The sequence below is a fragment of the Desulfobotulus alkaliphilus genome (genome assembly GCF_007830435.1).
GTDB lineage: Bacteria > Desulfobacterota > Desulfobacteria > Desulfobacterales > ASO4-4 > Desulfobotulus > Desulfobotulus alkaliphilus.
This window is the reverse complement of the sequence record NZ_VLLC01000016.1, coordinates 15,103-72,773: the sequence shown is the minus strand read 5'-3', so window position 1 is coordinate 72,773 and position 57,671 is coordinate 15,103. Positions and strand designations below refer to the sequence as shown.

The window sequence follows — 57,671 nt, the reverse complement described above, 5'->3', positions numbered from 1 at the left end:
CTCCACTATCATGAGTGGAGAGTATGTCTGCGATATTTCGCATAAAGTATGGGTATCAGCAATACAATATGCAGTTGAAAATATTGATCAATTTTCCTTTGATGCTTACAGTATGCATATGCTGTGGATTGTAAACGGTGGGCATATTCGCCGACATATTAGTGACGATAAACTGATACTCAAGTGGTTAAAGCTCATATTGCCTAAATATGAGGGGGGTGAGCTTCAACTTTATCGTGGTGAATGCCAATTCCTTTATGACCAAGGCTTAATCGGTTTTTGCTGGACTCCGAAAAAACAGGTAGCAGAGAAATTTGCTCGTGGTCTAAATGCTATCGAATCTGGCGGTGTTTTATTGAGTGCTTATGTTTCATCTGAAGCGATTTTAAGTGCGCCTAACAGCCATAGTGCAGACTGGCTCGAAGAGTCAGAATATACTTGTGACCCAACTCAAATTCGCTCTATTGAGGTACTGCACAAGTATCCAAAATTGGATTAATCGGAACGCACCTAACAAAGCGTTAAAGAGGGATTCGCAACGCGTGGCATTTTCGTTATGCGTTGATTTTATTGGTTTTTAGTGCAATGCGGTGAGTTGGTAGTCGCGTTGCTCACCCCTTAACGCGGCGTTATATTCACAGGGAGTAACAATTTGAAATGTACTGTTCGGCGTGTGGTAATAAAATGGAGCAGGAGCATAATTTTTGCTCTTCTTGTGGTAATACCAAGGAGCGAGATAAAAACTCTATTTCATCTGGGGACAATAGTATCAATACCATTGGATCTGAAATCACTGGCAGCACCATTCATGTTGGCGACTATTACAGTAACTCTAATAGCATAAATCCTGCTATACTGAACTTAAAAAGACACTTTGTCAGCCTACCTTGGTCATCTGAAGGTAGGGTGGCTAATAGGTCTTCACTTCTAAAGCTGGGAACCTGGGGGAGTATTGCTAGTATCGTAGGTTTGTTTCTACCTTATTTCACAGAAATGGATTATCAGCCTCATTTCTTTATGCTTGGCTTCGGTTTATTCATGTCGTTGCTTATGCTGTCGTTTATTCTTAAAAAGTTTAAATTTACTCACTTCTTTGGGTTGATGAACTTTGAAGCAGGTGCAAAGGATGGTGCATATCTCACTAAAACCACTTGTGATTGCCCTTGGTGCGGTTCCGAAATGAAGCTTCGGATGGTTGGCCCTAAGAACCATAAGGAGCACATGCTATTGTGCGAAAGAAACCCTTCGCAGCATAAAATCATCTTTGACTCAACGGCAATGCCAGATATCGTAGAATGAATATAACAATGCCATGCACGCGACAAGCGCGTGATGGCGGCGTTGGGCGGACGCTTCGCTTCGCGCCGTTCCATGAATATAAGGGTAGATATGACTATTGAAGAAGAACTGAGAGCCTTAGCCGATAAATATGCAAAGACGCTAAAGGGCAAGATAGATGCACGGATGAACGAAATGGAGAGCGATGACCATTCACATTACTTGGTTTACCAAGTCCTTGGTGTCACAGATGAAGAGGGGCGCTTGATCGATAGTTACCAGAATAAGGGCCGTTTCCTGTACAAATACGCTGGATCATTTTTGGAAGAGGCTACCAAAGTGTGTTTTCTGCGAACATTTCCTGGCTCTGGGTCATTAAAAATCCTGAATACTGAGGGGCTAAGACCAAAAACATTTGAAATTGACTGCCTGGAGGGAATTAATGCAATTGAGATAAAATGGAGAGATGCCACTACTGATGGTGATCACATCACAAAGGAGCACACAAGAATAAAGGTTATATCCGATGCAGGCTATAAGCCCATTCGCGTGATGTTTTATTACCCAAACCGAGCGCAAGCTCAGCGTATACAACAAACACTAGAAACTCTCTACAGCGGTATTGGAGGTGAATATCATTACGGCGACAATGCTTGGAATTATGTCAGGGATCGTACCAATATCGACCTTTTTCAAATCCTCAACACAATAGCTAGAGAGAACAAGGCAAAAAATGGCAATTAAGCTACAGGTCGGCGATTGCTCTGATATCCTGAAAAGCGTCGAGCCCGGTTCGGTAGATATGGTTTATCTGGACCCGCCTTTTTTTACAGAGAAAAGGCACAGGTTACGGAATCGTGATAGAAGTCAGGAGTTTGTTTTTGACGACCTATGGGGGTGTCATAAGAAGTATGCGGAGTTTATGGCGTTACGGCTCAAATTGTGTAGAGACTGTTTGAGTGAGGAAGGCAGTATATTTGTTCACTGTGACCCTACGGCTAACCATATTATTAGGACGATTTTAGATGAGTTATTCGGTAGAGAAAATTTCAGATCAGAAATAATATGGTCTTATAAGCGGTGGTCCAACTCCAAGAGCGGCCTTTTGCCCTCTCATCAAAATATTTATTGGTACTCAAAGACAAGTTCTTTCAAATTTAACAGGATTTTTAATGGGTACTCAGAATCGACTAATATCGATCAAATATTACAAAGAAGATCACGCGATGCTCATGGAAAGTCCATTTATCAAAGAGATGAAAATGGGGAAGTGGTTCTCGATGATGATAAGGTTGGAGTGCCATTGTCAGATGTGTGGGAAATACCGTACTTGAATCCTAAAGCTAAAGAGCGTGTTGGCTACCCAACTCAGAAGCCTATCTTGCTGCTGGAACGCATAATAGAAATATCAACGGACCCCGGCGATTTTGTCCTGGATCCTTTCTGTGGAAGTGGAACGACTCTTGTTGCCGCCCACTTAATGAAGAGAGACGGTCTAGGCATTGATGTATCGCAGGAGGCAATTGAATTGGCTCAAAGCCGGATTGAAAGTCCTATTAGAAGCAAGTCGAATTTATTAGAAAAGGGGCGGGATTCGTATCGAACTGCCGATAAGAATGCGATGGTCTTACTTGAAGGGTTGGATCTCAATCCAGTGCATCGAAACAAAGGAATCGATGCTATTTTGAAGCAAACATTCGATGGAGGTCCGGTATTGATACGCGTTCAGCGAAGCCATGAGTCCCTTTCAGAAGCGGCAAATTCTTTGCTAAAGGCTGCCAGGAAGAAAAGCTGTAAGCTTCCTATTCTGGTTAAGACTCATTCAGACCATGATGCTTTGTTTTCCGAGGATACTCCAGAGGGAGTTTATGTTGTTGGGTCAGCAGCAATGGAGATATCCGGCCTTGTCGAAAAGCTAACAGCCAAGGTACAGAACAAACAACATTTTGCTGTCCACGGCAACACCGCTGCCGAGCTGATTATCCAGCGGGCTGTTCAATTAAAAAAAGGACCGTCTCTCCTTTAAGGAAAAACGGTCCTTTTCTGATTTTTCAAGCGGCCCTTAGGGGCTTAGCTTACAAACTTATGCCTACTTCGCACCCAGCAGAGAAGCAATAACTTCGGCCTGGGGGTGGGCGTAGATCAGAATCAGAGATACAACCAGTGCATAAATACACAGGGATTCGATCATGGCAAGACCGATCAGCATGGTAACGGTTACCTTACCGGAAGATTCGGGATTCCGGGCAACGCCTTCAACGGCGGCTTTGAGGCCGATGCCCTGAGCCAGACCACAGAAAGATGCGGCAATGGCCAGACCAAAACCAGCGGCGGTAACACAGGCGATAAAAAACTGCAGTGCACTTGCTTCCATTGTAAATCCTCCTTGACTTCTTTCAATAACCCCAAAAAACAGTAATTGGATAGTATCGAAAAAACAGGCCCCCAAGTATTGCCTGTTCATCGCGTGAATAACCATGACCGGAAACCATCTGTCATCCGGTCATGGGGAAAGCCTTATCAGTGGGCATGCTCCATGGAACCTGTGAAGTACATCACAGACAGCAGGAAGAATACAAAGGCCTGCACCAGTGCCACGAAAATCCCCATGGCCATGATGGGCAGGGGTGCAAAGAATGCACCGGCAAGGACAAAGAGAATGATCAGTACCAGCTCATGCCCCATCATGTTACCGAAAAGACGGAAGGAGAGGGAAAGCACACGGGCCAGATGACCGATGATCTCAATGGGCAGGATAATGGGAATCATCCACCATACGGGACCCGTAAAATGATGAATGTAGTGAATCCCATGGTACTTGATCCCAATGTAGTGGGTCATGAAAAAGACCACAAGGGCACAGGACGCCGTGGTGTTAAGGCTGGCCGTGGGCGGAAAGAAACCCGGCACCAGTCCCACAAGGTTGCTCACGAAAATATAGATAAAAATCGTGCCCACAATGGGAAAGAACCAGCGACCTTCTTCACCGGTGTTTTCCACCATGAAGTCTTCGATACTGGAAATCAGCAGTTCGAAAAAGTTCTGCAGTTTTCCGGGAATCATGGTGATGGTACGGGTAGCCAGAAAACCGATGCCAATGAGCATGGCCATCACGACCCATGAGTAAACAACATGGGGATAGGCATGGGCAAAATGTCCCAGCCCTATCTTTTCAAGAATCCAGCCGAAAATAAGAAAGGGATGCTCCACGTTACGCCGCCTCCTTACTGGAGAGAATTTTCATCAATGCCACGATCGCCGCACAGAACAGGGTGACCACAACGACCGAAAGACCCAGAACCAAACCTACAGGCGCCACAAAACGCCCGAAAATCAAAATGGAAATAATAATTCCGCTGATAATAAAGCGAAGGTAATACTTCGCTATGATGCTGTGAACTGCCGCCAGATGGGGTGGCTTGAAAGAGTTTTTCAGGGTTCTGCCCAGCATATGAAAATTGATCGTAACGATCAGCCCCCCGAAAAGAACCCCCCTGAAAAAGGCCGGATCTTCAACCCACAGAGCGGCACTGCAAAATAGAGCCAGAACCACCCAGTTACCCCGTACTACAAAATGAACAAGGCGTTCCTCAATACCCATCAGGTTCTCCCCACCCTGCGGATCATCCAGAGAATATGCCTGAACGCCGCTGCAATACCCAAAGAGAGCCCCGCAAGAACACCAAAGGGCTGAACATCCAGCCACCTGTCCACCATAACACCGGCAAAAACTCCGATGAATACGGAAAAGGCCACACTCATACCCAGACTGCCGTAGGTTGCCAGCTCCCGCATCATTTTAACCGCATCCTTCTGCATACTGCTCCCTGCCAGTGTTGAATTCCACGGAAAACCCAAAGGCCCCCTGCTACGGAATCTGTCTCAGATAACACAGGGGCCGGGAAAAGGTCAAACTGAAATTCCCCTTTACCCCATTTTTCATCGGAAAAACACCTCTCCGCATCCTCCCTCCTGTCCAACGGAACCGATAACGGCAGCCTCCAGACCCGCCTCCTTCAGGGCCTGAACACAGGATGCGGCCTGACCCGCATCCACAGCGGCCAAAAGCCCGCCAGAAGTCTGGGGATCCACAGCAAGATCCCGAAGAACACGGGGGACACTTTCGGCAAAGACAAGCTGGCTGCCGCAGAACTCAAGGTTGCGGTAAGCCCCACCGGGAATCAGCCCCATGGCGGCATGGTCTTTCACCTCAGGCAGAAGAGGAACATCTTCAGCAGTAATTTCAAAAGTACATGCGCTGGCCCTTGCCATTTCCAGCCCATGACCTGCCAGACCGAAACCCGTAATGTCTGTCATGGCATGGACGGAAAAGCGGCAGAAAATTTCTGCGGCCACACGATTCAGACAGGCCATGGACCTTATCATAAGGGAAGCGGCCTCTTCGGAAGCCAGTTTTCCCTTGATGGCCGTTGTCAGAACACCGGTACCTATGGGCTTGGTGAGGATCAGTACATCACCGGGCCTTGCACCGCCATTGGCCACCATATGCTTCGGATGCACAAGCCCTGTCACGGAAAGCCCGTATTTGAACTCAGGATCCTCCACGCTGTGCCCCCCAAGGAGTACGGCCCCGGCCTCCTCAATTTTTTCCAGCCCCCCTGCCAGCACTTCTTCCAGCACCCTTTCCGGCAGATCCCCTGCGGGAAAACAGACAATGTTCATGGCCGTAAGGGGTTTGCCACCCATGGCATAGACATCGCTCAAGGCGTTGGCCGCAGCAATGCGGCCGAAATCTTTCGGGTCATCCACCATGGGCGTCAGAAAGTCGAGGGTCTGCACCAGTGCCATTTCATCGGAAAGCCGGTACACCCCGGCATCTTCACTGTGCCTTGTTCCGGCCATCACCTCCGGCGGACAATGGGGATGCAGGCTTTTCATCACACGCTCCAGAACCCCTGGAGCCAGCTTGGCCGCTCAGCCCGCAGCCTTTACCTTTTCCGTAAGTGCCGGTCTGTAGATTTCATGATTCATGATTTTTTCCTTTTTCCCCATAGCCGTGCCGTTTTGCATATCCGGGGAAAATCCGCACGGCATCCTTCAGGGGAATAAACCCCATGAAGGCCCTTGCCCGCATCATCCGGATACGTCCGGGAAGGCCCGTAATTTTTTTAAGGCCCTTCACCCGGAACAGGGAATGATCTGCTGAAAAATTCTGGTTATTCACCCCAAAATGGGCGGTTCCCAATGCCAGATGGAGAATCTGACGCCAGTTTTTTCCAAGATAATGCAGACGGAAAAAAAGATCTTCCAGTCTTTTTCTGTGGTTTTTTATGGTCATCACGCCTTTCCCCTGGAAATGAAATCATTATTCATTCTGACTACCACTATCTTTCAACCCTACGAAAATTAAGGCCATGGGAATTACATAACCAGACTGTACGCTTGTCAGCGGGCACCCGTAAAGGGTGCCCCTACAAAACAGGGGACATAAAACCCATTCGTAGGGGCAGGCCTTGCGCCTGCCCGTATTAAAGCTCGCACCATGGGCCTGACAAAAACTGGACCAGCAAGCTGTGGCTGAGTCAGGGTAGTAATCAGATTACATTTTATATGGACAGATCTGTTTATTCCACGATCTTTATTCTAAGGCAAAAGCCCGATCACAGCGCCGAGGCGTCCCGTATTTTTTTCCCTGCGAAAGGAAAACCAGCGCATGTCACAGCGGGTGCAGGCATTCAGACTGGCGATATGATCCGGCTTCAGCCCGGCATCCGTCAACTGCTTTTTTGTAATGGCCCAGAAATCAAAAAGATCCCCCTCCCTGCGAAAGGAGGCAAAGGCAGAAGGCAGTTCATTTTTCCAGTGAATAAACTCCGCACAGCAAGGCCCGAGGGATGGCCCGATACCCGCACGGATATCCTCCGGCCTGCACCCATACCGCTTAACCATGGTATCCACTGTTGCCGCCACAATATTCTGCACACTCCCCCGCCATCCGGCATGGGCGGCAGCCACCACCTTTTTAAAAGGGTCTGAAAAAAGAATGGCCTGACAGTCTGCCGTGAGAATCATGAGGAGCTTACCCGGAATATCCGTGCACAGGGCATCGGCTTCCGGTGCGAGGGCATCGGCAAGACCGTCCTTCCGCCCATCACCTGCCTCAACGCAGACCACCCCTTTTCCATGCACCTGCCGCAGGGTAACAAGATCCATATCACCACCAAAGAAAGCCAGCACCCGCCGCCGGTTTTCCGCCACTGCTTCTTCCCCGTCCTCTCCATGGGCAAGGTTAAGACTGTCGGCAGGGGGTAGACTGACACCGCCGCTGCGGTCAAAAAAACCATGGACCACACCCGGCAGCCGGAGAAGTTCAATACCATGGGGCCGGATCATAGGGCATAGACCTCCGGCCTGCGCTCCCTCAGGCAGGGTATGGCCTTCCTGTAGTCATCCATGAGGGAAAAATCCAGCTCTGCCGTGGCAAGGCCCGGTCCTTCTCCCATATCCACAAGAACCTGATCCGTGGGAGATACAATGAGGGAACTGCCCGGATAGCGAAGCTCGCCGTCCTCTCCGCAGCGGTTGGCTGCCACCACAAAAAGCTGATTTTCTATGGCTCTGGCACGGGCGAGGGTCTGCCAGTGGGTTCTCCGGACAGCGGGCCACTGGGCAGGAACGGCCAGAATACGGGCCCCTTTATCCATAAGGGTTCTGGAAAGCTCAGGAAAACGCAGATCATAGCAGATCATCACCCCCACGGGGCCTGCCATGGTTTCAAAAACACCGGCAGAGCTTCCGGCAGCAAAGCCCCTGCCCTCGCCTCCGGCCGTGAAGAGATGGGTTTTGCTGTAGCTGCCAGCCAGACGACCATCGGCATCCATGACATGGGCCACATTGTAAATACTTCCCCCCTCAGACACGGGCAGACTGCCCACAATGACAAGGCTGCGGCGGCGGGCCATGTCCGAAAGGTCCTTAAGGATTTCTTCCGTTCCAAGGGCGTGGGTATCAAGGTGTTTATAGTCGAACCCACAGGACCACATTTCCGGCAGCACCACAAGCCCGGAGGGACAATGCTCCAGCGCCTCCATGACAAGGGCCCGGTTTTCAGCCACCCCTCCCCTGATTACATCAAACTGAAAAACACTGGCAGCAATCTTTTCCATGAAGATCTCCTTGGATATAAAAACGGTGCTGACCCATGGGGGCAGCATCCCATCTCAGGCATTACCAGTGGATTGCCGATCAATAACAGACTCAGGGCCGGTGGCCTGCAGTGAGCACCGCCACAGAGCGGACCCCGGCCTTCAGCAGTTCACGGGTGCAGGCATTGACCGTGGCACCCGTAGTGAACACATCGTCCACCAGTACTACATTCTCACCCCCCATGGAAGCCCTTACGCCAAAAGCGCCCCTGACATTGGCCCGCCTTCCGGCCCTGCCCAGACCGGTCTGTGAGGCATCATGGCGCAGACGCACAAGGCTTTTCGTATCCAGCACAGGCCCTGCTCCGGGTTTCCAGCCCATGGCATCCATAAAGGCCTTTGCCAGAAGTATGGCCTGATTGAATCCCCGCTTCCGCAAGCCTTTATCTGTCATGGGAACGGGCAGGATACGATGGGGGATGACACTGAAGTACCGGTCAAAGGTCATGGCCATCATGCGGCCCAGGGGAGCTGCCAGATCCGTACGTCCCTGATACTTGAAGCGATGGATGATATCCATGAGATTGCCTTCAAAATGACAGGCGGCTCTGGCCATTTCAAAGGCCGGGGGATGGGCAAGGCAGTGACCGCAGGCATGTTCTCCTTCACCCGTTTCAAAGGGAAGACCGCAGATCCTGCAGAATGGCTGGACAAGGGGAGGAAGATCCTTTGCACAGGGAGGACAGAAAAAGGGGGTAAGACAGGATTTTTCTGCCCCCCCGTCGGGCCAGTCCAGGGGTTCCCTGCAAAGCCTGCAGGCATGGGGAAGAAGGCCCCGGCCCAGAAGCCGGGACCATGGGAAAACGGCATTTTTCATTCTGATTACCACTGTCTTTCAGCCATACGAACCTTAATCATGGAAATTATATGACCAGATTTTAAGCATGTTCGCGGGCACCCGTAAAGGGTGCCCCTACACAAAACAGGGCCGTAAAAAACATTCGTAGGGGCAGGCCTTGCGCCTGCCCGTATTAAAGCCCGCACCATGGGCCTACAACAACCGGACCAGCAGGCTGTGGCTGAGTCAGGGTAGTAATCAGATTTTTCATTTGAAATTACTCCGGTTTCACCACAACCAGCAGCATCTTAAAAGGTTCTTCCGCATCCAGCGCATGGGGGATGCCTGCGGGCATCACCACACTCTCTCCGGCTTTAAGGGTCAGAACCTTTTCATCAATGGTGATCACAGCGTGGTCTCCATCCAGAATATAAACAAAGGCATCACCCGTGGAAGCATGGGCGCTGATCCCCTCTCCCTTGGCAAAGGCAAAAAGCGTCATGCCAACGCCCTTTTTCTGGGCAAGGGTCCGGCTGACCACACGGCCTTCCTCATAGTCCACCAGAGAAGCAAGGGGAAGGGCTTCTGAAAAGGCAATATTTTTGATCAGGGTCTCTTTTTCCATGGCAAACCTCCTTGTGAAATTGACAACCGACAAAAAAACGCAGGGGACTTTCCTCCTGCCCGATGCCACCCTATACTTATCCCCAGTCCATGTCTTTGATGCAGATCAATAAAACATCTGATTACCACTGTCTTTCAGCCATATGAACTTTAAGAAATGAAAATTACATGACCAGATTTTACGATTGTTGGCTTAGCACCCGTAAAGGTACCCCTACAAAACAGGGGGCGTAAAGTTTATTCGCAGGGGCAGGCCTTGCGCCTGCCCGTATTAAAACCCGGACCATTGACCTGACAACAATCTGACCTGCAGGCTGTGGCTGAGTCAGGGTAGTAATCAGAATAAAACAAGACTGTCAGATAACAGAGAGCAGAAGACCTCCCAGAGCCGTCATCAGCACCACCAGCCAGGAAGGGAGCTTCCATACGGAAAGAAAAACAAAGGCTGCAAGGGCCAGGGCAAACTCATGGGGCCCCAGTATGGCACTGGTCCATACGGGATGGTACAGGGCAGCCCCCAGAATACCCACCACGGCAGCATTGGCACCCTGCATCAAAGACCGGGCCACAGCCATCTGGCGAAAGTCATTCCAGAAGGGCAGAATCGCCAGCAGCAGAAGAATACCCGGCACAAAAATACAGACAAGGGCCAGACCTGCACCCAGCAGAGCAGGCAGATCCCCACTGCCCATCATACCCAGATAGGCGGCAAAGGTAAACAAAGGACCGGGAACCGCCTGAGCAGCGCCATACCCGGCCAGAAAGACATCCGGACTCACCCAGCCGGACTGCACCACCTCTGCCTCCAGAAGGGGCAGCACCACATGCCCTCCGCCAAAAACAAGGGCTCCTGCCCTGTAAAAGGCATCCACAAAAAGAAGCCCGTGTGCGGGCCAGAACTGTGCCGCCACTGGCAGCCCTGCCAGCAGCAGGACAAAAAGCACCAGACAAAACAGCCCCCCTGCCCGGGATACGGGTACCTGAAGATACCCCGGAGAAGCCTCACCTTCTCCCCTGCACAGCCACAAACCTGCCAGAGCTCCGGCCGCTATGGCCAGAACCTGACCCGCAGCACCTCCCATGGCAATAACCAGAACCACAGCTCCAAGGGCAATGGATGCCCTTTCCCTGTCCGGACACAGGGTTCGGGCCATCCCCCAGACCGCATGGGCCACAATGGCCACAGCCACAATCTTAAGTCCCGTAATCAGACCCGTGCCCACAGGGCCTTCCAGAAACACCCCGCCCATGGCAAAGAGAATAAGAAGCAGGGCCGAAGGCAGGGTAAAGGCCAGCCATGCGGCAAAACCGCCCATGAATCCCGCACGCATCAATCCCAGCCCAAACCCCACCTGACTGCTGGCAGGACCGGGCAGAAACTGACAGACGGCCACAAGATCCGCATAATCCTTATCACTGAGCCATTTTCTCCGGTCCACAAACTCATTGCGGAAGTAGCTCAAATGGGCAATGGGACCGCCAAAGGAAGTGATTCCCAGCACACCAAAGGCCTTCAGCACTTCTCCCACCCCTGAAGCCCCGCTCTTTTTTTCCTGCATTTCCCCCTCCATTTCAGAAGTCTTCTCCTGCGGCTTCTCCGGCAAACTCACGCATCTGGCGGATGGCCGTTCCAAGCCCTTCCCGGCCCTCTTCTGTAATCCGGTACAGCCTGCGCCGGGTTTTCCCCTCCTGATCCTGATGGGACACAAGGTATCCCTTTTTTTCCATGGCATGGAGCATGGGATACATGGTTCCCGGACTCAGTCTGTACCCGTGACGGGCCAGCTCATCCATCATCCACTGACCACATATTTCATGCTGAGCCGCATGATGCAGCACATGCAAACGAATAAAGCCTGAAAGCAGATCCTGAAATTTCATTATCTTTCCTATCATTACGAATCTCGATATCGAAATTCGATATACATTTAAAATTTTTATCCGTCAAGTATTGCCAAGTGTACAGAATCAAAAACATGAGAGGCCTGCGGGAAAAAACGAGTGATCCGGTTTCGTCATCAGAAAATAAAATATCCATATACAAAGCTTGACAAAATTTTAAAAATACAAATTATTGTATCAAACAAACCGTATATGAACATATTCAATTTGCCTCTAAAGGTTTGTTGTGAAAACTTATGGGAACGGAAGGGCCGCCGCCTGATATTCGCTCTAAAAAGAAACGGCTGAAAAAAGTCGTCCTTCCTGATACTGATAAACCTGCCACCCTCAAGAGAAGGGTCTCTGCACGTTAGGATGCCCGCCTGTGGGTGACCATTTCCGTTCCCAACACCTCACAGAACAGGTCTGAAGGCCTGAATCAACTCTCCGGATGCTGTGCAGGCTGCAGCTCCGGAGAGTTTTGTTATATCTGCCATGGTTCAGGGGCTACCCAAAAAGCCCTTTGATACCCGCAGATATAAAAAACATGGGAGTACATAAAAAATAAAAACTTAAAACAAAACAGCGTACCGCAAAAAAACACACAAACCAACTAAAATTTTAGTTGTTTTTTTTCTGAATTGACGTATATTTTCGTGGACACTTCGGAGAAAAGGGATAAGGCCTCTAAGGAATTTTCTTCTTCAGCAGATTCTGACCTATGCTTTTATCTCCATGTCTGCAAACGAAAGTGTCCGGAAGGACACGCCATCCCGCACCGGAATACGAATATTACAGTGCATGACCCAAAGGCATTCTTTGCAGGGTCTTTGATTGTCTGCTTCAGGAAAATCTGTTTTTTATCGCAGGCTTTTATTTACCCCCCTGACAGACACAGAAATGCATGCTGTTTAATCACTGCTCGTTTTCCTCCATCTAAAATAACGGATACAAACAAAAGACCATGGACAAAGCAAAAAAAGCACGTATTGAAGCGCAGTTATCAAAAATGATCAAAGAAAACGGGAAAAAAATTCAAGCGGCACAAAAAACAGCCGATGCGTCTCCTTCCCAGTCAGGTTCCAGTGCAATCCACGTCATCCGAAGACGCAAGGGAAATCCGGAAGAACGCATTCCCGTTTCCGCATGATACGGCAGACCGGACCTCTTTCCATCATCAAAAACAGTCTTCTGTTTTTCCCACGATGCCCACTGCCTGAATCTGTTCATTTGGTAAGCACTCTTTCCATGCAGGACCGTTTCAGCCAGATGGCTATCCGATGATGTCCGTTCGGCCATGAGACAAAGGGAAATCCAATGGCATTGAACATAGGTATGATGCGTATTCCCCTCACCACACGCTTTGGGGAACTGCTCATTGAAAACGGCCTGGCCAGTCCGGCGCAGGTCAGCCTGGCCCTTGCCAGACAGGAAGACCTGCGTCTTCAGAACCAGAACATACGTATCGGGGAACTCCTGCACAAGGAGTGCGGAATAGACAAAAAGGCCATGGAAAATCTTTTCCGTACGGATATTTTCCGGCAGATTCTCATGCGCCTGCGCATGCTGATATCCGAGGAAGCCGACCTGCCCAAAGCCCTTTCCTGCATCCCCATCCAGGCACGCATCACCGGAGAGGGGGATGAAGGTCTGCAGGGCGAGGCAGACTTCCAGATCCTTCTGCCGGGAAAACAGGAACAGGCTTTCTCCCTCTGCCTTACCTTTGATTTCAGATTTTCCGATCATTCCACAACCATTGATCTGCCCGAAGCCATCGATCAGATTAAAAAAGGTCTCCATGAGGCCATGGATATCCCGGTGACGGAGCAGGAACAGATCGGCCTTCCCATTGACAATCTCAGATCCCTTCCTCCGGAAACAGAGGACACCTGAAAAAACACCCTTCGCTTTTTTCAAAATCACTGCGAAATAATTATTGACAGCCCAAATACATTTCTTTAAACTTTTTACATTCAACAGGTGCAATGCTGTTGGCGGAAAAAGAATGGGCAGCAAACATCCAAGGGTTGTATGCAAATCCAGCAAACTGCCAATTCCAGGCACCACATTAGATACACACAGACGTTAAGGAGAAAAAATTGGCAGAAGGCACTGTAAAATGGTTCAATGAGACAAAAGGTTTTGGGTTCATTGCTACGGATTCCGGCCAGGACGTATTCGTACACTTTTCTGCAATCCAGACCAGCGGTTTCAAAACGCTTCAGGAAGGTCAGCGGGTTCAGTTTGACATTGTTAACGGTCAAAAAGGCCCGGCTGCTGACAAGGTTGTTCCCTTAGGTTAATTTAACATCCTAAAAAATTCCAGCGATCGTCCCTGTTATATTTTCAGGGACGATCGCTTTTTTATTGGAAAAAGCCCCCCATCATGCCGAACGTTTATTGGCCAGGGATGCTGCAATGAAATCCCGGAACAGGGGGTGGGCATCCATGGGTCTGGACTTGAATTCCGGATGGAACTGGCAACCCACAAACCACGGATGCCCTTCCAGCTCAACAATCTCCACAAGATCCCCATCCGGAGACACCCCTGAAAACACAAGCCCTGCATCCTCCAGTGTCCTGCGGTAAGCATTGTTGAATTCAAAACGGTGCCGGTGACGCTCGGAAATATCCCTGTTCCCATAGGCCAGAAATGCCATACTCTCTTCTTTCAGAATACAGGGGTAGGCCCCAAGGCGCATGGTTCCGCCCTTCTCCGAACGGATATCCCTGTATTCCATTTCTCCGGTGCGGGGATTCATCCATTCTTTAATCAGATGAATAACAGGATCCGGTGTATTGGGAACAAATTCCGTACTGTGGGCCTTTTCCAGACCCGCAGCATTTCTGGCATACTCGATTACTGCCACCTGCATTCCAAGGCATATGCCAAAATAAGGAATTTTTTCTTCCCTTGCATAACGGGCAGCCAGAATCTTTCCTTCCACACCCCGTTTGCCAAAACCACCGGGAACAAGAATACCATCGGCGTTACCCAGTTTTTCAGACAGATTGTCAACGGTCAGGGTTTCGGAATCCACAAAATCAAAAATAATCTTTGCACTGTTGGCTATGCCCGCATGCATCAGGGATTCATTGAGGCTTTTATAGGAATCCGCCAGATCCACATACTTACCCACAATCTTTATACGGACATCGCTTTCCGGATTCCGGAAACCATGCACAATACGTTCCCAGGATTCCAGACGGGGCGCCCTTGCCCAGATGCCCAGAAGATCACATATCTTATCATCCAGCCGCTGATGATGATAAACGATGGGAACATCATAAATACAGTCCACATCCTTGGCCGTAATCACGCAATCCGCACTCACATTGCAGTACAGCCCGATCTTACGCTTCAGATCTTCGCTTAAAAGACGGTCTGTCCGGCACAAAAGGATATCCGGCTGTATGCCGATGGCCCGCAGATCCTTGACACTGTGCTGGGTAGGCTTGGTTTTCAGTTCGCCCGCCGTGGCAATATAGGGCACAAGGGTCAGATGGATATAAAGCACATTGTTTTTTCCCTCATCGGCCCGCATCTGACGGATGGCCTCAAGAAAGGGCAGGCTTTCAATATCCCCTATGGTTCCACCGATTTCTATGATGGCCACATCCGCATCCCTTCCAATGCGGCGGATACTCTCCTTGATCTCGTCGGTGATATGGGGAATCACCTGCACCGTACCTCCCAGATACTCCCCCCGCCGCTCTTTCTGTATAACGGCATTGTAAATTTTACCTGTGGTAAAATTGCTGAACCGGTTCATGCGCACGGAAATAAAACGCTCATAATGCCCAAGATCCAGATCCGTTTCTGCCCCGTCATCTGTTACAAAAACCTCTCCATGCTGAAAAGGACTCATGGTTCCGGGGTCTACGTTGATATAGGGATCCAGCTTCTGTATGGTGACCCGCAGGCCCCGGCTTTCCAGAAGTGCTCCTATGGATGCCGATGCCAGCCCCTTCCCCAGTGAAGAAACAACACCGCCCGTAACAAAAATATACTTTGTAGTATGATTGCTCATAATATTCCCAGAATTCATAAGGTTTTAAAAAAATACAGCCATTCAGCATGTCACAAGCTTTGCACGGTTTTGAAATTTTTTTCCTTCATTTGACCTAATTGTACAGCAGAGTTTATTCCAAACTTCCAATGTTGTAATTACAGCATCTTCTTACTGTTGCAAGGCACTCTGGCTGTTTGCAAGTGACATTGCAATCGTTTCGGATCAGAGGTTCGAAGGCCTGTGCGAAAGAAGCGGCAAACTGTCTGAGCCGCCACAAAGGCAGCACACCAAGGCCTGCTATGGTAATCAAAAAGCTTATCCTGCCTGTGGCGGCGAGTTTTTGCCGCTTCCGCACAGGGCAAGAAGCTCCCGAATAAGATTGCGTCACGGGCAAATAGCTTGAGTGCCTCTGCACATGTCTGGCAGGTATGGCTTGACAATCCGTCAATGGACCGGATGATTTTCAAGGTTCACTGACCGCCCCCGCACCTTACGGAGGACGGGGGAATCATACGAAAACCGCATGGCTGTATCTTAGGGTTACGGAAACGCTTACTGATAACGTCTGCGCAGGCGTTCCAGATTCACCTCAATTTCCACAAGGGGGTCTTCCCCGCCTTCCATCAGGGGCAAGTGATCAGCATATCCATACTGCTGCCGGATGCGATCAATGGCAAAAAGGGCATCGCTTATGCTGTCTTTACGCAGATCCTGCACAGCTATTCTTTGCAAAAGCGCCCTCTCCCCTTCAAATATTTCTATCCGCAGGGGCCATGCAGCCCCGTCAAAACGCTGCCAGTCCAGATAGCGAAAGGTCACCTCCCGCCTCCGGCCCCCTTCTGTACCCTCAACCAGTTTAAGGGCCACGGGGTAAAGGCTTTCCTTATCTATCAGCATTCTCGTACCATCCGGAGCGCCCAGACGATAGCAGATACGCCCGCCGTAGCGGGTAAGACCGGTCCTTTCCATATCCATCCCCGATTCCGTGAGAGCGGAAATCAGCATGGGCCTGTCCCTGAGCAGCAGGGGAAGATAAAAAAAATCCTCCATCCCCGTCTGCTCTCTGACAATGACACCATCCAGCACCAGAAGAAAACGGCCCTCCTGTGTAGCAATGCGCAAACGCCTGCCATCCTTTGTTTCACTGCGGAATGCATGGGGAGGGTTGAAAAAAAACACATCCTCTACCCTGGAGACCTCACCTTCCTTTTCAAAGGCGGGCAGAGCAATCAGGGTATCCAGACGCACCTTGGCCCCCTTCCCCATGGACCGGACCATCAGGTCCAGCATATGGGGGCCTTCGGGAATGAAGGCCTGTGCGGAAAAGGGCATCAGAAAAAGAATCATCCCCAGAACAATTCCCCTGCCAGCTCTTTTCATACAGGCCTCCTTCCTGAAAAAACATGGATTGAACGTATATTCAACAAAATATCCTGTTACTCAAGGCACAAAACCATGGAAACTATGCACCTAAAGGAAAAACATTTCCCGCATACACAGCCGCCTCTCCCAGTTCCTCTTCAATACGGATCAGCTGGTTGTATTTTGCAACACGGTCGCTGCGGGAAAGGGAGCCTGTCTTGATCTGGCCCGCATTCACACCCACAGCCAGATCCGCAATAAAGGTATCCTCGGTCTCACCGGAGCGATGGGAAATCACCGTGGCGTAACCCGCATTTTTTGCCATGGCTATGGCTTCAAGGGTCTCACTCACCGTACCGATCTGGTTGAGTTTGATCAAAATGGCATTGGCAATGCCGTCTTCAATCCCCTTTTTCAGAATGGCGGGGTTGGTGACAAAGACATCATCCCCCACAAGCTGCACCCTTTTGCCAAGGCGACGGGTCATTTCAGCCCAGTTTTCCCAGTCCCCTTCCGCAAGGCCGTCTTCAATGGAAACAATGGGGTAGCGGTTCAGAAGGTCTTCATAATAATCAATCATTTCCGCAGCAGACAGAACACGGCCTTCTCCTTCGAGATGGTAGGCGCCGTCCTTGTAAAACTCACTGGCCGCCACATCCAGAGCCAGAGCCACATCCCTGCCGGGAGCATAACCTGCAGCTTCAATGGCTTCCATAATCAAAGCAATGGCCTGTTCGTTGCTCTCCAGATCCGGAGCAAAGCCGCCCTCGTCCCCCACAGCCGTATTCAGACCCTGTTTTTTCAAAAGGCTTTTCAGGTGATGGAAAATCTCCGCCCCCATGCGCACGGCATCGGACACACTGGAAGCCCCCACGGGAATGACCATGAACTCCTGAATATCCAGACTGTTGCTGGCATGGGCTCCCCCATTGATGATATTCATCATGGGTGTGGGCAGGGTATTGGCCGCAATACCGCCCAGATAACGGTAAAGGGACTGACCATGGGCATCGGCACCGGCGCGGGCTGCGGCCATGGAAAGGGCTAGAATGGCATTGGCTCCCATGCGGGATTTGTTTTCCGTACCGTCACACTCCAGCATGGCACGGTCCAGCCCCACCTGATCCGTCACATCATAGCCGAGAATTTCAGGGGCCAGCAGTTCCATCACATTGTTCACCGCCGTACGGACCCCCTTACCCAGATAGCGGGAAGCATCGGCATCCCGGAGCTCCAGCGCCTCACGTACCCCCGTGGAAGCTCCCGAAGGTACGGCAGCCCGGCCTGCGGCCCCATCGGACAGGAGGATATCCGCCTCCACCGTAGGATTCCCACGGGAATCCAGCACTTCCCTGGCCCGGACATCAATAATTTCCGTCATGATATATTCTCCTTGCTCTTGCTGACCTTAAAAATCAACTATATGGAATTAAAAGAATAAAACACATTTTCACATTATATCCAGATTGACAAAAGTCCATGAACTGATACTCTTCATGGGTTTTTCTGTCAAGGAAGCCCGTATCAGGCCAGCCGAACACCCCCCTGGATGCGCCGGAACCATAAACAAAGGCCATTGCCGGAAAGGAAAGCCATGCACGGAAAAAGCCCCTATGAAACCGCCCATCTTCTGGTGGCTGCCATCCGCATCTGTACCCATCAGAAAAATGGAACACCACCGGAAATATCCGACATATCCTCCCTGCTGAAAATCTCAGCGGAAGAAATTCTGATTCTCATCCGTCAGATGGAAAAAATCGGCGTTCTTGAATGCCTTGATCAGGCAGGCACATCCCGGTACTTCATTCAGGACATGCAGGTTCTGGAGACACTGCCAAAACAGCGGGAAGAAAAAGCCATACAGGCAGAAATTGAGTCTTTCAAGAATAGCAGACAGAAAAAAAATATGGAAATTGAAAATTTTCAGAAAAAACAGAAAGAAAAACAAAAAGAACTTTTCAGTCAGCTCAACCGCAAACTGAAGTCCGATGAAACCCGCTGATCAGGCTGCGTGAAGGCGTCCCCAAAACAGCAACACCCCGCAGAACTTTTCCAAGGGACTTTACGGGTATCCGGAGGCAGACCCAAGGAAGACTGCCAGCGGACACCCGTGAAGGACGCCCCACAGAGGACTAAAGCACCCGCACCTTCACCATATTGGTTGTACCCTTCTGCCAGATGGGATGCCCTGCCGTAAGGATCACAGCCTGCCCTGCCTTTGCCAGCCCTGCTTCCAGTGCCGCATTCCCCGCCTTTTCAATCATGGTATCCGTATCCTGTTCCTCTTCAAAAAGCCCTGGTATGCAGCCCCAGTGGAGACATAAACGCTGAACAACCTTTGCCTCCGGGCTTAGGGCCAGAATGGGACAGCGGGGCCGGAACCGGGCAATCTGGGCGGCGGTAAATCCGCTGCGGGTAGGTGCCACCACAGCCGCAGCATCCAGCTCATCGGCCAGCATGGCCGAAGCTCTGGCCACGGACCCCGGCACACCGGAATCCTCTGGCTTTTCCCGGTAGCGCTCATGGGGGAAAATTCTTTCCGCACGGGCCGCTATCTTTGCCATGTACTGCACGGCTTCCACGGGAAAGGTTCCCATGGCCGTTTCCTCCGAAAGCATCAGGGCATCGGTACCATCCAGCACCGCATTGGCCACGTCATTGGCCTCAGCCCTTGTGGGTCTGGGGCTTTCCACCATGGATTTCATCATCTGGGTGGCAATGATCACCGGTTTTCCTGCCCTGTTTGCCATGCGTACCAGATCCTTCTGAATATCCGGCACATTCTCCAGAGGAATTTCCACCCCCAGATCCCCCCGGGCTACCATGATGCCATCGGCCTCCCCAAGAATTTCTGCCATATGATCCAGCGCTTCATGCTTTTCAATCTTGGCAATCACAGGCGTATCCTGCCCGAAAGCCGCCACAAGGGTCTTCACCTCCCGGATATCTGCGGCACTGCGCACAAAGGAAAGGGCCACATAATCCACACCACAGCCAAGGCCGAATTCCAGATCCAGCCTGTCCTTTTCCGTCAGTGCAGGAATATTCAGCGTGCCCGAGGGCAGATTGATGCCCTTGCCCGATGTCAGCACACCACCTGTCACCACACGACAGCCGATTTCAAAAGCGCCTTTTTCCAGAACGAAAAGTTCCATCATGCCATCGGCCAGAAGCAGGGTGTCCCCCACACGCACATCCCGGGCAAGCCCCTCATAAGTGACGGGAATGGCAGGGCCGCCTTCACCAAGGGTTGTGAGCCTGACTTCAGAACCCGCCACAAGACGGACACCCTCATCGGAAAGTTTTCCCACCCGGATTTTGGGACCGCAGAGATCCTGAAGGATGGCTACGGGAATATTCAGTTTTTCTGATATGGAGCGGATACGCCGTACCATGAGGCCATGGTCTGCATGGCTGCCGTGGGAAAAATTCAGCCGGGCCCCCCGCATTCCCGCCAGTATCATTTCTTCAAGGATATTCCCGGCGGAACAGGCAGGGCCTATGGTACAGATAATTTTTGTTTTTTGCATGAAAAGACCTTTCAGACTATGTATTTACAGCCCCCTTGCCTTATGCGGCCCCTGAGCCCGGCCCCATGCGCAGGATGGCAGATTCCAGAACCCTCGTTGCATCCATACCGGACTTGATACGCAGATCCGCCTCCGCAAGGATTGCCATGGCCTGCTCCAGCTCCCGCCTTTCAAAACGCTCGGCCCGCAAAAGGGCCTGATACACGGGATAGGGATTTTTACCATTCCCGGCAATTCCAAGATCCGTTGATTTGGCTGCCCCCCCACCGCCATCCTCCCACTCCTGACGCATGGCTTTAAGGGCCGCCTCATGTTCCAGAAGGGCGGGCAAAACAAAACGGGTGAAACCATCATAGGCCATGCGCCGGGTCCAGCCTTTTCCCGCAGGGGAAATGAGAAAATCCTTGGCCACCACAAGTTTTCTGAACTGATTCACCAGTGCGGAAAGGGCCTGCAGGGGATGCATGCCGTCTTTGATGAGGCCCGCAAGGGAAAAAAGGGCTTCGGAGACATTCCTGTCCGCAACGGCCCCCGTAAAAACAAAAATGGGGTCCTGACGGGTACGGACCAGAACCTCCTCCACATCCTTAAGGGTAATACCCTTCCGGTCCCCCGCAAAATCCGACAGCTTTTCAAGGTTGGCCACAAGCATGCGCAGGTCAAAACCCGTCAGTTCCAGAAGACGGCTGGCTGCTCTGGGATCAATGGTTTTACCCGCCCTGCCCAGAACCCCGACCAGACACTCCCGCATCATTTCGTCTCTGGCTTCACGGTCCTGCCGCCGGTTTCCCGAAGGCACACTGCAATCCACCACACAGGCCAATGCGGCAAGTTTTTTATAAAGCACCCTGCGCCTGTCCACCTGATCCACGGTAATCAGCAGATGGTGCCCTGCAGGAAAACCCTTTTCAATGGCCCTTAAAAGAAGCTCCCCCTCATCCATGGAATCAGGTACTTTCAAACCCTTTTGCAGACAGGCCTCTGCCAGAGACTGCATCCATGCGTCTTTTTCAGCGATCTTCTTTTTTTTCCCCCCCGAAGACACAAGGGATTCCAGAGTCATTCCCTTTAAAGCAAGATATCGTAAAAAAAAGGGAATGGCCTGCTTTGTCTTACCCTTCAGGGCTGCTTTTTCCGCTTTTTCCGCCAGTGTCTGGGCCTCACTGACGGAATCAAAAATCCGCGCCCCGGAAAGCCCCACCACCTTACCGCTGGCAAAAAGGGAAAAGGTACTGACCTCTTCCAGGGCATCCCGCAGCCTCACCTGCTCCCCTTCAAGGAGCTCAAAGGCCTCTCTGGGACCAAGGGCGGCAGCCAGCCTGTCCACGGCATTGTCACAGAGAAAAGACTCCCCGTGAATCAGATAGACAGGAAAAAAACCGTCCTTCTCCTGTCCATGCAAAGCCGCAGGCAGCTCCGTATAACGAATTTCCACCATGTAAAATACTCCCCGAAGGAGATTCCCCCCGGATGCTTTCTATGGATTGTTTCCCTTTCATTGCCGGGCAATGTTCAAGGAATGTCTGAGTGAAATCAAGTGCAAAGGCCATTTGTTCGTGACGCAAAACAATTGCAATGTCACTCACAAAAGGCCTTTGCACCTTGTTAAAGCTTACATCTTTATTGAACAGGCAGCACAATAGCAGAAACGGGGGCTAAAAACCCTCGGGCAGTTTTTTAAACAGTACATGGAAAACAAAAATACCCATCCCCACACAGATGGCCGAATCCGCCACATTAAAGGCCGGCCAGTGCCAGGTTTTCCAGTACACATCAAAAAAATCAATCACATAACCAAATCGTATGCGGTCGGTCATGTTCCCCACAGCCCCGCCGAATATCAGGGCCAGCCCTGTCCTCAGCCACAGAAAATTCATGGGCGTTCTGTGATAAAAATAGAGAATCATCAGGGTGGCAAGACCGGAAACAAAAATAAAGACTATCTTACGGATCAGCTCACTCTGCCCCGCAAGGAAACCGAAGGCTCCCCCGGGATTGTGTACATGGGTCAGATCAAAAAGGCCGGGAATCAAAGGAATGGTACTGCCATAGGCCATGCCCGTATGCACAAGGTGCTTGGTCACCTGATCTGTGAGCACCACAAAACTGGCTACCCAGAGAAGAAAAACGATTCTTTGATTAATCATGGAACTCCTGTTTCTGCCATGGGGTATGAAGCAGATTCCCGGCACTCCGGCTGGCTGCAATGGCCTTTTACGAAACCATGACCCCTTCGCAGCCTGCCGGAGCAGGGGTAAAATTATACCATTTCCATGGTTTCCATCGCCTTGATGCAGCGTTCACAGACCTCGGGATGATCAGAAGAATGCCCCACACTGGCATCCCGGACCCAGCAGCGCACACACTTTTCACCACCGGCCCGGACAACACCGATGAAAAGCTCTTCAGAATCTGCGGCAGGCGCAAGGCCCTCGGTGCTTTCTTTTAGGGTCACGGCACTGACGATGAAAACATTTTTCAGCAGGGCGGTGTCAAAGCCTGCCAGCAACGCAGCCGTCTCACCACTGGCCGCCAGAAGCACCTCCGCATCCAGAGGATGCCCGATGGTTTTTTCCCTGCGGGCCAGTTCCAGCACCTTCAGCACCTCGGAACGGATGCGGGCAAGCCCCTCCCAGCGGGCAACCAGCTTGTCATCGGCCAAGCCCTTAACCTTCGGCATGGCTGCCAGATGCACACTTTCTTCCTTATCCGGCCAGAGGGGCATATGGGTCCAGACCTCTTCTGCGGTAAAGGGAAGGATGGGTGCCATCATGCGCACAAGGCCATCCACAATGCGGAACATCGCTGTCTGGGCACTGCGGCGGAGGGGGCCAGATGCCGCTTCCGTGTAGAGGCGGTCCTTGAGAATATCCAGATAAAAGGCGGAAAGATCTAAAGTACAGAAATTATGCAGACCATGGTAAATGGTATGGAAACCATAATTATCGTAGGCCTTTTCCACCCGGCCCGTCAGCTGATCCAGACGATGCAGGGCATAGCGGTCCAGTTCCGTCAGGTCGCCATCCGCCACGCTGTGTTCCGAAGGATTAAAATCATAGAGATTGCTGATGAGAAAACGGCAGGTATTGCGGATACGGCGATAGGCTTCGGAGAGCTGACGCAGAATATTATCTGAAATGCGCACATCATCCTTGTAGTCCGATGACGCCACCCAGAGACGAAGGATTTCCGCACCATGCTGCTTGATCACCTTTTCCGGTGCAATGACATTGCCCACGGATTTGGACATCTTCCGTCCTTCACCATCCACCACAAAACCATGGGTCAGCACCGCACGGTAAGGGGCTTTATCCTTCAGCCCCACGGAGGTGAGGAGGGAACTGTGGAACCACCCCCTGTGCTGATCACTGCCCTCAAGGTAGAGGTCGGCAGGCCATGAAAGCACCTCCTTTCTTTCCTCCAGAACAGCCAGATGGCTCACACCGGAATCAAACCATACATCCAGAATATCGTTTTCCTTCACAAAACGGGAGGAACCGCAGTCGCAGCATTTTGCTTCACCCGCAAGAAAATGGGCAGCCTCCTGCTCAAACCAGACATCCGCTCCCTTTTCAAGGAAGGTTTCATAAATCCGGTCCAGGGTCTCTTTATTCATGAACAGACTGCCGCAGTCCTCACAATAGAACATGGGGATGGGAACACCCCAGGAACGCTGCCGTGAAACACACCAGTCCGGTCTGTTGGCAATCATGCCAAAAATTCGCTCCCTGCCCCATTTGGGAATCCACTGCACCCTGTCAATTTCCTCTAAGGCCTTTTTCCGGAGTTCATTGTTTTCCATGGATATGAACCACTGGGGAGTGGCCCGGAAAATCACCGGTTTTTTACACCGCCAGCAGTGGGGATAGCTGTGGGCCATGTCCATGCGATGCACCAGATGCCCGGCTGAGGCAAGCTTTTCCATCACCATTTCATTGGCTTTAAAGACAAAGACACCCGCCAGATCTTCACCCACCTCTTCGGTGTAACAGCCGTTGTCTTCCACGGGGGAATAGGGCTCAAGGCCATAACGCCCGCCCACAATGTAGTCATCGGCACCATGGCCGGGTGCCGTATGTACACATCCGGTTCCCGCTTCAAGGGTAACATGCTCTCCCATGATCACAGGGGAGATACGGTCATAAAACGGGTGGGTACACTCAAGATTTTCAAGCTCTTTTCCCGTCCACTCCCCTGCAAGGGAGAAATTTTCCACACCAAAACTTTTCATGAGATCTTCGGCCATATCTTTGGCCACAATGCGGATGCGATCACCCATGTCCACTGCCGCATAGATAAAATCCGGGTGCAGACAGATACCTAAGTTGGCGGGGATGGTCCAGGGTGTTGTGGTCCAGATCAGCATATCCACAGGCTTGCCAAGGCCCATATCCTTTTTCAGGGGAAAGGCCACAAAAATGGAGGGGGATCGCTCGTCCCTGTGCTCAATTTCCGCCTCGGCCAGGGCGGTCTGACAACTGCAGCACCAGTGGATGGGTTTTTTTCCACGATACAGACCTCCGTTCAGGGCAAAAAGGCCACAGGCCTTTGCAATGGCCGCCTCATAGGCAAAGGCCATGGTCTGATAGGGATTCTCCCATTCCCCCATCACCCCCAGCCGTTTGAACTCCTCCCGCTGAACATCCAGGAAATTCTCAGCATAGCTCCGGCACTGCTGACGGATCTGTACCGTACTCATCTCTTCCTTTTTCTTCCCGAGCTTTTTATCCACGTTGTGTTCAATGGGAAGGCCATGGCAGTCCCAGCCCGGTACATAGGGCGCATCAAAGCCAGCCATCTGCCGGGAACGTACTATAATATCTTTCAGAATTTTATTCAGGGCCGTGCCGATATGAATATTGCCGTTGGCATAGGGAGGTCCGTCGTGCAGGATAAATTGAGGACGGCCCGCACTGGCGGACCGGATTTTTGCATAAAGATTCTTTTTTTCCCAGTCTGCCAGCTGTACAGGTTCCCGCTGTGTCAGGCCTGCTTTCATGGGGAAATCCGTTACCGGAAGATTCAGGGTTTTTTTATAATCCATGGGAAAATACTCTCCAGTATTCAAAGGGTAAAGTGTCGATGACACGGTATTATTCTGATGCTACCTTATATATAAGGCTGGAATATCTAAGCCATCTTGCCCGATGCTGTCAAGGAAGGCATAGCCTCCCGCCGCCGGATAAGCACCAGGGAACGCTCCCCACCGCCAAAGGGCAGACCATAGGTCCGGCATTCCATGGCAAGCTCAGGAAACATGGGGGCTGCCGCCGCTGTTTCATCCCTTCCATCGGGACCTTTCATGGCAATGATACTTCCCGATGACGCCAGAAAGGGAAGACTTAAGGAAACAAAACGTTCCAGAGAAGTAAAGGCCCTTGAAACCACACAGGAAAAATCACCGGCATCCAAAGATTCCACACGGGTATGCAGGGCGCTGGCATTGGCAAGTTTCAGGGAGCGGATCACATCCTGCACAAAGACCATTTTTTTCTGCACACTGTCCACCATCAGTACATCCAGATCCGGGCGCATGAGAGCCATAACCAGACCGGGGAAACCGCCCCCGCTTCCCATATCCAGCACCCTGCCGCCAGCAGGCAGATGGGCAGTGAGGGTAAGGGAATCCAGCACATGTTTTTCCGCTACTTCCAGAGGATCTGTAATGGCCGTCAGATTAATTTTTTTGTTCCACAGAATCAGGTTCCTGACATGCAGGGCCAAACCTTCCAGCACTTCCGGGGCCGGATACAGGCCCATGAGTGCGGCACCTTCTTTTACCTTTTCACACCATAGGCTGTCTCCTGCCTGCATGGTTTCATCCCCTTTTTTCCATAATCATTCCTGTTAATTCATTTACAGATCTTTAGATTTTCAATAAGATTCCGTAACGTAACTGTTCAGCACGGTTTTCCAAGTATCATACCTGCAAGACAGATGCACAGGCCCCAGGCTATTTGCCCGTGACGCCGAAACGATTGCAATGTCACTTGCAAATAGCCACGGAGCCTTGCAACAGTATGAAGCTGCTGTAACTACAGCATTGGTAGTTCGGAATAAAAGGTGCTGAATAATTACTCCGTAACTTTTAATCTTCAACTTTTAAAATCAAAAACACGTTACACTTTTTTTTAAACCAGAACCCTGACATCACATATAAAAGGTAAAAATTATCGCATGAAAAGTTTTTTTTCTTCTCCCTATCAGCTTTTTTACGCTTTTCTCATGCTTGTTTCCCTTGGCTTTGGCCTCTTTGGTGTCCATGTCCTGCGTCTGGCCTACCTGCTGGAAGAACCCGGTTATTTCATTCTTTTTTTCTTTGCTGCCAACTTCATTATCCTCTTCAGTCTCACCTTTGCCCTGATCTCCTTTTTCCGGATCAAGGCTGACCGGGACAGAATCCATAAAAAATCAGATTCCTGAACGAAAAAACGACCGGAAGCTTAAAATACCCTCAGGGTTTCATGTTTTTTTACAGAACAGGGGAAAAAAGACTGGCAAAGCGCACGGCAAAACGAAAAAACCACTCCGGCCGGGGAAGCCTGCGGCCATCCACTTCCCAAGAAACCTCAAAATCCTTCTCCAGCATGCGGGAGACCTGAGATGCCATACCCTTATCCGCAGCAACCAGTGTAATCTCAAAATTCAGATGAAAGGAACGGTTATCCGCATTGGCCGTTCCCACACCAGACAAATAATCATCCACCAGAATTACCTTCTGATGCAAAAAACCGGGCTGATAACGAAAAATCCGGATACCTTCCATGGCCAGCTTCTGAATACAGGCATAACTGGCCAGATGCACAAGCCAGAAGTCCGAGCGTGAAGGCAGAAGAATCCGCACATCCACACCCCTCAGCGCAGCCATCTGCAAAGCCTGCATGACCGCATCATTGGGAACAAAATAGGGACTTGCAATCCACACCCTTTCCTTTGCCGCAAGGATGAGGTTGACAAAAAAAAGGGAGCATGCCTCCAGATGATGGGCCGGATCCGTGGGAAGTACCAGCATGGGAATGCCCGGTGCCGTTACCCTTTCTGCCTTCCAGTTCAGAGAAAGCTGCTCTCTGGTTGCCCAGTACCAATCTCCCTCAAATACCCTTTGCACAGCCATAACCGAAGGCCCTTCAATCTCCATATGGGTATCCCGCCAGCAGCCGAAACTCGGGTCTCCTCCCAGATATTTTTTTCCAACATTATGACCACCGACAAAGGCTTTTTTACCATCAACGACCACAATCTTACGGTGATTACGGAAATTGAGCTGAAACCGATTAAGCAGCCCCCTGCGTGTAAAAAAAGGCCGGAAACGTACACCCGCTGCCCTGAGCTTTCGTCCATAGGCGGATTTCAGTTTACGGCTGCCAATTTCATCATAAAGGAAGTAAACCCTTACCCCCTGTGCGGCTTTTGCAATCAGAAGATTCTGCAGCTCTTTTCCCAGAGAGTCATGGCGAACAATAAAAAACTCCAGAAGAATATAATCTTCCGCCTCAGAAATCGCCGAAAAAATGGCTCCAAAGGTATTTTTGCCATTAATCAAAAGTTTTGCCCGATTTCCATCCGTAAAAGGGGTAAGGGCAAGATTCTCCATAAGCCTGAAAGTTTCTTTCTGGCTATCTTGGGGAAAGGCCCTGAATTTTTCCAAAGAAAATTTATGATCCGGTTTTTCAGCAACTTTTTCAAGCTGCCCCTGGCGCAGGGCCTCAGCATAGCCCTGAAACTTGTTTCTTCCAAAAATCAAATACAGGGGTATGGTCAGCCAGGGAAAAGTAATAAGGGCAATCATCCACGCAACGGCCCCCTGGGAACTTCTTGCGTACATGACAGCATGCACAGCCATAAAAATGGCCAGCACTTCCACAAGGAAAACAACAATGGCAATAATTGTAAGCATATAATCTTTCTAAAAAATAATCGCTTTTACATCTGTTCCGGGTAAACGTTATGAGCAGCAATCCCAAGGGAAACGGCCTGCTTTCAGCACAGGGAAAGTGCCGCCCCCCATTGCAATGGATTGAAGAAAGCGCTCTCTTCAAATTTCAAAATCAGAAAGCATACAAACACATCTGAACAACTTAAAAAAGATCCCTGAAAAAAATATTTTTACCTTCATCCTTACAACAAAAAAGCGCATCCATTTGATGGATAGAAATAAAGCATGCCATAAAAAAACAGTGATAAATCGAATACTATTTGGCGTCCACTCCCAAATCTTTCAAAAAGAGCCTTCCTCCGGACGTACGGTGGCAGACTCTGCCATACACTGGCAACCCCGATGACTTCCCCTGTCTTCGTAAATGCCCCCGGGATCTGAGACCCGCAGCCTTAAAATTGTGGCGGGTAAGAACATAGAAAGTCATAAAGAAATCCTTAAAATTTTGCACAGAATTATTGGATCGAATCCAGTGGAAATCTAAATTCGGAATATAATACCATACCAGCTTCTTTCCAGGCACATCAAGATAACACATGACTATTTTATAATTCATCCAATAATCAGAATTCCTTTCATAAAAAGAAAAATGATGGCAGAATAATGTTGACTGCATCATAACCCTCATATTTACAGAATCAAAAAAATACCCCGCAAACAGGAGCTGAGCATGTATCAACGCCTGCTGAAAATTTTCATTCTGGCACAGGATCCACAGCTTGAAAGCATCCTGAAAAAGCTTAGGCCGCTGGAACAGTTTTCACACGAGATCATCTGCCAGCCCCACGCCAACGGAGCGAGGCTGGCAGACTGTTCTGTCATCATCCTTGATTCTTTCACCAGCAACAGCAGCTTCATAAAAAAGATACATAGTGAAAAAAACAAAGATAGTTTTCTGATTGGCTGCTTCACCACAGAAAACCTAAATATGCTTGCAGAGGTTCACGATATTCTGGATCAGGTCTGGGTCAGACCCTTCGCAGAAGAAAAAATACTTTCTTCCTTCAAAAAAATAATGAACGGTATCAAAGAAAGCGAAGACGCATCCCTCACCCAAAGATACCTTGATACCCTGATAGACAGCCTGCCTGACCTCATCTGGTTCAAAGATGCACGGGGCTCCCATCTCAAGGTGAATAACAGCTTCTGTAAAGCCGTGAACAAAACAAAAAAACAGATTCAGGACCGCGGCCATTATTACATCTGGGATATAGAACCCGAAGAATATGCCAAAGGGGAATATGTCTGTCTTGAATCCGAAGAAATTGTCCTTAACAAAAAAGAAACCTGCCTTTTTGATGAGACGGTCAAGTGTCAGGATGAGCTGCGGAAGTTCAAAACCTACAAATCACCCATCTTTGACAAAGATGGAAGGGTTATCGGCACAGTAGGTTTCGCCCATGACATTACGGACCTGCAGAACCTGATGATTGAATTGAAAATTCTGATGGAAAGCCTCCCCTTTGCTGTCATGGTGGCCGACAGGGATAAAATCATTACCCTTATCAATCAGAAATTTATGGAGCTTTTTTCCCTGGACCAAAGAGATCTGGCAGGAAGCAGGATAGATTCATTCATAGATGAAAGCCGTAAGTTCACCCGAAGCAAAAAATGGATCATTGAACAGGAGGAAGAAAACACGCTGATGCTTTCACAGGATACGGTTCTGAAAATTCATAACGAGCCGCTTCTGGATATTTTTGGCATACTGGCAGGCTACATCTACCTCTTTGTTGATATCACCCTTGAACACAGCCACAAAAACCGGCTTCTCATGGACGCCAACACGGACCATCTCACCGGACTGAACAACAGGCGCAGTCTTCAGGACTTTATGAGAAAAACGCCCTGCCAGCACAGTACGGCCCTTCTGCTCGCAGATCTGGATAACTTCAAGGAGGTGAACGATCAGTTTGGCCACGATGAGGGAGACAGAATACTGGTTGCCTTCTCCACCCTGCTTCAGCAGATTTTCCATGCCGATAACCTGTTCCGCCTTGGTGGAGATGAATTTGCCATCGTCCTGCCCGATATGAAAAAAAACGAAGCCCCATGTCAATACGCAGAAAAAATCCTCACAGGGTTTGACAGCGTACTGTTGAAACAGTTCCCCCACACCCGCGTTTCTGTCAGTATCGGTATTGCCATTGATGTGGATGACAGCGAAAATTTCGGGGAGCTGTTCAGGAGGGCGGACATGGCCCTGTATGAAGCAAAAAACGCCGGGAAAAGTGCCTTCAGATTCTGGAGTCACCATGGGGCAGATCCCTAAATAATACCGGATGGTTCCATGAAGCAGAAACAAGAATGCGCATATGCGGCAAAAAAAGTTTCCTCCGGCCCCCCCGACCAGACCCGGACCGCTACCCGATAGGTGCAATATAATAGCCCTTTGAGATACCTTCGATATTTTCAAAATAGTAAAAACACCTGGCATCCGCTTCTTCCACCGCCGCAATAAACTGTGAAAGTTCTTCGTGGGTAATGATGGTTCGTACCATCCAGAAAGCTTCTCCCGTATAACCTCCGATACCCTGCTGAACCGTATAGGTTCTGTGGCTGGATGTGGCTTTGATGGCAGCACCAACGGCATCTTTTTTATGGGTGATCACAGAGAGCATGGTCAGCTGAAACTTTCGGTAAAGGTTGTTCAGAGTTGTTGTGGAAACAAAAATATAAATACAGGTATACATCAGGGTATTGATAACGGAAGCCAGTTCTCCGTATTTCAAATAATCCATAAAAAGTCCGAAAGCCGTGGATGTCATGGCCGCAAAAATGGCAATATAGCCTACGGGTTTCAGGTATTTCATGGCAAAATAAGCTGCAGGAATATCTTCATCCCCTGTGGAACCCCGCCTCTTGAAAGCCATGGCCTTGGCCACACCTGCCAGAAGCCCTCCAAAAATGACCAGTATCATGCGCTCATTCTGGGGTTCAGGGTCGGCAACCTGCAGCTCCGGCATAAGCACAAGAAAAGAACTCACCGTCACCACCACAATGAGTGTGCGCATGGCAAAGGTCCGGCTCACCTTCCAGAAGGCAAAAACAAGTAAAAAAGACTGAAAGAAAAGATAAAGAAGGATGAAAAGCAGGTAACTGTCAAAGTAATAGGAAAGGGCAGAGGCAATACCCTCGGTACCCGTGAGAATCACCTGGGAGGGAAGGACAAAATATTTCAGTGCGACAGCATAAAGAATGCCTGCAAAAAAAATTATTCCATAGTCCGCAAGACAGGACTTCATCGGTCAAATATCCTTTCAAAACACATATGAATCCAGCTAAAAATCCCAGCGGATACCCCCGACAAGGGTATCCAGCCCTCCCTTATCCGCCAGAAGCTTATACCCTGTGGAACGATGATGCAGACGCACGGTAAACATCCATGGTGCCTGTAAGGGGCCTGCGGTCAACTCCATGAACCAGTGAAAAAGAACGGGCTGGCTGTCTCCACGGGTCTCCACTTCAAGGGGAGGCGTGTCACTGGACCACGAAGGCCCCACACCAAAGGCTGCGGAACTCCGGAACTCGTGACTCCAGGGCATACGATGATGGCGTATCACCACCGGCAGATTGCTTTCCCAGTGGTTCTGTATGCCCCAGTGGCGGACAATCTGGCCTTCCAACTCAAAGGAAAGATGCCAGTCCGGTATACGGGCAAAGGTGTATGCCATCGCGCAGGCTGCTATCCTTGAATCGGCAAAATCAAGGGTAAAGGGAGAAATAAAAAAATCTTCCCAGACATTTCTTGTGCTCTGACCTCCAAAAACCGTGAGGGAAATATCTCTGGCCTTTACCATATCCGGCCAGCAGATCAGAAGCATCCAGAAACCAAGGAGATATCCTGTTTTTTTCATATCAGCCACCTTTCACAAAATATCCTCGCCTTTGCACTAACAGCAAAAAAGCAAAAGAGTCTGGACAAAGCCCGTTTCAGGGCGTATTGGAAATAAAGACTCATTCCGCACGGAAACAGAGATTTTTGAAGCCATTCGGCCTTCTCTTTCCCCTTGGAGCATCCATGTTCGACACATCCCTTCTTGCCTTTCTTTCTGCCATGCTCATCCTCACCCTTGCTCCGGGTGCGGACACTTTCCTTGTAATCCGGAATACCCTGAAAGGCGGGCAGAAGCAGGGGTGCACCACCTCCCTTGGGGTCTGCTCCGGGCTCTTTGTCCATGCCTCCCTTTCCGCCTTCGGCATATCCCTTATTCTTATGCACTCTGCAACGGTTTTTTCCACCGTAAAAATACTGGGTGCCCTTTACCTGATATGGCTGGGCCTTAAAAGCCTCAAGTCTGCCACAAAACCTTCAGAAAAAATCAAGGATCTGACTTTTTCTGAAGGAAAACTTCAAAAAAAATCCTTTTACAAGGCCTTTCAGGAAGGCTTTCTCTCCAATGTGCTCAATCCGAAAACCGCCGTATTCTATATGGCTTTTCTGCCCCAGTTTATTCAGCCGGATGACTCCGTACTTCTGAAGTCCTTCTTCCTTGCAGGCCTGCATTTTATCATGGCTCTGATCTGGCTTTGTATGGTGGCCCATGGCCTCCACCGGGTAGGGCACTGCCTCCGCAAACCCGCATTCACGCGCTGGATGGAAGGCATCAGCGGCGGTATTCTTGTGGGCTTCGGCATCCGTCTGGGGCTTGTCAAAGGTCTGGGCTAAACCCTGTTTCAGAAACAGGCCACAGATAGGCCATGCTGCAGAACACAAAAAAACATTTCCTTCCTGAAAAAACTTCACTATGTTTTTTTACTACCACGGTTTTTCAGCCGCAAGCCTCGGGCAAGAAAAATTGCATGACCGGATTTTACCTTTGCCTGCTTTCCACCCGTCCGGAAAATATGGTCATTGCCAAAGGGAAATGGCACCGATCCGTTACAAACCAGAAATCATATGAGAAGTAAAGAGCTGCCATGGAAACCCTATCTCACCACAACATTCTGGTCATGCTGCTTTCTCTGGGCGTTCTTCTGGCCGCAGCCCGCATCCTCGGAGAACTGGCGCAGCTTATTAAACAGCCTGCCGTGGTGGGAGAACTTCTTGCGGGCATTCTCCTTGGCCCGACAATTCTAGGCACCCTTTCCCCGGAACTCAGCCTCTTTCTTTTTCCCCCGACAGGTCCCAATGCCATAGCCCTGGACGCCATCGCGACCCTGGCCATCATCCTCTTTCTCATGGTGGCAGGCATTGAGGTGGACCTTTCATCCATCTGGAGACAGGGACCCAAGGGACTGAAGATCGGAATCATGAGTATTCTGATCCCCTTTAGCTGCGGGCTGGCCGCAGCCCTGATCCTGCCGGATGTTCTTGGCAGACCGGAGACATCTCCTCTGCTTGTTTTTTCTCTGTTCATCGCTACGGCACTCTCCATATCAGCACTGCCTGTCATTGCAAAAACCCTTATGGATATGGACCTTTACCGCAGTGACCTTGGCATGGTTGTAATCAGCGCCGCCATTCTCAATGATCTTATCGGATGGATTATCTTTGCAATCATACTTGCTCTCATGGGAAATCCGGGAGTCACCGCAGACTCCGTTGTCTTCACCATAGGCATGACCCTCGCCTTTACGGTGCTGATTCTCACCTTTGGACGACACCTCATCCACAAAAGTCTTCCCTTTGTACAGGCATACACAAGATGGCCCGGCGGAGAACTGAGTTTTGCCGTGGTTCTGGCAATTCTTGGGGCCGCCCTCTCTGAGCTGATTGGCATCCATGCCATTTTTGGTGCTTTCCTTGTGGGAGCAGCCCTTGGTGATTCCTCCCACCTCAAAGAACGCACCCGCTTTACCATAGATCACTTTGTCTCTTTTATTTTTGCCCCGATATTCTTTGCCAGTATTGGCCTTAAGGTCAATTTCATGGAACATTTTGATTTTAAAATGGTGGCCCTTGTTTTTATCCTTGCATGTTTTTGTAAAATTGCCGGCGGAGTCATTGGTGCAAGGTGGGCTCTCATGTCACGGAAGGAAGCCTGGGCCACAGGCTTTGCCATGAACTCAAGGGGGGCAATGGAAATTATTCTGGGTGTCATGGCCCTTGAGGCAGGGATTATTTCCCATTCCCTCTTTGTCGCCCTTGTTGTCATGGCTCTGGGCACTTCCATGATCAGCGGCCCCATGATCCGCATCATTCTCCGCTACCAACAGCATCTCAGCGTAGCCGATATGCTGACTTCAAAATATTTTCTGCATCGTCTACAGGCATCAAACCCCAAAGAAGCCATCTGCGAAATGGTTGAGCTGCCATGCCGTACCACAGGACTGGATAAAAACCTGATTGAAGCCGCCGTGTGGGAAAGGGAGCTCTCCTTAAGTACGGGCATCGGCAAGGGCCTTGCCCTTCCCCACGCCCGTATTGAAGGCCTGAAACATGCGATCATTGTTGTGGGTATTTCCAAGGATGGCATTGACTTTGATGCACCCGATGACAAGCTGGCCCATGTCATTTTCCTCATCCTTACTCCCCTTTCCGATGCCGATGCCCAACTGGCCATTGCATCGGAAATTTCAGGCATCTTCCGAAATGAGAGCATGCTGGAAAAAGCCCTTAAAATTAAAAACTTTACTGATTTCATGGCCCTTCTCCGCACAGCTCCCAGAGGCTGGCCCTTTTAAAGACCTCAGTCCATAGCCTTTTCAAAGTTATAACCAGATTTCTTTCACGGGCATATCCGGGTCAAAACGACAGGCTGCCTGCGCCTGAAACAGTTCTGCCGTTGCCAGGGCATCGGTGAGGGCGTGGTGGGGTCTGTACTGGGGAAGATGATAGCGGGTACGGCTGTCCGCAAGGCGGATGGAGTATCTGTTCAAACCAAAAAATTGAGAGAGCCAGTAACGAACCCCCCGGCGGAAATAACTGGCCTCTATTTCCATGGTGTCAATTACCGGAAAATCAATGCCTTCACCGATGGATTTACGCAAGGCTGCATCAAGGAAAAGACGTTCCACCTGCCTGCAGTGAACCACAATCACAGCGCCTGCCATGACAGCCAGCAGGTCAGGAATCACTTCCATAAGATCCGGACTGTTTAAGATCCGGGAATGGGTTATCCCATGGATAACCACAGAATCCGGTGTAAGGGGTCTGCCGGGATTGACCACCCAGTAACGGGACCGGCTGCTGAAAATTCTTTCCAGAGTAAAGGGCACAGCCCCGATACTGACAATGGCATCCCGCCCCGGATGCAGGCCTGTGGTTTCAATGTCCAGTGCCAGAAAAAGAACCTTACTCAGGGGCGTATCCCCATCCACGACTCCCCCGCCGTAATAATATTGAAGCAGAGGACTTCGGGCCTCCGCTGCCCTGCGGACAAAAACATCTGGCCAGCAGGGAGTTGCCCGGGGCTTCTTCTTTTCCGGGGGAAAATAAAGCATGGCATTCCTTTGTCACCCTGTTGCTCAAACCCATCAGTAACGGAATTTAATAAACTTCTGGGCATTGTTTAAAACCTGAAAGGCCTCCTTCAGGTTGCGTCTGTCAAACTGGCTGAGGTTTTCCGGGTTCACCTTATTGTTCACCTCCTGCCCCTCCTGCAGAAGGTGGGCATGATTGCGGAGACGCACCATGGAAATAAATTCCAGCGCATCGTGCAGGGTATGGGTGTGTCCCGCCGGAAGAAGGCCTGACTCACGGATATGTTCCAGCCGTTCAAAGGAATTCTGGGCCGTGGAGCCGATGGCTAAGGTATAGACCCGGATCAGGGCAACCAGCGGTGCCGATCCCCTCCTTTTCAGATCCATGGAATTTTTATATTTTCCATCTTCTTCAAGGACAAAATCCTTGAAAAATCCAAGGGGCGGCGTGCGATTAAGGGAATTTCTTGCCAGATAGGAAAGAAATTTCGGGCTGTTTTTTGCCTTACGGGCAATCTGTTCCTTAAGCTTTTCCACCCATTGTATTTCCCCCCATACCCCATCCAGATCAAAAAAAATGGAACTGTGCAACAGGGCTTCGTTGGTGGGTTTTTCAATCCACTGTTGGAAATAGTTCCGCCATACGGACAAAGGCTGCCGCCATTTTTTTTCCGTGGCCATGATTCCACCGCTGCAATAGCTATAGCCGCAGGCCGCCAGCCCGTCACAGACAAAGCTGGCAAGCTGTTTAAAGTAGCTGTCATGCAATTTTTCATCATAGGAATCATCAAGAATCAGGGCATTGTCCTGATCACCACCCGGCAAAAGCTCATCCCTGGCCATGGAGCCCATGGCCATCAGGCAACAGGGTACCGGAGGCGGCCCCAGCTGCTCCTGGGCCAGCTCCATGAGACGCTGCTTGATACTGCGGCCAAAAACACTCATGGCACTGCCCACCATATGCGAGTTGGCCCCCTCGTTCACCATCCGGATAAAACTGGCATCCATCTCACCCTTCATACGGATCAGCTCTTCCATATCCTGTGCCCTCAGAATGCGGGCCACCACCAGCAGACTGTTCTGGGACTCATAGCGAAGCAGGTCTGAAATGGATATCATACCAATACACCTTTTATTCCGCATGACAGGAAGATGATGAATATTGTAGCGCAGCATACAGAGCATGGCCTCAAAAACATATTCCTGGGCTTCCACGGTGATGAGGTCACCGGACATGATGGCTGAAACCGGGGTATCCAGAGGCAATCCTTCGGCAATAAACCGTGTACGGAGATCCCGGTCTGTGACAATACCGGCAATGGCAGAAGAGCTGTCATTGTTGGCACCCGTAATCAACAAACAGGAAACCCCTTCTTCAGTCATTTTACAACCAGCATCATATACGCTGGCTTTGGCATCAATACTGACAAGATCCCGGGTTAAAAGCTTCTGAATCCTTGTACGCATCACATCATTCATCTGCTGGGCGCGGGATACGGCCTGACGCAGACGGGTTTTTCCTCCGATTTCCACAAAGTCTGCAAAGGAATCATATTTCTCACAGAGTTCATTGAAGACATCTTCGGGAATGATATAAAGAAGGGTATCTTCGAGCGCCTTTGCAGGAAAACGCACACGGTTTTGCATCAGAAGGCTAAGCTGACCAAAGATGGCACCCTCTTCCAAACGGTTGTAAAGGGCGCCATTTCTTCGGTAAACCTCAACGGCACCACTGCGGATGAAATAGATTTCATGAATGGTTTCTCCGGAAGAAAGGATGGTGCTGCCTGCCTTGAAATAGCGGACATCCACCCTGGCGGCAATCCCGTTCACCACCTCTTCGGGAAGCTCGTCAAAGGGCTCAAAACGGCGCAGATGTTCAGAAATGTCCACCAGTTCAACTTCCATAACGCCTCCCGTTCCCTCTTCATCCACTCAGTGATTCCTGATATGCAGGGGAGGCTTTCCCCTGCATGGGGGTTTTTCCATGCCCTTAAGAGCCCGATGCCTGCTTTTTAGGCCGGGGTTCCGTGGAAAGCCCCTTGATCAGTGACCAGCAGCCCACCAACAGAATGATGGTGAAGGGAAAGCCCGTGGAAACGGCCATGGCCTGCAAAGCCACAAGGCCACCGCCAAGGAGCAGGGCCATGGCCACAAGGCCTTCAAAGGTACACCAGAAAACCCGCTGCGGTGTTGGAGACTGGACCTTCCCCCCTGCTGAAATGGTATCAATCACCAGAGAGCCTGAGTCCGATGAAGTAACAAAAAACACAATAACCAGTACAATGGCAATAAAAGAGGTCAGCTGTGCCATGGGCAGCACATCCAGCATGGCAAAAAGCTGAAGGGGTAAAACCGCCTCAGCTGCTGCGGTGTAACCATCTGCAACAAACTGACGGATGGCTGTGCTGCCAAAAACCGTCATCCAGAGAACACAGGCCGCCGAAGGAATCAGCAACACGGAAACAAGAAATTCCCTTACTGTTCGGCCCCTTGAAACCCTCGCAATGAACATGCCCACGAAGGGAGACCATGAAATCCACCATGCCCAGTAAAAGGAAGTCCAGCCTTCGGCAAAATTACTGTCCGCACGGCCGATGGGATTGGCAAGGGCGGGCAGATACTGAATATAGGCCGCAAGGTTAGCAAAAAAACCTGTGATAATGGCAAGGGTCGGCCCCACCACAATAACAAAAACCAGGAGGAGCACCGCCAGAACCATATTGATTTTTGAAAGCCGCTGAACCCCCGCCGTAAGACCGGCTATCACGGATACCAGTGCTACAATGGTAATGACGATGACCAGCAGAACCTGTGTGGTTACACCCGAAGGGAGGTTAAAAAGATAGCCAAGACCGGCTGCCGCCTGGGAGGCCCCAATGCCAAGGGAGGTTGCAAGGCCAAAGAGCGTAGCGATAATGGCAAGTATATCAATAACATGCCCCGGCCAACCCCACACACGCTCACCCAGCAGGGGGTAGAAAACGGAGCGAATGGTCAGGGGCAGTCCCTTGTTAAAGGCAAAAAGGGCAAGCCCCAGTGCCAGCACAGAATAAATGGCCCAGGGGTGCAGACCCCAGTGGTAAATGGTTGCAGCCATACCCAGCCGTTCTGCTGCCAGCGCATCACCGGCAGCCCCGCCAAGGGGTGCCCAGTCCGTGCGGACACCACCTTCTGCACTTGTGCCACCAAAGGCAGAGCTGAAATGGGAAAGGGGCTCAGAAACACCGTAAAACATAAGCCCTATCCCCATACCCGCAGCAAAAAGCATGGAAAACCATCCCAGATAGGAAAAATCAGGCTCCGCTTCGGTGCCACCGATACGGACCCTGCCCAAGGGGGAAAGGATAAGCCCCAGACAAACAAGAACAAAAATATTCCCGGCAGAAATAAAAAACCATGAAAGATTGGAGGTCAGCCAGCCACGGATACTGGCAAAAACCGGTTCCGCCTGCGCCTGAAATATCAGGGTCACGGCAACAAATAAAATGGTGACAATGGCGGATATCCCAAAAACAGGGTTATGGATATCAAAGCCATAACGCCCTATTTTTATAAATACATTATCCTGCCCCACCTGATAATCCGTATCAATGGGATTCACCTCGCCATCGGGCTCAATCTTGTCAAGGTTTTTATCTTCCATGGTTCATCTCTCCCTGATCCTTGTGGTTATGATAAATAAGGTAAAAATGAAAAACTGAAGGCTGAAAAAAATCAGTTTTTCACCTTGACCCGACAATAAGAGATTCTTTTTATGAAAGTTTATTTCTCAGGTTCAAAGGTTCCTGTCAAGAACAGACTATGTGGCACATCGTGCAGCCTTCACAAACAATCCCTCCACAGGGATTGAGCATGTGGATTTTCTTGAGACTTGCCGGAAAATAACGGAAAGGGTATAAGGCAGTCTGGTTGTTTATATATGGAGGGAGTATGGTATCCCACCTCAGACACAACCCTTATTGACTTTCATATGCGGCCCTTAAGGGCCTTTTATCCAAATGAAGGAATACTTCCATTCCCTGCCATCCCCCCAACAGGTGATCTTATGATAGGTATATCCAAACTTTACTGCGGCACAGTCGAACCTTCGGATGCTTTACGCTACGGACGCCATTCCGGCTCCCTTCCCTCTCATCTTCTGCAGTTTTCCGAAGACAAAAAACCCGTTGTGGTCTGGAACATGACCCGGCGCTGCAACCTCAAATGCGTTCATTGTTATGCCCATGCCAGGGATGAAGCCTTTGCCAATGAGCTGACTACCGAGGAAGGAAAAGCCCTGATCAGGGATCTTGCCGCCTTTGGTTCTCCGGTCATGCTCTTTTCCGGCGGAGAACCCCTGATGCGCAAGGACCTTCCGGAGCTGGCGGAATATGCCGTCTCCCAGGGTATGCGGGCGGTTATTTCCACCAACGGTACCCTGATCACAAAAGAAAAGGCCAGACGCTTAAAGGAAGTGGGGCTTTCCTATGTGGGCATCAGTCTGGATGGCATGGAAGCCGTCAACGACCACTTCAGGGGCGTGAAGGGCGCTTTTCAGGCCGCTCTGGACGGCATCCGTAACTGTCAGGAGGCAGGCATTAAAGTGGGGCTGCGCTTTACCATGAACAGACAGAACGTTGCCGAGATACCCGGCATTTTTGATCTCATGGAAGAAATGGACATCCCCAGAGTCTGCTTTTATCATCTGGTCTATGCAGGCCGCGGCTCAAAGCTTGTGGAAGATGATCTTTCCCATGAAGAAACACGCAAGGCTCTGGATCTCATTCTGGACCGGACACGGGATCTGCACGAAAGGGGCAAGCCCAAGGAAGTGCTGACCGTGGATAACCATGCGGACGGCCCCTACATTTATCTGCGCCTTTTACGGGAAGACCCGGCAAGGGCTGAAGAGGTAATGGAGCTTTTAAAGATGAACGAGGGCAACTCTTCCGGACGGGGCATCGGCTGCGTTTCCTGGAATGGAGAGGTACACGCAGATCAGTTCTGGCGTCACCACAGCTTCGGGAATATCAGAAAAACCCCCTTTTCCCAGATATGGTCCCAGCCCGAAGACCAGCTTCTCGCCCAGCTGAAACACAAAAAAGATTTTGTGACAGGGCGCTGTGCCAGCTGCAAATGGCTGGATATCTGCGGCGGCAACTTCCGGGTACGTGCCGAAGCCTTAACCGACGATGTATGGGCGCCGGATCCGGCCTGCTATCTTACGGATGAGGAAATCAGCCAGAGTATTTAAGCTCAAAAAACCTGCAAAAAATTATCTGATTACTTCAGAGTAGAAATCCGGCCGTCCTCCATGGAGGCGGCCCTTTTCTTCCTTAATAACAGAAATCTTCCGAACCCGTCAGCAAGGAGACTTCCATGCTTTTTCCCGATTCCCGGCCAAGACGCCTTCGTCAGAGTGCCATCATCCGCAGCATGGTACGTGAAACAAGCCTAAGCGTGAACAATCTGGTTCTCCCCCTCTTTGCCGTATCCGGCAAGGGCGTGAGCAACCCCATCAGTGCCCTTCCGGGGCAGGCCCAGCTTTCCTGTGACAATATCAGAAAAAAAACAAAGGAAGCCTGGGACTTAGGTATTCCCGCCGTCATTCTTTTCGGTGTTCCCGACAAAAAAGACCCCTTGGCCACCCAAGCCTATAAAAAAGACGGCATCGTCCAGCAGGCCATCAAGGCCGTCCGGGATGCCGTACCGGAAATGCTCGTCATTACCGATGTCTGTCTCTGTCAGTTCACGGATCACGGACACTGCGGCATTGTGGAAAAGGGTCGCATAGACAACGATGCCACCCTGGACCTGCTGGCCCGCACCGCCGTCAGCCATGCCAGTGCCGGTGCCCAGATGGTGGCTCCTTCGGACATGATGGACGGCCGGGTGGCTGAAATCCGTGAAGGCCTTGATCAGGAAGGATATACGGATGTTCCCATCATGAGCTATGCGGTAAAATATGCCTCCGCCTTTTACGGACCCTTCCGGGAAGCCGCAGGCAATGCACCGGAATTCGGCGATCGCAGAACCTATCAGATGGACCCCGCCAACAGCAGGGAAGCCATGCGGGAAGCCTCCATGGATGTGGAAGAAGGTGCCGACATCATCATGGTTAAACCTGCCCTCGCCTATCTGGATATCATCACCCGCCTGCGGGATGAACTGGATCTTCCCGTGGCCGCCTACAATGTGTCCGGCGAGTATGCCATGATCAAGGCTGCTGCCGAAAAAGGCTGGATCGACGGTGATGCTGCCATGATGGAAACCCTCTTATCCATTCGCAGGGCTGGTGCGGATATCATCCTCACCTACTTTGCCATGGAAGCGGCGCGTAAGCTCAGGGGCTGATTTTTATAAGGAAGGATAAGTATGCACGCAAATAACAGCCACCCCGGAACCACTCCCGGCAAACGGGATACCCTGCGCCTTGTGGCATGGGAAACCACCCGAAGCTGCAATCTGAACTGCATCCACTGCCGTGCGGCTGCAAGAAACGAACCCTACCCCGGAGAACTCAGCACGGAACAGGCCTTCGGGCTGATGGATGATATCCGTAAGCTGGGAGAGGTGATTGTCATTCTTACCGGTGGTGAACCCCTGCTGCGCAAGGATATTTTTGATATCGCAAAATATGGAACAAACCTTGGACTGCGCATGACCATGGCTCCCAACGGAACCCTCGTGACACCTGAAAATGCAGAGCGCATGGCAGATGCAGGCATCAAGCGTATTTCCATCAGTCTGGATGGTGCCACAAAGGAGGTGCATGATGCCTTCCGTGCCATGCCCGGTGCCTTTGAGGGTGCCATGCATGGGGTAGCCAATGCAAAAGCAGCAGGCATTGAGTTTCAGATCAACACCACAATCACCAAAAAAAATCTGCAAGAAATTCCTAAAATTCTCGACCTTGCGGTTTCCCTTGGTGCTGCGGCCCATCATATCTTTCTGCTGGTGCCCACAGGCCGTGGCAAGGAAATCGAAGAAACGGCCATTGATGCGGTGCAGTATGAAGAAACCCTCAACTGGTTCTATGATCAGCGGGACAAGGTACCCTTACAGCTCAAAGCCACCTGTGCCCCCCACTACTACAGGATTCTCCGCCAGAGGGCAAAGGCAGAAGGAAAAACCATTTCCCCTGCCACCCATGGGCTGGATGCCATGACCAGAGGATGCCTTGGGGGAATCGGCTTCTGCTTTGTCTCCCATGTGGGTGATGTACAGCCCTGCGGATTTCTGGAAACACCCTGCGGCAATGTGAAAGAAAATTCTTTTGTGGATATCTGGCAGAAATCCCCCCCCCTTTTACGGCTGAGGGACTATGACCAGCTCACGGGAAAATGCGGCCCCTGTGAGTACAGGGCCGTATGCGGGGGATGCCGGGCCAGAGCCTATGAGGCAACGGGAGATTTCATGGCAGAAGAGCCCCTCTGCCAGTATCAGCCCGGAGACATACGGAAAGGATAACCCTGCAGAGAATGATCTGATACGGCCCTGTTTTTTGCAGGCCCCCCCGTGGTTGCCCAAAACCGGGGCAGGCACAGGGGCCTGCCCCTACTAATGGTTTTTACGGCCCTGTTTTTGTAGGGGTACCCTTTACGGGTACCCGCAAACAAGCGTAAAATATGGTCATATAATTTCCATGATTAAGGTTCGTATGGCTGAAAGACAGTGGTAATCAGATTGTCTTTTACTGGAAGCAAGATACTGAAATTAAAAAACATTTTTTCAAAATAAAATGTGATGAATAATTGTTATCTTTCATCATAAGAAATCAGTTAATCTTTACCACCATAACCGCCGTTTCTTCCAAAGCCCGGACCAGCTTCATGCTGACATCGCCCAGGACAAATTCTTCTGCCTTGCTCATCTTTTTCCGCCCAATCACAACCATTTTATGGGGTGCTTTTTTAAAGTAAGCCATAATGCCGTCAGCCACGGTGGCAAAGGGACCGGATATGATATCCGCATAGATATTGTCAGGGTCCATCCCCCCTGCCACAAGGGTATCCCTTGACCACTGAATGGCCTTATCTCCCCTCTCGGGAAGGGATGCAACAAAACGGTACCCCATCAGCTCTTCACTGCCCGATGGTGTTCTGTTCACATAAAGCAGGGTGATCTTTGTTTTATCCGGTGAAAGGGCTAGTCCTGTTATATATTCCACAACAGCCCGGGAACTGGCCGCATCCGCCACAGGAATCAGAATGGAATTGATCACACTTCACCTCCTACAGGGAACGGAGAAACCCCTCAAGGTCCTCAATAATTTCATCGATAAATTCATAATAGACGCTCGTCCCCCTGGAAAAATGCAGGAGGATATCATTCAGCATACGGGGCAGATAGGGATAGAGCTTGCGAAGATTGATAAAACGGCTGGCATCCAGAAGGGACATGTCCTCTTCCACAATCTTATCAAAAAAATCTCCGTAAAGTTCCCTTTCATGCCGGATCATATACAGCTCATGGAAACCCTTACCCACTGTGTAGATCAGGAGGTTCCCCAGACCAAAAAGATCCAGACTGAAGGGGTTTTCCGGCGCATCGTACTCATAATCAAAATCAATCCAGACATATTTGCCTGTACGGTTTTCGATCATGAGGTGGTCATTGCGGATATCCCCGTGGCGAAAGCCATTGATATGCAAAAAACGGATGGAACGGAAGGCTTCTAAGAGTTTTGCAAGAAGGCCGGGCATTATTTTTTCGTAATACACCCTGTGGGGCATCTGGAAATAATCGCCCATGGCCACATAAAAATTCTTACCACGGACAATATCCAGAATCCTGATATTATTCCCCATGGTATCCCGGAAAACCTCACCCTGCATGAAATCATCCCTGCCGCGGACAAGGTCCAGAATATCCCCTTCCTTATCCGGGTCACGGAAACAGCGTATGGGAACACCACCAATTTTTGTATGAAAGGTCTCAAGGAAAGAAAGCTTGATTATTTTCCGGTCACAGGTGGCATCCTCTATGACACGCTTCACCCAGTATTTGGGATCTTCCACACCAAAGCGACGCTCCATCTCATTGCCCGTTACCCGGAACCTCCGGCCACCGATCTCGATGATGTCACCGGATGTAATCTCAAAAAAACCTGTGGTGTCCGTAACAACCCGCCCCCCTTTTTTCATAGGGCCAGACCCTGCATCATACGAAGGGGCAAGCTGCCCGCAGCTGCCTTCACCATTTCAAAAAAATTTCTCAGGCCTGTGTGTTCTATGCGTAAACCCAGATGGGCCGCAAGAACACAGAAGGAATCCTGATCATCTTCATGGAGAATCCATGGGTCACTGTGGTACATTTTCAAAAGCCCCAGCGTATGCTCATGGTACTTGATGGGCACGGAAAGCATGGACATAATTCCTTCAGCCATAGCCTCCTTAGGGTAGAGAACGCGTTCATCATTTTCGATATCCTGATAAAAAACAACCTTTCCGGAAAGGGCTTCCCTGTTCTTATTATCATCCACAATAATGGGCCCCTTGCTGAGGTAAGTCTCACTCAGTCCATGGCTGACAACGCGGAAAAGCTGGTTTTCCCTGTCATCATATAGAAAAATACTGCAGGCCTTGATATTAAATGCTTTGCATATACCTTCCACCAGATGATGGTTGAGAACCGTCAGGTCTTCATAGGTGGAAATGGCATGGCTGATGGCTTTAAATTCCCGGAGAGTGATCCGGGATGCAGGTTTCTGCTCCATGATTTTCCTCGCTTGGCTGAAGTTACAAATAAAATACTATGGGGGTGCCAGGAAAGATTTTAATCATACATTTGTACTGGAAAAATATTCTCTTGTTTAAAATTATAAACCATGATTTGCTGTCAGGTCAAACCATAATATACGGCACTGCACAAATGAAGAAGAATCAAAAAGGAGTCAGACATGGCAATCCATCGTTTTGAAAATGAAACCCCTTTTCTGGCAGAGACGGTATTTATTGCACCCGGCGCAACGGTCATCGGCGATGTTCACATGGCAGCAGGCAGTTCCCTCTGGTTTTCTGCGGTGATCCGGGGTGATACCGCCCCCATTCGGATTGATGAAAACACCAACATTCAGGATCTCTGCATGCTCCATGCCGATCCCGGCTTTCCCCTGACCCTTGGTAAAAACATCACAGCAGGTCACAGGGCCATCCTCCACGGCTGCACCGTGGAAGATGACTGCCTTATCGGTATGGGTGCCGTTGTCATGAACAGTGCCGTGATAGGCAGGGGCAGCATTGTGGCCGCAGGAGCCGTGGTGCTTGAAAATACGGTCGTGCCACCCTTCAGCCTCATCGCGGGTATGCCTGCAAAGGTGGTTAAAACCTTTAAAGAGGATATCATTGAAGTGATCCGGGAATCCGCAAAACACTATTGTGAGAAGGCCGCATCCTACAGGAATCCGGAAAAATTTGAATAAAATTATCATTTGAAGTACCTTCTGGGCAACGGAATGCCTCAGAAGGTACAGCAGCATCAGTGAAACCAGTGCAAAGCCATCCCTGTTCGGAAAGCGGACTGCCCCCAGCGTTCTTCATGCATGGTCTCAAATCCGAGATGCCAGTTCCGGCCCAACCGCACACTTCCTTCGAGACCTGCCGCCGCAGCATAGCTCTGATGTCCTGCCCCAAAGCCGCCGCCTTCAGCAAAGGCCTGCCATTTGCTGTGCTCAAAGAGCCTGAAAATCCAACCGGCCCGCACAACCCCTCCCAGAGAATATCCGTCATCCAGCCCGGAACCTGCAAAAAAACGGGGCAGAGCCATAAAATAAGAAAGCCCATACTGGCCTCCTCCCCAGGCAAATCCCGCTCCCCCGGAAATCCTGAGAAGCCTTCCCCTGCCTTCCCCCGGAACACCTTCCAGCCCGATACCTGCCGCCCAGGAAAGGGGGGTAAAAAAACGATCCCTCGGAGACAAAGACATGATATCAATGGCATCAAAACGGTCCAGCTGAATGCCTTCACCCTCAGGCCCAATACGAAGTGAAGTCTCACCAAATACAATACGGATACCATCACTTTCAGGGTAATCCGGATCTGTGAGATCCGTAAAGGCTGGCCTGTAGATGAGAATTCCTGCTGTTTTGCCATCAGACACCTGTACCCCTGCACTCAATCTTGAAGAACCATGGAGCTTTTCAGGTCGCACAGGCTCCGGTACAGGTGGCAGGGCATCATCTGCAACGCCCAGACGACTGCGCACCCGCAGGGCCTGCAGCAGGGTTTTCTGATAATCATCCTGATCCATTTTCCTTTTTACAAAACGGTATCGTATACAGTCAATGACCGTATCCAGTATGCGGATGGCCCTCAGGGCTTCCATATCCAGAACGGTTTCCGACTGCTCCCTGCCTTCAAGGATATCCAGAGCCAGCTTCTGATCTTCAGAGGACAAATGGGAAAGCCTGTGACGAATAATGGTGGCCCGGCTGGGCCGGTATTCCGCCTCCACAATGAGCCCCGCTTTTTCCAAAACACGGATGGTATCCACAGGGATCACCCAGAGGGGAAAGGCATCGGTCAGGTTCAGACCCGGACGGGCCGCCTCCACAAGATACATAAGAGTGAAAGAACAGTTTTCATCGAAAAAATAATAGTCCGAATAGATTCCTTCCATTTCCCGGATATGCCTGACCATGGCATCAAGCTCATGGGACTCCAGATCCAGCCGGTATTCCCAGATATCCCTTTGATTGATTTCACCATACTCCTGAATTTTTTTATAGTAGGGAAGCACATTGAAGTACCCCGGATAAAAACCAAATATCCCCTTGAAAGCAAAAACAAATCCGTTGGTTTCCTGGGTAAAGGCCGAATAGTTCACGGCTTTATCCAGCATTCTTGAGGTATTATCCAGCCGCAGGGTCATCAGGGTATGTCCGAACATGGAAGCCGGACTGTTCATAAAATAGGTAGGAAAAACAACGCGTGCAGAGGTGGGGTGAATATCTTTAAGCTCTTCACAGACAGGTTCAGGGAAGAGTCCCGGTTCCGGCTGAAGCTGCTCATAAAGCCAATGATAGCGTGCAATATAGGGACAGATATTCTCAGCACTGCCGGAAAAAAGAAAGCGGATGGCCGCATTCATTTCTTCCTTTGGGTTTTTTCTGCCCACAGGAGAAATGAAAAAGGAAGGATCATCAATACGACTTTTCATCCCCATTCCCAGAGGCCTGTGATAATGATAGAGAACATGCCAATAACTGTGTTCGGCCAGTTTCATCTCTTCTGCTTGCAGAACCAGTGCCTCTACCTTCTCTTCGGCTGCAGCCCCGGAAAAACCAAAAATCAGAATCAAAAATAGAAACAACGGCAGAGGCATTTTTTTATTGTTCTGCAAAAGCGGATCCCCCAAAATAAAGATGCAAAAATCCGGCTTCCTCATTTTTTAGAAGGAATACCGGATTTTTTACTTCATGGAAGCCTGAAAAAATCAGATCTGTGCAAGAATATCCGTAATCTGATCCACAACCTGAGTACCTGCGACCTTACCATTCGGATAAATGGTATCAAAATTCATTTGCAGGGCAACAAAGAAATCAACTCTGCGACTTTCATCCACTTCAGCCAGTTCAGCCAGTGCGCCAAGGGTTTCTCCTTCACCCATGGCAATATCCACGGCAAGGGAATCCATGTTGTCTGCCACAAAACGATCCAGTTGCTCACGCTTGGCAAAATTGGCGGGTTTTTCACACCCAAGGGTGCCGGAAGTGATACCGAAAGTCTGGTTACCGGAGGTACCGTTGGTGGAAGTTGCCATAATTTCCCAGAGAAGGCCGTCTTTCTCTTCCAACAGCATGGAGCCGAGACCACATCCCACATTGTCCCTGTTAACGGCAAAAGCAGGGGCAGCTACAAACAGACCAATGAGAACTGCTGCAAAAAACTTTTTCACAAAAGACTCCTTCCATTTCAGTTTCAGGTTTTACAGGGACAAAAACGACTGTTCCCGTCCCCAACGACAACAAAGCAGATCTGCTGCAATCTTTAAAGGCACAAAAGCTGAACGACAAAAACGCATCACAAACAGCATTAACTGCGACACCTTTGCAAAACGGATCTTCCTCTTCCTGAACACTTCTGAAAATCATTATTTTTTTAACAGTATGAGATTCAAAAATCAACTGCAAAACAGACATACCTGAAAATGAAATATCAGGAAAAATCAAATCACTGGCCTTCAAAACGAAGGTAGCGATAAAGTTCAGCCTCCTTCCCCAGCACCCTTTCCTGCATCACCTGAAAATAAAGGGCCGGGTCCGGAATTTCTCCCAGCACCGCTGTGATGGCAGCCAGTTCCGCTGAACCCAGATACACTTTGGTATCATCGCCCATACGGTCCGGGAAATTCCTTGTGGAAGTGGAAAAGGCCGTGGTCCCTCTGGCAATACGGGCCTGATTGCCCATGCAGAGAGAACAGCCCGGCATTTCCATGCGGGCTCCGGTTCTGCCCAGCACATTGTAAACCCCCTCCCTGCGAAGGACTGCCTCATCCAGCCGGGTGGGCGGACACATCCAGAGACGGGCAGGGAGATCCTGCTTTCCTTCCAGCAGGGCCGCAGCAGCACGGAAATGGGCTATGTGGGTCATGCAGGAGCCGATAAAAACTTCCTGAACCTCTGTGCCCGCCACTTCAGAGAGCAGCCGTACATCATCGGGGTCATTGGGACAGGCAAGGATGGGTTCTGTCATGGTTTCAAGGTCAATCTCAATCACCGCCGCATACCCGGCATCCTTATCCGCCTCCAGCAGGAAAGGCGCCTCACACCAGAGGTCCATGGCATCGGCCCTGCGGAGCAGGGTCTCTGCGTCCGCATAGCCTTCGCTGGCAAGTCTGCGGAGAAGAAGGGCTGAAGAGCGCAGATACGCAGCCACCTTTTCGGGCTTAAGCCGGATACAGCTGCCTGCCGCAGAACGTTCCGCAGAAGCATCTGTCAGTTCAAAGGCTTCTTCCACTTCCAGATCCTCAAGCCCTTCAATTTCCAGTATCCGCCCGGAAAAAATATTCTTCTTCCCCGCCTTTTCCACCGTCAGCAGGCCCTTGCGGATTGCGGTCAGGGGAATGGCATTGACAAGATCCCTCAGGGTAATGCCCGGTTTTCTTTTCCCTTTAAAACGGACAAGCACGGATTCGGGAACATCCAGTGGCATGGTTCCCATGGCTGCGGCAAAGGCCACAAGGCCGGAACCTGCGGGAAAGCTCAGACCTACGGGAAAGCGGGTATGGGAGTCCCCACCCGTACCCAGGGTATCCGGAAGAAGCATGCGGTTGAGCCATGAGTGGATGACCCCGTCTCCGGGCTTCAGGGCAACCCCTCCCCTTTCGCTGATAAATTCCGGAAGGGTGTCGTGCATACGGATATCCACGGGCCTTGGATAGGCCGCCGTATGGCAGAAGCTCTGCATGACCAGATCCGCAGCAAAACGGAGGCAGGCCAGCTCCGTCAGCTCGTCCTTTGTCATGGGCCCTGTGGTATCCTGGGAACCCACGGTGGTCATAAGAGGTTCACAGTACATTCCGGGACGAACCCCTTCAAGACCACAGGCCTTTCCTATGATCTTCTGGGCCTGTGTATAGCCCTTGCCCGTATCTTCCGGCTGGGAGGGGCTGGCAAAGATGCCGGGGACCGACTCAAGGCGCAGGGCTTCTGCGGCCTTTGACTGTAATGCGCGGCCAACGATCAGGGGAATACGGCCACCTGCCCGGACCCCGTCCAGAAGTACGGATGTCTTCAGGGTGAAAGCGGTCAGCGTGTTTCCTTCCCCATCTTCAATGCGACCTTCATGGGGAAAGATACGGATGCGCTGTCCCATGGAAAGACGGCTCACATCGCACTCAATGGGAAGGGCCCCTGAATCTTCCAGTGTATTAAAAAAGATGGGGGCAATCTTGCTTCCCAGCACCACCCCGCCCTGCCGCTTGTTCGGAACAAAGGGAATATCTTCTCCGATATGCCAGAGCAGGGAGTTTGTGGCGGATTTTCTGGAAGAACCCGTTCCCACCACATCCCCTGCAAAGACAAGGGGCAGCCCCGAAGCCTTCAGTTCACGGATTTTTTCCAGGGGATTCTCCATACGGGACCGGAGCATGCTTAAGGCATGAAGGGGAATGTCCGGGCGGCTCCAGGCCTCTCCTGCCGGAGAAAAATCATCCGTATTGATCTCTCCGTCCACCTTGAAAACAATGCAGTCAATGGTATCGGGGACGACAGGTTTTCCGGTGAACCACTCCGCAGCAACCCAGGATTCCAGTACTCTTCGGGCCGCAGGCAGGGTTTCTGCAAGCTTTACAAGCTCATCAAAGACATCCAGTACCAGAAGGTTTCCGGAAAGTGCTCTGGCAGCCGCATCTCCCAAATCCCCGTGGGAAAGGAGACGCATCAGATGCCTGACATTGTATCCGCCCCGCATGGTTCCCAGAAGCCGAACAGCCTCAAGGGGGGGCAGCAGAGGAGAACTTTTTTTGCCCCCTGCAATATCCCCTAAAAAGTCCGCCTTGACTTCTGCCGCAGGGTCCACCCCCGGAGAAATACGGTTCTGCAGCAGGGAAAGCAGAAAATCCTCTTCCCCCGATGGCGGTGCAACAAGAAGCCCGCACAAAGCCCCGGCCTGAGCAGCATTGAGGGGCAGGGGCGGAAGACCTTCCCTTTCCCTCGCTGCCATATGGCTCCGGTATTCATCAATCATTGTCATTTTCCCATCCTTATTCATCCTGCAGTCCCCTGTTTCAGAACCTGGAATTAATGAACAGCCACACACTTAGATTCAATTTAAGACTGTAGCACCTTTTTGATCAGGGACTTTGTACTGAATCCGCCCTTCAGATTCAATCTCTTTTAAAAAACCATCCCGTGAAAAAACCCAAAACCTGCCAAAGGCCCGCTGGCATGCCTCTCCATGGGACAACTGGCGGGAAAATATGCCTTATTATATTTAAAAATCCCTGAAAGATGGCCCATCTACGGGTGCTGACCGGATTTCTGACCTTGACAAAAGCTTGGTTTCTTACTAATCAGGCATCGTACCAAGAAATGAATGGTTGCCCAGCGGGGCAACCTTGGATCGCAATCCATATATTATAACCCCCCTTAAGAACAAAGGAGTAGAACACATGTCCAATCTTGTAGCTCCCCATGGTGGAAAAGGCCTTACCTGCTGTCTTCTGGAAGGTGCTGAAAGAGAAGCCGAACTGAAAAAAGCCGAAGGCCTCAAAAAAATCACCATCACCCCCCGTGAAGAAGGTGACCTCATCATGATGGGTATCGGTGGTTTCTCCCCCCTTACCGGTTTCATGACCAAAGCTGACTGGAAAGGCGTATGCGAAAACTTCCTTCTGGCAGACGGTACCTTCTGGCCCATCCCCGTTACCCTTTCCGCAGACAAGGCCGATGCCGAAGCCATTAAAGATGGTGAAGAAATTGCTCTGGTTACGGCTGCCGGTGAAGTGATGGCTACCATGAAGGTTACCGAGAAATTCGAGATGACCGAAGCCAACAAGCGCTGGGAATGTGAGAAGGTATTCATGGGCGAAGGCACTGCCACCGCCGAAGAATTCTGGAAGATTGCCGAAGAAGATCACCCCGGTGTTCAGATGGTTATGGGTCAGAAAGACTTCAACCTTGCCGGTCCCGTGAAGGTTCTTTCCGAAGGCATCTACCCCGAGCGTTACAAAGGTGTTTACCTTTCCCCTGCCCAGGCCCGTGCCATCTTTGACGAGCGTGGATGGAGCGATGTTGCTGCCCTGCAGCTGCGTAACCCCATGCACCGTTCCCACGAATACCTTGCAAAAATTGCCGTGGAAGTTTGTGATGGCGTATTCATTCACTCCCTCGTGGGCAACCTGAAGCCCGGCGATATTCCTGCACGTGTTCGTGTTAAATGCATCGACACCCTGGTTGACAAGTACTTTGTAAAAGAAAACGTGGTACAGGGCGGCTATCCTCTGGATATGCGCTATGCCGGTCCCCGTGAAGGCCTGCTGCACGCAACCTTCCGCCAGAACTATGGCGTATCCCGCATGATCATCGGCCGTGACCACGCCGGTGTTGGCGACTTCTACGGCATGTTCGAAGCCCAGACCATCTTCGACAAAATCCCCTACCCCGCCGAAGAAGGCAAAGCTCTGAAAGTTACCCCGCTGAAGATTGACTGGACCTTCTACTGTGTCAAGTGTGACGGCATGGCCTCTCTGCGTACCTGCCCCCATGGCAAGGAAGACCGTGTTATCCTTTCCGGTACCATGCTGCGTAAGGGCCTTTCCGAAGGTGCTCCCATTGCCGATCACTTCGGCCGTGACGAAGTTCTCGACATCCTGCGTGAATACTATGCAGGCCTGACCGAAAAAGTAGAAATCAAAACCCACTCCGCTGCAACGGGTGCTGGCCAGTAAAAAAATTGCCGTCTCCGGACGGATGATTCAATGATGTAAATAAGGGGTGCGGAAATTCCGTACCCCTTTTCTTTCCTGCTTTAATCCGCTATATTCCTCCCTAAAGGACTGTTACAATATAAATGTCTTCAGTCTTCCCATGCTGTGACCATCTGTCAGTTGAGGATACACCATGTCTCGCAGAAGCCCCTTTGATCATTATACCCTTCAGCCTGTTCGGCTGGAACATCTGGAACAGTACAATGAGCTGCTCCGATATGTTTTTCAGGTCACAAGCCATGACCTTCAGGAAGTAGGCTACGAAAAGGGAGAACTGGTCCGGGCCAAAAGACCCATTCTCCGCAAAGCCGATGTCATTGGCTGGTTTGACGGGGAAAAACTGATTTCCCAGCTGGCCGTCTACCCCTGCGAGGTGAATATTCGGGGAAAGGTTTTCCCCATGGGCTACCTCACAGGCGTTGGCACCTATCCAGAATATGCCAGCATGGGACTGATGAATGAGCTTATGAAAAAAGGCCTTGAGATGATGCGGTCAAACGGACAGTGGATTTCCTACCTGTTCCCCTATTCCATTCCCTATTACAGAAAGAAGGGATGGGAAATCATATCCGACAAAATGTCTTTCAGCCTGAAAGACACCCAGCTTCCCCCAAGAACGAAGGTGGAAGGTTTTGTCAAAAGGAAGGCCCTGAACCACAAGGATATCATACGCACCTACGATCACTTTGCCCGCAAAACCCATGGCGCCCTGATACGCGATGAGCTGGCATGGGAAGAGTACTGGCGCTGGGAAAACGAGGAAGAGCACTTTGCAGCCTTGTACTATAATAAAAAAAAGGAACCTGCGGGCTGTCTTTTTTACAAAATTGCCGAAGACATTTTCCACATCAAGGAAATGTTCTACCTGAATCAGGAAGCAAGAAAAGGATTGTGGAATTATATTTCTGCGCACTTTTCCATGATCGAGGAGGTAAAGGGTTTTTCCTACAAGGATGAACCCATTGCTTTCCTGCTGGAAGACAGTGAAATAACAGAAACCATCCAGCCCTATATTATGGCACGCATCGTTGACCTTGAAAATTTTCTTTGTGCCTGTCCCTTTGCGAACCCGGCAGACAAGGATTTCCATTTCATTGTTGAAGATCCGGTACTGGAATGGAACCGGGGTATTTTCAGCCTTTCCTTTGACAGGGAAGAAAACCTGTCCGTGAGCAGAACCCCCAAAGGCCAGCCCGTTTGTCTGGATATCCAGACCCTCACCACCATGCTCATGGGATACAGGCGTCCCTCCTACCTTGCAAGCATTGAACGCCTCCAGACAGACCCGAAAACCCTGCGCATACTGGAGCAGCTCATTCCCCAGGCGACACCCTATTTTTCCGACTACTTTTAGGAGGATGATGGCATCTCGTTTTTATATTGAAAAACAGGGGGAATCTGCATAAACGTTTTCAGGCTATACTCTGCGTGGTCATTCTTGATACATGGGGCAGTCTTGAAACGATATTGCAGGGGCAGGCCCCGTGCCTGCCCATAAACTTCTGCTAATCAGAAACGAAACTATTCTATATTAACCCAGCGCACGGCCCACCACCTCACGGATATCCGGTGATAAATCCTTTTTAGAGTCAATGGCTTTCAAGGCCTTTTCCATGGCAGAGCGCCAGGGTTCCGCAAAGGTTTTCCATGGATTGAACACAGAGACCATGCGGGAGCCCACCTGAGGGTTTATGCTGTCCAGTTCCAGTACCCTCCGGGCCAGAAAATCATAAGGCGACCCGTCCTTCTGGTGAAAAAGGAAGGGATTGCCCGAACAGAAGGCTCCGATAAGCGCCCTGACCTTGTTGGGGTTTTTCATGGAAAATGCAGGATGCGCCATGAGTTCGCTCACCCTTTTCAGGGTATCCGGCCTGCGGGACAAAGCCTGCACCTGAAACCATTTATCCATCACAAGGGCATCTTTCTCAAACTGACGGGAAAAGGCATCAAGCATTTCCTCTGCTCTCTGATCGTCAAAGTGGACGGCAAGGCTTAAGGCTGCCATGCGGTCTGTCATGCAATGGGCTTTTTCCCATGCCCTGTAAACCGTCTCAAACCCCGTATCCGGCAGCCGGGAAAGCCAGAAAAGGGCCAGATTTTTCATTTTTCTCCGGGCCACATCCTCTGGCCTGAAAACATAATCTCCCGGAGTCTGAAAATTCTCAAAGGCCCTTTCCCATAAATCCTTCAGTTCAAAAGCGATACGGTCCAGCAGAAAATTCCGGACGCCATGGACTTCCGGAGGAGAAACGGGAATCCTTTCAGCAGCCAGCAGATGATAAAGTTCCATTTCCGTGGGCAGACTTAAAATTTCTGCGGCCAGGGCAGGATCCCTGTCTGCATTCTCCAGCACGGTTCCAAGGGCCGCGAGCAAGGCTTCGGGCAGATGCAGCTCCCGCTTTTCCCTGTAATCCTCCATGAGGCCCAGCAGGGTGCGATTGATCAGAATGCGCCCGGCCTCCCAGCGGTTAAAGGAATCCGTATCCATGGCAAGGAGCAGGGCAAGATCCTTATCCCCAAGCGCTGTTTTAAGGTGCACGGGAGCAGAAAACTCCCTCAAAAGGGAAGGTACAAGGCCTTCGCTGGCACCTTCAAAGGCAAAGATTTCCTCCTCAGACTCCAGGACCAGAAGAAAGGCATTTGCCTTTTCCCCCTTAAATTTCAGAAAGGCCTGCTCCCCTTTTTCCGTAAAAAAAGCCGTCTTGACAGGGAGGGTCATGGGCTTTTTACCGGACTGTCCCGGTGTGTCCGGCACCTCCTGCTTCAAGGTAAGATAAAGGATGGATTTTTCCTTATCCAGTTCTGTACTGGCATACAGTACGGGAGTGCCCGCCTGGGAATACCAGAGCCTGAACCGGGAAAGATCTTTTCCCGATGCGTCTTCCATGGCCGCCACAAAATCCTCGCATGTGACAGCCCTGCCATCGTGACGTTTGAAATAGAGATCCATGCCCCTGCGGAAACTTTCAGGCCCGATGATGGTATGGATCATGCGGATAACTTCCGCACCCTTGTCGTAAACCGTGGCCGTATAAAAATTGTTCATTTCCAGATACGCCTCCGGCCGGATGGGATGGGCCATGGGACCGGCATCTTCCGGAAACTGCCTTGCCCTGAGACTTCTCACATCCTGAATACGCTTAAGGGATCTGGACTGCATGTCTGAGGTAAACTCCTGATCCCGGAACACGGTAAGGCCTTCCTTGAGGGAAAGCTGGAACCAGTTTTTCACCGTGACCCGATTGCCGGTCCAGTTATGGAAATACTCATGGGCAATGACGCTTTCTATGCCCTCGAAATCCATATCCGTAGCCGTATCAGGCTTTGCCAGCACATACCTGCTGTTGAAAATATTGAGTCCCTTGTTTTCCATGGCACCCATGTTGAAATCATTGGTAGCCACAATCATGTACGTGGAAAGGTCATAGGAAAGGCCAAAAACCAGTTCATCCCAGTGCATGGCTTTTTTAAGGGACTTCATGGCATGGGCGCACTTATCCGCATTTTCATGCTCCGTATAAATCTCAAGGGAGACATCAAGGCCCTCTGCCGTATGAAAACGATCTTTTAAGCAGGCAAGATCCCCTGCCACCAGCGCAAAAAGATACGAGGGTTTGGGATAGGGATCTTCCCACACAAGGGCATGACGTCCTTCGTCCAGATCCTGCCTTTCCATGGGATTCCCGTTGGAGAGCAGGACGGGATATCGCTTTTTATCTGCTTCAATCCTTACCCGAAAGGGAGCCATGACATCGGGCCTGTCCGGATAAAAGGTAATTTTTCGGAAACCTTCGGCCTCGCACTGGGTGCATAGCATCTCCCCTGCACGGTAAAGCCCTTCCAGAGCCGTATTCTCATCCGGAAAAATCCGTACCCGGGTGAACAGGCTAAAGGCATCCGGCACATCAAAAAGCGTAAGACCCCGGCTGTCCTGCAAAAATTCCTTGGGGGAAAGCAGGCGTCCGTCAAGGCTGATTTCGAGAATTTCAAGGTCTTCTCCATGAAGAAAAAGGGGGCCTTTCTCCCCGGCGTCCGCTTTTCGGGAAAGCATCAGCCGGGTTCTCACCTCCACGGAACTTTCATGAATAGAGACATCCATACGGGTTTCACTGAGATCAAAATCCCAGGGCCGATAATCTTTAAGATAATGCATGGATGCAGTATCAGTCATCTTTCATCCTTTCAGTATCCGGTAGTAATGCTTAAAATAATGTAACTGTTCAGCACAGTTTTTCATATCATACCTGCAAGACAGATGCACAGGCTCCAGGCTATTTGCCCGTGACGCAATCTTATTCGGGAGCTTCTTGCCCTGTGCGGAAGCGG

General features: G+C 50.5%; 51 protein-coding genes. 18 read left to right on the top strand and 33 right to left on the bottom strand.

The window, feature by feature from the left end; genetic code table 11:
- The first annotated feature begins 10 nt into the window (after window positions 1–10).
- From LZ24_RS10835 to LZ24_RS10815, 4 genes are all read left to right on the top strand, one after another.
- A complete protein-coding gene (locus LZ24_RS10835; protein WP_144685321.1) occupies window positions 11–499 on the top strand; it encodes a hypothetical protein in 489 nt (162 codons plus the stop codon).
- Window positions 500–684: 185 nt separating this feature from the next.
- Window positions 685–1,299, top strand: coding sequence for a hypothetical protein (locus LZ24_RS10825; protein ID WP_144685320.1), 615 nt, complete (start codon window positions 685–687; stop codon window positions 1,297–1,299).
- A 90-nt stretch (window positions 1,300–1,389) separates the two neighbouring features.
- Window positions 1,390–2,022 (top strand): ApaLI family restriction endonuclease, encoded by a 633-nt coding sequence (locus LZ24_RS10820; RefSeq protein ID WP_144685319.1) that lies wholly within the window; start codon window positions 1,390–1,392, stop codon window positions 2,020–2,022.
- Window positions 2,012–3,304: a DNA-methyltransferase gene (locus LZ24_RS10815; RefSeq protein ID WP_144685318.1), complete on the top strand. Its 1,293-nt coding sequence runs from the start codon at window positions 2,012–2,014 to the stop codon at window positions 3,302–3,304. Before LZ24_RS10820 ends, LZ24_RS10815 begins: the two co-directional genes overlap by 11 nt.
- Before the next feature lie 63 nt (window positions 3,305–3,367).
- Here LZ24_RS10815 and atpE read toward each other — a convergent pair whose 3' ends face one another.
- The 12 genes from atpE to LZ24_RS10755 all read right to left on the bottom strand — a co-directional run bounded on the left by atpE (window position 3,368) and on the right by LZ24_RS10755 (window position 11,727).
- The gene (atpE, locus tag LZ24_RS10810) at window positions 3,368–3,652 is read right to left on the bottom strand and encodes an ATP synthase F0 subunit C (protein ID WP_139448964.1); all 285 of its coding nucleotides are present in this window, start codon (window positions 3,650–3,652) and stop codon (window positions 3,368–3,370) included.
- A 146-nt stretch (window positions 3,653–3,798) separates the two neighbouring features.
- Window positions 3,799–4,488 (bottom strand): F0F1 ATP synthase subunit A, encoded by a 690-nt coding sequence (gene atpB, locus LZ24_RS10805; protein ID WP_144685317.1) that lies wholly within the window; start codon window positions 4,486–4,488, stop codon window positions 3,799–3,801.
- 1 nt (window position 4,489) lies between these two features.
- On the bottom strand, window positions 4,490–4,879 hold the full coding sequence (locus LZ24_RS10800) for an ATP synthase subunit I (RefSeq protein ID WP_144685316.1): 390 nt from the start codon (window positions 4,877–4,879) through the stop codon (window positions 4,490–4,492).
- Window positions 4,879–5,097, bottom strand: a complete 219-nt coding sequence (locus LZ24_RS10795; protein ID WP_144685315.1) for an AtpZ/AtpI family protein — start codon at window positions 5,095–5,097, stop codon at window positions 4,879–4,881. The genes LZ24_RS10800 and LZ24_RS10795 overlap by 1 nt, the downstream gene beginning before the upstream one ends.
- Window positions 5,098–5,217: 120 nt before the next feature.
- Entirely contained in the window at window positions 5,218–6,270 is a 1,053-nt protein-coding gene (gene selD / locus LZ24_RS10790) for a selenide, water dikinase SelD (protein WP_144685314.1), read from the bottom strand.
- The gene (locus LZ24_RS10785) at window positions 6,260–6,577 is read right to left on the bottom strand and encodes a hypothetical protein (protein ID WP_144685313.1); all 318 of its coding nucleotides are present in this window, start codon (window positions 6,575–6,577) and stop codon (window positions 6,260–6,262) included. The genes selD and LZ24_RS10785 overlap by 11 nt, the downstream gene beginning before the upstream one ends.
- A 305-nt stretch (window positions 6,578–6,882) precedes the next feature.
- Complete coding sequence (gene pgeF, locus LZ24_RS10780) at window positions 6,883–7,632, bottom strand: peptidoglycan editing factor PgeF (protein ID WP_144685312.1); 750 nt, start codon at window positions 7,630–7,632, stop codon at window positions 6,883–6,885.
- Entirely contained in the window at window positions 7,629–8,405 is a 777-nt protein-coding gene (locus LZ24_RS10775; RefSeq protein WP_186443075.1) for a carbon-nitrogen family hydrolase, read from the bottom strand. Before LZ24_RS10775 ends, pgeF begins: the two co-directional genes overlap by 4 nt.
- A 91-nt stretch (window positions 8,406–8,496) precedes the next feature.
- Window positions 8,497–9,261, bottom strand: a complete 765-nt coding sequence (locus LZ24_RS10770; RefSeq protein ID WP_144685310.1) for a ComF family protein — start codon at window positions 9,259–9,261, stop codon at window positions 8,497–8,499.
- Window positions 9,262–9,499: 238 nt separating this feature from the next.
- A complete protein-coding gene (locus LZ24_RS10765; protein ID WP_144685309.1) occupies window positions 9,500–9,847 on the bottom strand; it encodes a cupin domain-containing protein in 348 nt (115 codons plus the stop codon).
- A 355-nt stretch (window positions 9,848–10,202) separates the two neighbouring features.
- Window positions 10,203–11,405, bottom strand: coding sequence for a chromate efflux transporter (gene chrA / locus LZ24_RS10760; protein ID WP_144685308.1), 1,203 nt, complete (start codon window positions 11,403–11,405; stop codon window positions 10,203–10,205).
- Between the two features lie 13 nt (window positions 11,406–11,418).
- Window positions 11,419–11,727 (bottom strand): PadR family transcriptional regulator, encoded by a 309-nt coding sequence (locus LZ24_RS10755; RefSeq protein WP_144685307.1) that lies wholly within the window; start codon window positions 11,725–11,727, stop codon window positions 11,419–11,421.
- Window positions 11,728–12,691: 964 nt separating this feature from the next.
- Between LZ24_RS10755 and LZ24_RS10750 the strand changes: the two genes are divergently transcribed.
- The 3 genes from LZ24_RS10750 (at window position 12,692) to LZ24_RS10740 (ending at window position 14,030) form a co-directional block, all read left to right on the top strand.
- Window positions 12,692–12,877, top strand: a complete 186-nt coding sequence (locus tag LZ24_RS10750; protein ID WP_144685306.1) for a hypothetical protein — start codon at window positions 12,692–12,694, stop codon at window positions 12,875–12,877.
- A gap of 167 nt (window positions 12,878–13,044) precedes the next feature.
- On the top strand, window positions 13,045–13,620 hold the full coding sequence (locus tag LZ24_RS10745) for a hypothetical protein (RefSeq protein ID WP_144685305.1): 576 nt from the start codon (window positions 13,045–13,047) through the stop codon (window positions 13,618–13,620).
- 206 nt (window positions 13,621–13,826) lie between these two features.
- Window positions 13,827–14,030: a cold-shock protein gene (locus LZ24_RS10740; RefSeq protein ID WP_144685304.1), complete on the top strand. Its 204-nt coding sequence runs from the start codon at window positions 13,827–13,829 to the stop codon at window positions 14,028–14,030.
- A gap of 81 nt (window positions 14,031–14,111) precedes the next feature.
- On the opposite strand, the gene LZ24_RS10735 is transcribed toward LZ24_RS10740, so the two are convergent.
- The 3 genes from LZ24_RS10735 to eno form a co-directional block, all read right to left on the bottom strand.
- Window positions 14,112–15,758, bottom strand: coding sequence for a CTP synthase (locus LZ24_RS10735; protein ID WP_144685303.1), 1,647 nt, complete (start codon window positions 15,756–15,758; stop codon window positions 14,112–14,114).
- 534 nt (window positions 15,759–16,292) lie between these two features.
- Window positions 16,293–17,120: a hypothetical protein gene (locus LZ24_RS10730; protein WP_144685302.1), complete on the bottom strand. Its 828-nt coding sequence runs from the start codon at window positions 17,118–17,120 to the stop codon at window positions 16,293–16,295.
- Between the two features lie 82 nt (window positions 17,121–17,202).
- A complete protein-coding gene (gene eno, locus LZ24_RS10725) occupies window positions 17,203–18,483 on the bottom strand; it encodes a phosphopyruvate hydratase (RefSeq protein ID WP_144685301.1) in 1,281 nt (426 codons plus the stop codon).
- Window positions 18,484–18,696: 213 nt separating this feature from the next.
- Here eno and LZ24_RS10720 point away from each other — a divergent pair, with 213 nt between their 5' ends.
- Window positions 18,697–19,104: a hypothetical protein gene (locus LZ24_RS10720; protein WP_144685300.1), complete on the top strand. Its 408-nt coding sequence runs from the start codon at window positions 18,697–18,699 to the stop codon at window positions 19,102–19,104.
- A 130-nt stretch (window positions 19,105–19,234) separates the two neighbouring features.
- Here the strand turns inward: LZ24_RS10720 and pyk are convergent, their stop codons facing one another.
- From pyk to rsmG, 5 genes are all read right to left on the bottom strand, one after another.
- Window positions 19,235–20,632 (bottom strand): pyruvate kinase, encoded by a 1,398-nt coding sequence (gene pyk / locus LZ24_RS10715; protein WP_144685299.1) that lies wholly within the window; start codon window positions 20,630–20,632, stop codon window positions 19,235–19,237.
- A 40-nt stretch (window positions 20,633–20,672) separates the two neighbouring features.
- Window positions 20,673–22,070: a DNA polymerase III subunit delta gene (holA, locus tag LZ24_RS10710; protein ID WP_144685298.1), complete on the bottom strand. Its 1,398-nt coding sequence runs from the start codon at window positions 22,068–22,070 to the stop codon at window positions 20,673–20,675.
- Between the two features lie 217 nt (window positions 22,071–22,287).
- Window positions 22,288–22,779 carry a signal peptidase II gene (gene lspA / locus LZ24_RS10705; protein WP_144685297.1) on the bottom strand — a complete coding sequence of 164 codons (492 nt, stop codon included), beginning with the start codon at window positions 22,777–22,779 and terminating at the stop codon, window positions 22,288–22,290.
- A 113-nt stretch (window positions 22,780–22,892) separates the two neighbouring features.
- Window positions 22,893–25,676 (bottom strand): isoleucine--tRNA ligase, encoded by a 2,784-nt coding sequence (gene ileS, locus LZ24_RS10700; RefSeq protein WP_144685296.1) that lies wholly within the window; start codon window positions 25,674–25,676, stop codon window positions 22,893–22,895.
- 86 nt (window positions 25,677–25,762) lie between these two features.
- Window positions 25,763–26,446 carry a 16S rRNA (guanine(527)-N(7))-methyltransferase RsmG gene (rsmG, locus tag LZ24_RS10695; RefSeq protein WP_144685295.1) on the bottom strand — a complete coding sequence of 228 codons (684 nt, stop codon included), beginning with the start codon at window positions 26,444–26,446 and terminating at the stop codon, window positions 25,763–25,765.
- Window positions 26,447–26,809: 363 nt separating this feature from the next.
- On the opposite strand from rsmG, the gene LZ24_RS10690 reads away from it, so the two are divergent.
- Window positions 26,810–27,055, top strand: coding sequence for a hypothetical protein (locus LZ24_RS10690; RefSeq protein ID WP_246118582.1), 246 nt, complete (start codon window positions 26,810–26,812; stop codon window positions 27,053–27,055).
- A 49-nt stretch (window positions 27,056–27,104) separates the two neighbouring features.
- Here LZ24_RS10690 and cls read toward each other — a convergent pair whose 3' ends face one another.
- A complete protein-coding gene (gene cls, locus LZ24_RS10685) occupies window positions 27,105–28,529 on the bottom strand; it encodes a cardiolipin synthase (protein WP_144685294.1) in 1,425 nt (474 codons plus the stop codon).
- A 709-nt stretch (window positions 28,530–29,238) separates the two neighbouring features.
- Between cls and LZ24_RS10680 the strand changes: the two genes are divergently transcribed.
- Window positions 29,239–30,840, top strand: coding sequence for a sensor domain-containing diguanylate cyclase (locus tag LZ24_RS10680; protein WP_144685293.1), 1,602 nt, complete (start codon window positions 29,239–29,241; stop codon window positions 30,838–30,840).
- A 91-nt stretch (window positions 30,841–30,931) separates the two neighbouring features.
- Here LZ24_RS10680 and LZ24_RS10675 read toward each other — a convergent pair whose 3' ends face one another.
- The gene (locus LZ24_RS10675) at window positions 30,932–31,813 is read right to left on the bottom strand and encodes a YitT family protein (protein ID WP_144685292.1); all 882 of its coding nucleotides are present in this window, start codon (window positions 31,811–31,813) and stop codon (window positions 30,932–30,934) included.
- A 36-nt stretch (window positions 31,814–31,849) separates the two neighbouring features.
- Window positions 31,850–32,425, bottom strand: coding sequence for a hypothetical protein (locus LZ24_RS10670; RefSeq protein WP_144685291.1), 576 nt, complete (start codon window positions 32,423–32,425; stop codon window positions 31,850–31,852).
- A 125-nt stretch (window positions 32,426–32,550) separates the two neighbouring features.
- Between LZ24_RS10670 and LZ24_RS10665 the strand changes: the two genes are divergently transcribed.
- Both LZ24_RS10665 and LZ24_RS10660 read left to right on the top strand, forming a co-directional pair.
- Complete coding sequence (locus LZ24_RS10665) at window positions 32,551–33,237, top strand: LysE family translocator (RefSeq protein WP_222427610.1); 687 nt, start codon at window positions 32,551–32,553, stop codon at window positions 33,235–33,237.
- 251 nt (window positions 33,238–33,488) lie between these two features.
- On the top strand, window positions 33,489–35,195 hold the full coding sequence (locus LZ24_RS10660) for a cation:proton antiporter domain-containing protein (RefSeq protein ID WP_144685289.1): 1,707 nt from the start codon (window positions 33,489–33,491) through the stop codon (window positions 35,193–35,195).
- Between the two features lie 27 nt (window positions 35,196–35,222).
- On the opposite strand, the gene LZ24_RS10655 is transcribed toward LZ24_RS10660, so the two are convergent.
- The 3 genes from LZ24_RS10655 to LZ24_RS10645 are packed head-to-tail and all read right to left on the bottom strand — an operon-like array spanning window position 35,223 to window position 39,579.
- On the bottom strand, window positions 35,223–35,954 hold the full coding sequence (locus LZ24_RS10655; RefSeq protein WP_144685288.1) for a 3'-5' exonuclease: 732 nt from the start codon (window positions 35,952–35,954) through the stop codon (window positions 35,223–35,225).
- Window positions 35,955–35,987: 33 nt separating this feature from the next.
- Window positions 35,988–37,868, bottom strand: coding sequence for a DUF294 nucleotidyltransferase-like domain-containing protein (locus LZ24_RS10650; RefSeq protein WP_246118581.1), 1,881 nt, complete (start codon window positions 37,866–37,868; stop codon window positions 35,988–35,990).
- A 58-nt stretch (window positions 37,869–37,926) separates the two neighbouring features.
- Window positions 37,927–39,579: a BCCT family transporter gene (locus tag LZ24_RS10645; protein ID WP_144685287.1), complete on the bottom strand. Its 1,653-nt coding sequence runs from the start codon at window positions 39,577–39,579 to the stop codon at window positions 37,927–37,929.
- Window positions 39,580–39,981: 402 nt separating this feature from the next.
- Here LZ24_RS10645 and ahbC point away from each other — a divergent pair, with 402 nt between their 5' ends.
- From ahbC to ahbD, 3 genes are all read left to right on the top strand, one after another.
- On the top strand, window positions 39,982–41,169 hold the full coding sequence (gene ahbC / locus LZ24_RS10640) for a 12,18-didecarboxysiroheme deacetylase (RefSeq protein WP_144685286.1): 1,188 nt from the start codon (window positions 39,982–39,984) through the stop codon (window positions 41,167–41,169).
- Window positions 41,170–41,294: 125 nt separating this feature from the next.
- Window positions 41,295–42,269: a porphobilinogen synthase gene (hemB, locus tag LZ24_RS10635; RefSeq protein ID WP_144685285.1), complete on the top strand. Its 975-nt coding sequence runs from the start codon at window positions 41,295–41,297 to the stop codon at window positions 42,267–42,269.
- 21 nt (window positions 42,270–42,290) lie between these two features.
- The gene (gene ahbD, locus LZ24_RS10630) at window positions 42,291–43,385 is read left to right on the top strand and encodes a heme b synthase (RefSeq protein ID WP_144685284.1); all 1,095 of its coding nucleotides are present in this window, start codon (window positions 42,291–42,293) and stop codon (window positions 43,383–43,385) included.
- Window positions 43,386–43,692: 307 nt separating this feature from the next.
- On the opposite strand, the gene LZ24_RS10625 is transcribed toward ahbD, so the two are convergent.
- Genes LZ24_RS10625 through LZ24_RS10615 form a run of 3 tightly spaced genes read right to left on the bottom strand, consistent with a single transcriptional unit; the run spans window position 43,693 to window position 45,633 of the window.
- On the bottom strand, window positions 43,693–44,139 hold the full coding sequence (locus LZ24_RS10625) for a universal stress protein (protein ID WP_144685283.1): 447 nt from the start codon (window positions 44,137–44,139) through the stop codon (window positions 43,693–43,695).
- Window positions 44,140–44,149: 10 nt separating this feature from the next.
- The gene (locus LZ24_RS10620) at window positions 44,150–45,061 is read right to left on the bottom strand and encodes a protein kinase (protein ID WP_144685282.1); all 912 of its coding nucleotides are present in this window, start codon (window positions 45,059–45,061) and stop codon (window positions 44,150–44,152) included.
- Complete coding sequence (locus LZ24_RS10615) at window positions 45,058–45,633, bottom strand: GAF domain-containing protein (RefSeq protein WP_144685281.1); 576 nt, start codon at window positions 45,631–45,633, stop codon at window positions 45,058–45,060. The genes LZ24_RS10620 and LZ24_RS10615 overlap by 4 nt, the downstream gene beginning before the upstream one ends.
- A gap of 183 nt (window positions 45,634–45,816) precedes the next feature.
- Between LZ24_RS10615 and LZ24_RS10610 the strand changes: the two genes are divergently transcribed.
- Window positions 45,817–46,338, top strand: coding sequence for a gamma carbonic anhydrase family protein (locus LZ24_RS10610; RefSeq protein ID WP_144685280.1), 522 nt, complete (start codon window positions 45,817–45,819; stop codon window positions 46,336–46,338).
- A gap of 56 nt (window positions 46,339–46,394) precedes the next feature.
- On the opposite strand, the gene LZ24_RS10605 is transcribed toward LZ24_RS10610, so the two are convergent.
- The 3 genes from LZ24_RS10605 to acnB all read right to left on the bottom strand — a co-directional run bounded on the left by LZ24_RS10605 (window position 46,395) and on the right by acnB (window position 51,610).
- Window positions 46,395–48,140, bottom strand: a complete 1,746-nt coding sequence (locus LZ24_RS10605) for an Lnb N-terminal periplasmic domain-containing protein (protein WP_186443074.1) — start codon at window positions 48,138–48,140, stop codon at window positions 46,395–46,397.
- Window positions 48,141–48,350: 210 nt separating this feature from the next.
- Window positions 48,351–48,812, bottom strand: a complete 462-nt coding sequence (locus LZ24_RS10600; RefSeq protein WP_144685278.1) for a DUF3015 family protein — start codon at window positions 48,810–48,812, stop codon at window positions 48,351–48,353.
- A 275-nt stretch (window positions 48,813–49,087) separates the two neighbouring features.
- Window positions 49,088–51,610 carry a bifunctional aconitate hydratase 2/2-methylisocitrate dehydratase gene (gene acnB / locus LZ24_RS10595; protein ID WP_246118580.1) on the bottom strand — a complete coding sequence of 841 codons (2,523 nt, stop codon included), beginning with the start codon at window positions 51,608–51,610 and terminating at the stop codon, window positions 49,088–49,090.
- Window positions 51,611–52,028: 418 nt separating this feature from the next.
- Here acnB and sat point away from each other — a divergent pair, with 418 nt between their 5' ends.
- Entirely contained in the window at window positions 52,029–53,306 is a 1,278-nt protein-coding gene (gene sat / locus LZ24_RS10590) for a sulfate adenylyltransferase (RefSeq protein ID WP_144685277.1), read from the top strand.
- Between the two features lie 172 nt (window positions 53,307–53,478).
- Window positions 53,479–54,699 (top strand): GNAT family N-acetyltransferase, encoded by a 1,221-nt coding sequence (locus LZ24_RS10585; protein WP_144685276.1) that lies wholly within the window; start codon window positions 53,479–53,481, stop codon window positions 54,697–54,699.
- Window positions 54,700–54,876: 177 nt separating this feature from the next.
- Here LZ24_RS10585 and pepN read toward each other — a convergent pair whose 3' ends face one another.
- Window positions 54,877–57,516 carry an aminopeptidase N gene (gene pepN, locus LZ24_RS10580; RefSeq protein WP_222427609.1) on the bottom strand — a complete coding sequence of 880 codons (2,640 nt, stop codon included), beginning with the start codon at window positions 57,514–57,516 and terminating at the stop codon, window positions 54,877–54,879.
- Between the last annotated feature and the right edge of the window lie 155 nt (window positions 57,517–57,671).

Bases quoted from the DNA above. Each gene is read 5' to 3' on its own strand.
- LZ24_RS10815 (WP_144685318.1), top strand. From the start codon at position 2,012: ATGGCAATTAAGCTACAGGTCGGCGATTGCTCTGATATCCTGAAAAGC.
- LZ24_RS10730 (WP_144685302.1), bottom strand. From the start codon at position 17,120: ATGAAAAGAGCTGGCAGGGGAATTGTTCTGGGGATGATTCTTTTTCTG.
- LZ24_RS10660 (WP_144685289.1), top strand. From the start codon at position 33,489: ATGGAAACCCTATCTCACCACAACATTCTGGTCATGCTGCTTTCTCTG.
- LZ24_RS10770 (WP_144685310.1), bottom strand. From the start codon at position 9,261: ATGAAAAATGCCGTTTTCCCATGGTCCCGGCTTCTGGGCCGGGGCCTT.
- LZ24_RS10605 (WP_186443074.1), bottom strand. From the start codon at position 48,140: ATGAAACTGGCCGAACACAGTTATTGGCATGTTCTCTATCATTATCAC.
- LZ24_RS10835 (WP_144685321.1), top strand. From the start codon at position 11: ATGAGTGGAGAGTATGTCTGCGATATTTCGCATAAAGTATGGGTATCA.
- ileS (WP_144685296.1), bottom strand. From the start codon at position 25,676: ATGGATTATAAAAAAACCCTGAATCTTCCGGTAACGGATTTCCCCATG.
- ahbC (WP_144685286.1), top strand. From the start codon at position 39,982: ATGATAGGTATATCCAAACTTTACTGCGGCACAGTCGAACCTTCGGAT.
- LZ24_RS10795 (WP_144685315.1), bottom strand. From the start codon at position 5,097: ATGCAGAAGGATGCGGTTAAAATGATGCGGGAGCTGGCAACCTACGGC.
- LZ24_RS10755 (WP_144685307.1), bottom strand. From the start codon at position 11,727: ATGAAATTTCAGGATCTGCTTTCAGGCTTTATTCGTTTGCATGTGCTG.
- sat (WP_144685277.1), top strand. From the start codon at position 52,029: ATGTCCAATCTTGTAGCTCCCCATGGTGGAAAAGGCCTTACCTGCTGT.
- ahbD (WP_144685284.1), top strand. From the start codon at position 42,291: ATGCACGCAAATAACAGCCACCCCGGAACCACTCCCGGCAAACGGGAT.
- LZ24_RS10800 (WP_144685316.1), bottom strand. From the start codon at position 4,879: ATGGGTATTGAGGAACGCCTTGTTCATTTTGTAGTACGGGGTAACTGG.
- LZ24_RS10820 (WP_144685319.1), top strand. From the start codon at position 1,390: ATGACTATTGAAGAAGAACTGAGAGCCTTAGCCGATAAATATGCAAAG.
- rsmG (WP_144685295.1), bottom strand. From the start codon at position 26,446: ATGCAGGCAGGAGACAGCCTATGGTGTGAAAAGGTAAAAGAAGGTGCC.
- LZ24_RS10825 (WP_144685320.1), top strand. From the start codon at position 685: ATGGAGCAGGAGCATAATTTTTGCTCTTCTTGTGGTAATACCAAGGAG.
- LZ24_RS10615 (WP_144685281.1), bottom strand. From the start codon at position 45,633: ATGGAGCAGAAACCTGCATCCCGGATCACTCTCCGGGAATTTAAAGCC.
- cls (WP_144685294.1), bottom strand. From the start codon at position 28,529: ATGCTTACAATTATTGCCATTGTTGTTTTCCTTGTGGAAGTGCTGGCC.
- LZ24_RS10610 (WP_144685280.1), top strand. From the start codon at position 45,817: ATGGCAATCCATCGTTTTGAAAATGAAACCCCTTTTCTGGCAGAGACG.
- eno (WP_144685301.1), bottom strand. From the start codon at position 18,483: ATGACGGAAATTATTGATGTCCGGGCCAGGGAAGTGCTGGATTCCCGT.
- LZ24_RS10670 (WP_144685291.1), bottom strand. From the start codon at position 32,425: ATGAAAAAAACAGGATATCTCCTTGGTTTCTGGATGCTTCTGATCTGC.
- LZ24_RS10675 (WP_144685292.1), bottom strand. From the start codon at position 31,813: ATGAAGTCCTGTCTTGCGGACTATGGAATAATTTTTTTTGCAGGCATT.
- atpE (WP_139448964.1), bottom strand. From the start codon at position 3,652: ATGGAAGCAAGTGCACTGCAGTTTTTTATCGCCTGTGTTACCGCCGCT.
- LZ24_RS10620 (WP_144685282.1), bottom strand. From the start codon at position 45,061: ATGAAAAAAGGGGGGCGGGTTGTTACGGACACCACAGGTTTTTTTGAG.
- holA (WP_144685298.1), bottom strand. From the start codon at position 22,070: ATGGTGGAAATTCGTTATACGGAGCTGCCTGCGGCTTTGCATGGACAG.
- hemB (WP_144685285.1), top strand. From the start codon at position 41,295: ATGCTTTTTCCCGATTCCCGGCCAAGACGCCTTCGTCAGAGTGCCATC.
- LZ24_RS10785 (WP_144685313.1), bottom strand. From the start codon at position 6,577: ATGACCATAAAAAACCACAGAAAAAGACTGGAAGATCTTTTTTTCCGT.
- LZ24_RS10750 (WP_144685306.1), top strand. From the start codon at position 12,692: ATGGACAAAGCAAAAAAAGCACGTATTGAAGCGCAGTTATCAAAAATG.
- LZ24_RS10680 (WP_144685293.1), top strand. From the start codon at position 29,239: ATGTATCAACGCCTGCTGAAAATTTTCATTCTGGCACAGGATCCACAG.
- lspA (WP_144685297.1), bottom strand. From the start codon at position 22,779: ATGATTAATCAAAGAATCGTTTTTCTTCTCTGGGTAGCCAGTTTTGTG.
- pgeF (WP_144685312.1), bottom strand. From the start codon at position 7,632: ATGATCCGGCCCCATGGTATTGAACTTCTCCGGCTGCCGGGTGTGGTC.
- pepN (WP_222427609.1), bottom strand. From the start codon at position 57,516: ATGACTGATACTGCATCCATGCATTATCTTAAAGATTATCGGCCCTGG.
- LZ24_RS10775 (WP_186443075.1), bottom strand. From the start codon at position 8,405: ATGGAAAAGATTGCTGCCAGTGTTTTTCAGTTTGATGTAATCAGGGGA.
- LZ24_RS10690 (WP_246118582.1), top strand. From the start codon at position 26,810: ATGAAAAGTTTTTTTTCTTCTCCCTATCAGCTTTTTTACGCTTTTCTC.
- LZ24_RS10645 (WP_144685287.1), bottom strand. From the start codon at position 39,579: ATGGAAGATAAAAACCTTGACAAGATTGAGCCCGATGGCGAGGTGAAT.
- acnB (WP_246118580.1), bottom strand. From the start codon at position 51,610: ATGACAATGATTGATGAATACCGGAGCCATATGGCAGCGAGGGAAAGG.
- LZ24_RS10720 (WP_144685300.1), top strand. From the start codon at position 18,697: ATGCACGGAAAAAGCCCCTATGAAACCGCCCATCTTCTGGTGGCTGCC.
- chrA (WP_144685308.1), bottom strand. From the start codon at position 11,405: ATGCAGGAAAAAAAGAGCGGGGCTTCAGGGGTGGGAGAAGTGCTGAAG.
- LZ24_RS10745 (WP_144685305.1), top strand. From the start codon at position 13,045: ATGGCATTGAACATAGGTATGATGCGTATTCCCCTCACCACACGCTTT.
- LZ24_RS10655 (WP_144685288.1), bottom strand. From the start codon at position 35,954: ATGCTTTATTTTCCCCCGGAAAAGAAGAAGCCCCGGGCAACTCCCTGC.
- LZ24_RS10735 (WP_144685303.1), bottom strand. From the start codon at position 15,758: ATGAGCAATCATACTACAAAGTATATTTTTGTTACGGGCGGTGTTGTT.
- LZ24_RS10585 (WP_144685276.1), top strand. From the start codon at position 53,479: ATGTCTCGCAGAAGCCCCTTTGATCATTATACCCTTCAGCCTGTTCGG.
- LZ24_RS10765 (WP_144685309.1), bottom strand. From the start codon at position 9,847: ATGGAAAAAGAGACCCTGATCAAAAATATTGCCTTTTCAGAAGCCCTT.
- pyk (WP_144685299.1), bottom strand. From the start codon at position 20,632: ATGCAAAAAACAAAAATTATCTGTACCATAGGCCCTGCCTGTTCCGCC.